The following is a 57671-nucleotide window of genomic DNA, read 5'->3' as shown; positions in this document are numbered from 1 at the left end:
CGGCTGTTATCCCGTTATCGATGCTTGCTACTATAGCTGGAATGGTACAAACCGGTGTTTCGGCTAATTTAATGAGCCTAGGCGCACTGGACTTTGGCCTCATTGTCGATGGCGCGGTGATTATTGTCGACAACTGTGTTCGACGTTTATCACTGGCTCAACAACAAAATGGCGCACTTTTAGTCCTTAAAGAGCGATTGAAATTAGTAGTCGATGCCACGCTTGAAGTCATTCGTCCAAGTTTGTTTGGCGTGGCTATCATCACTGTGGTGTACATCCCTATTTTCAGTCTGTCGGGTGTTGAGGGTAAAATGTTCCATCCAATGGCCATCACGGTCATAATGGCATTATTAGCTGCAATGGTAATTTCAATTACTATCGTACCTGCCGCGGTTGCGTTGTTTTTACGCGGTGAAATCAGTGAAAAAGAAAGTCCGCTGATTAACGGCGCCAAAGCGATTTATCGGCCATTATTGGAGTGGGTGCTTAATTGGCGCTGGCTTGTTGTGTCATGCACCACCGTGTTATTTGCCATTTCATTTTGGCTGCTCACTCAAATGGGATCGGAGTTTGTACCAGAGCTTGATGAAGGTGACATTACTTTGCATGCTATGCGCATTCCAGGCACAGGGCTTGAACAAGCGATAATCATGCAAGCGCAAATTGAACAACGCTTACAGCAATTTCCGGAAGTGGCTAAAACCTTTGCCAAAATTGGCACTCCAGATGTTGCAACCGATCCTATGCCGCCCAATATAGCCGACAGTTTTGTTATTTTAGCGCCGCGTGAACAATGGCCCGATCCCAGCAAGCCTAAAAACGACTTAATTGAAGAGTTAGAAGCGGCATTACGTGAATTACCAGGTAATAACTACGAGTTTGCCCAACCGATTCAAATGCGATTTAACGAATTAATTTCAGGCGTTAGAGCTGATTTAGGTATCAAAGTCTTTGGTGATGACCTTGACCAGTTATTGCAAACTGCCAATGACATTAATCAAGTGGTGTCGAGTGTTGATGGCGCTACCGACATCAGTATTGAACAGGTAACGGGTTTACCGATGTTATCGATTGTGCCAAAACGGATGGCATTATCGCGCTACGGCCTTAACATCAAGGAATTGCAAGATTTAGTCGCGACCAGTATTGGCGGTGAAACGGTAGGACAAATCTACCAGGGCGACCGACATTTTGAGCTGGTCGTTCGGTTACCCGAAGCCATTCGTGTGGATATCGACAACCTGCAATATCTGCCAGTACCATTACCCAATGGCGGTTATGTGCCGTTAAATGAAGTGGCAACAATAGTAACCAAACCCTCTCCGGCTCAAATTAGTCGAGAAAATGGTAAGCGAAGTATTGTGGTGACCGTGAATGTGCGAGATCGCGACCTTGGCAGTTTTGTCGCTGAAGTTAAACAACGTATAAGCTCTGATGTTAATGTACCGAGTGGATATTGGCTTGATTTTGGTGGCACCTTTGAACAACTAGAATCTGCCAGTAACACATTGACCATAGTGATCCCGGTGACCTTGTTGGTTATATTTGGCTTACTGATGATGGCGTTAAATTCGTTTAAAGATTCGCTCATCATCTTTACCGGCGTGCCACTGGCGCTTACTGGCGGTGTGTTGTCACTTTGGTTACGAGACATGCCACTGTCTTTATCCGCTGGGGTCGGTTTTATTGCGCTTTCTGGGGTTGCGGTGTTGAACGGCTTAGTGCTGGTAACGTTCATTCGTCAACTCTGGAGTGAAACCGGTGATTTACGCAGTGCTATTATCGATGGGGCTAATATTAGATTACGCCCAGTATTAATGACTGCATTAGTTGCCAGTTTAGGTTTTGTGCCTATGGCGCTGAATATCGGCACAGGTGCAGAGGTTCAACGACCTTTAGCAACAGTGGTAATTGGTGGGATAATTTCATCAACCCTACTCACCTTACTGGTGTTGCCGGTGTTGTATCAGTGGATCCATCGACGAGATCCTAAGCCGAGTCGCGATTAAACAAGTAGCTAACGACTTTCTATTAAATACTAATGATTGATGATTGATAGATTTAGTCTAATAAGCTGAAATATATAGTAAAATAAACAAAAACCGCAACGATAACGTTGCGGTTTTTTTATGTGAATTTAATGGTCTATTGAAACATCATTAACTTTATTCAGCTTAAAAAGCAAAGTCTTCACTGTCTAGTGCCATCATCGAATCAACACCGTTAGCTATACACGCTGCATGACCTTTTGCTCTAGGTAACATACGTTGGATATAAAATTGTGCAGTTTTGATTTTAGCTTCATAGAAAGCTGTCTCTGTGGTGCCCGCAGCCAGTTTATCTTGCGCAACTTTAGCCATTTTAGCCCAGAAGAATGCAAGCGTGACATAACCTGCAAACATCAAGTAATCAACAGAAGCACCGCCGATTTCGTCAGGGTTCTTCATTGCTTTGCCACCAATGAATACGGTCAGCTCATGCCACTCTTTTGCATACGCCATGATAGGTTTAATAAACTCAGCCATGGCTGGGTTATCCATGTTTTGCTGGCAAAATACAGTCACATCTTTAGAGAAAGGTTTTAACACTTCGCCTTGAGTACCAATAATTTTACGGGCTAACAAATCAAGTGCTTGAATACCGGTGGTGCCTTCGTATAGACAACTGATTTTTGTGTCACGCATCAGCTGTTCCATGCCCCACTCTTTAATAAAGCCATGACCACCAAAAATTTGCACACCGTGGCTGGTACATTCAAAACCAAGTTCTGATAAAAAGGCTTTGGCAATAGGCGTTAGCAAAGCAAGCTTGGTTTCAGCATCGGCTTTAACGGCCTCGTCTTTTTCAGCATGCCCAATATCCACCAATTGCGCTAGATAAGAAATTAACGCACGGCCACCTTCTGCAATCGACTTTTGGGTCAATAGCATTCTTCGCACATCTGGATGAACAATGATTGGATCGGCTGGGCCGTTAGGATTTTTAACACCACTAATTGAACGCATTTGTAGACGGTCTTTAGCATACGCTAACGCGCCCTGGAATGACGCTTCAGCGGCTGCAACCCCTTCACTTGCTACGCCAATACGTGCAGCATTCATAAAGGTGAACATGCATTTTAGGCCGCGATTAGGTTCGCCAATAAGGTGACCTGTTGCGCCATCAAAGTTGATCACACACGTAGCGTTACCATTAATACCCATTTTGTGTTCAATAGAGCCACAATTTACGCCATTGCGATCAGAAATAGTGCCGTCTTCATTAACGTTAAATTTCGGTACGATAAACAGCGAAATACCTTTATTACCTTCTGGCGCACCTGGAATACGTGCAATAACGATGTGGACAATGTTATCTGATAAATCATGCTCACCGGCGGAAATAAAGATTTTAGTGCCGCTTAATGAATAAGTGCCGTCGGCTTGTAATTCAGCCTTGGTGCGCAACATGCCTAAATCGGTACCACAATGTGGTTCTGTTAAACACATGGTGCCGGTCCACTTACCTTCAACAAGCTTAGGCATAAATTGTTGTTTTTGGGCATCTGTACCATGCGCTTCAATAGTCGCGAGCGCGCCATGACTTAAGCCTGGATACATCGCGAAACTGTGGTTAGCACTGGAAAACATCTCAGCGATACTGATGTTGAGAGAATGTGGTAAACCTTGGCCGCCAAACTCTTCAGATTGCGATAATGTTGGCCATCCACCTTCAACATATTGTGCATAGGCTTGTTTAAATCCATCTGGTGTGGTGACAACCCCATCCTTCCATGTACATCCTTGCTGATCGCCAATTTGATTTAATGGCGCTACAACTTCTTCAGTTAATTTAGCCGCTTCAGCAATAATGGCATCAACCATATCAAGGCTGGCATCTTGATACCCTAAATGTTGATAGTGCGCTTCGCACTCGAGCAATTCTTGCATAACAAATTTAACATCACGGATGGGGGCTTTGTATTTAGGCATTGTTGCTCTCCAAATGAGTCTTTAAACATTAATGGGTTAGAAATAAGTCGATACCTTTATAGCATCCACTCAAAATAGCGTATCTCTGATGCTAAATTAACTTTAAGTATTATCCAAATGCATAATAATTATATGTACACATTCGTCATAATTATAGTTAGCAGTGGGTTTCATCCATAAAAAGCCTAACCATCCACGCTTCGTATAACCTACTAATCAACACTCAACGACTAAATTTGAGTAAAAACACTAGTTTACTGCCCTATTATTCATTATATGAATAGTTGCTTATTAAAATAATTGATTTGTTTAATGTTGTAACACGCCCTAGCATGATTTGGCGGTTAATTGTTCACTATAAGTGGTAATTTCGTATTTTCAGGATAAGTTTTCGATCAGAAATTTGAGAAGAAAATGTTGTGCTGTTGATTCCCCTTGTTGTTATTGAATATAGCTGTTTTACAAAGATCGATAATTACACATTACAAACAAGAACGCTTAAGCGTCGTATATATCTTTGGTAATTCAACGTATTAGTTAAGCTTGTTTAATAGCAATTAGTCTTTATCTGGGGAAATAAATGAATAATAAATCACAGATTTTTAAGTACTCTGTTCTTTCGTTAGCGGTGTTGGGTGTACTCAGTTCAACCGCTTATGCCGATGATGAGAAGCCAATAAAAAAAGATGACGATATGGAACGTATTGTTGTCACCGCCTCAAAAAGAGCAAAAGGATTACAAGAATCACCTGTTGCAATCACTGTGGTCAGCAGTAAAGCCATTGAACAGGCCAAAGTCATGGACATTGATGACTTACAAACTTTAGTGCCCACCTTACGTGTTACCCCATTACAGCGTTCAACCAATACTAACTTTGCCATTCGTGGTTTTGGTAATGGTACCAATAACACCGGTATTGAGCCCTCTGTTGGGGTATTTATCGATGGTGTTTATCGCTCACGCGCAGCAGCTCAAATTGGTGACTTACCAAGACTGCAACAAATTGAAGTATTAAGCGGCCCGCAAAGTACCTTGTTTGGTAAAAATGCTTCAGCAGGTGTCATTAGTGTCAGCACACGCGAGCCGGCCTATTACCAGGAAGGTAAAATTGAAGCGGGTATTGGCAATTTTAACCAAAGAGTAATGAAAGGTTATTACACCAATGGCATAACCGATAATTTGGCCTTTAGTGTCTCGGGCGGTTTTAATACTCGTGATGGTTATACAGAATCGGTTTCGGGTTTAGGTGATATTAACGACAAAGATCGTTGGAATGTGCGTGGACAAGCTCTGTATGAACCGACTGAAGATGTAAAACTGCGCTTAATCGCAGATTACAGCAAAATAAACGAGGCATGTTGTACGGTTGAAAACTCAATCAATGGACCAACTACCGGTGCTGTACGGGCATTAGGTGGAGTGGATTTAGACGAAACCAGCTCTTTTGCATATAAATCAGCATTGAACTCAGACCCCATCAACAACGTTAAAGACGGCGGCGTATCACTGCAACTGGATGTTGATTTTGACGGTTACTCATTTACCTCAATCAGTGCGGTACGTAATAACGAATCTGATTTTATGAATGATGTTGATTACACCTCTTTGGATATTCTCAACGAAGGTGGCTATACCGACATTGATACCATGACTCAGGAATTTCGCCTCGCATCAACGGACGAACGTCAATTAGAGTGGATGTTTGGTGCATTCATATTCCATGAAGAAGTCACTACAGGCGACACGTTGTATTACGGCAATGACATGAGAAATTACTTTGATGTCCTCATGTCAGCAGGTGGCGCACCAGGTTTGCTCTCGGGTGTAGAAGGCGCTTATGGTCTTGATGCTGGCACATTTTTTTCAGGTAACACGGCAGTCAGTTCAGAGTTTAAACAAGACAACGATGCGTATTCTTTATTTGCCAGTTTTGATTACCACATTAATGACCAATTCACGGCAATTTTTGGTGTGAGTTATACCAATGACCAAAAAGAAATCACCATTTCTCAAAACCATAACGATGTGCTTTCTGCGCTTGATTTAGCCACCGTACCGACATTATATGGTGTGCCTATTGGTAACATTCCACAACTTGCTCCTGCAGTACCTGTATTAGAAAGTCTGCAATTTTTACCGCCGATGTTAGGTTTGCCTAATGCGGCAGAAAACAATGAGTCCGATGACAGTAAAGCCACTTGGTCTATGCGTTTGGCTTATGAAATCAATGACAATATTAACGTTTTTGCAACAGCAGCAACGGGCTTTAAAGCCACATCGTGGAATTTATCGCGTTATTCAAGTCCTTTTGCTTCAGATCAGGCTGCAATAGAAACCGCAGGTATCGCACTGCCGAATCAAGTTTATGGTGGCCGCTATGCTTCACCTGAAGAAGCCATGGTGTATGAGATTGGCATTAAAACCCAATTTGAAAATGGCTCGTTTAACGCAACAATATTTGACCAAACTATCGAAGGTTTCCAATCATCAATCTTTATTGGTACGGGATATGTGCTAGCGAATGCGGGCAAACAAAGCACCAAAGGTATCGAGTTTGATTCAAATTATAACTTAACCGACGATTGGTCATTTACATTGGCAGGTACTTTCCTTGATCCAATTTATGACTCGTTTGAAGGAGCATCTGGTTTAGACGGCCCAGTTGATTTGTCTGGTGAAAAACCTGCGGGTATTCATGAAGTGAGTATCACTGCCGGGATTGTCTATAACTTTGAAGTGTTTAATGGTGCAGATGGTTATGTTCGTACAGATTATCTCTACGAAAGCGATGTTAAAGTTGCCGAAAATACCCCTGAATCTCTTTCGCGTGAAGTCAATACGTTTAATGCCAGTACAGGCTTGGCCTTCGATAATGGCCTAAGTTTGCAACTGTGGGTGCGTAACTTAACCAATGATGAGTATTTATTATCGGCCTTCCCACCTCCAATTCAGGCGGGCAGCTTTAATGGGTACCCAAATCAACCACGTACTTTTGGCGCGAACATTTCGTACCAGTTTTAATTAACCCAACCGTCTGTAACGTCAGTAAGCATATTGCCGACGTTACAGATTTTTGACCGTAAGAAACTCATTTATGCCTGAAAAACAGGTATAGCCTTAATGATAAATAACAATAAGAGTTGTCACTATGTCTATAGAATCTATTTTAAAAAACCGTTATTCAGTTCGTGCATTTCAAGACAAGCCAGTGCCTGACAATGTCTTAAAACAAATCTTTTCTAGTGCGCAACTTTCACCCTCAAATTGTAATGTCCAACCTTGGCAACCGTGTGTGGTGTCTGGTGCGACAAAAGATAAGCTAAAAACCAAGTTTATTGAAACCTTGATGAGCGGCGCCTCACCTAACCCAGATTTCAACTGGTTACCGCAATATCAAGGAGTACATCGCGATCGTCAATTTGGTTCAGCGAATGCGCTGTATAGCTCAGTCGGTATCGCTCGCGAAGATAAAAAAGCCCGTCAAATGGCGATGGTACGCAACTGGCAATTTTTTGATGCCCCTCATGCGGTGTTTTTTACCATGGACAAGTATTTAGACATTATGGGTGCCGTCGATTTAGGCATTTACGCGCAAACGTTATCGTTAATTATGGCAGAACACGGCGTGTCTAATTGTATGCAAGGCGCGCTGGGGCAATTCCCTGATCCCGTTCGTGAAATCTTAGGCCTACCTGACGAACGCGGCATTCTATTTGGCATGTCATTTGGTTACGCCGATGACACGGCACTTGTCAATAATACCCGTACCGAACGTGAAGCACTTGGCACTGCGGTTACCTTTTTCGAATAACCCACTTTATTTGGCTCGACTTGACTCAGTTTATATTCAGTATGGAGATGGCATATGTCACTAGCGCATCATTATATCGACGTCGATGGTGTTAACATTCATTATGTTGAGTCAAGTCCTCAAGCATCTCAGCCGATTGAAACATTAGTTTTTTTACATGGATTTCCAGAATATTGGGGAACATGGCGTAAACAACTGGCATTTTTCGGCCAACAATATCGGGTAATCGCACCCGACTTACCCGGATATCACCTTAGCGACAAACCCACTGATGCCGCGTTTTATGCCGTGCCAAACCTGATTGGCTTTATGGGTAAATTTATTGGCGCGATAAGTCCAAATCATCCCGTAACCTTAATTGCCCATGATTGGGGCGGCGCAATTGCCTGGCCGTTAGCCGCGTTTAACGCCTCGTTGTTAACTCGTTTAGTGATATTAAATGCAGCGCATCCGAGTACCTTTACCCGTGAGATGATCAACAACTCAAATCAGCGCAGTAAAAGTGCTTATATTCATGAGCTTATTGGAGCAGAAGCGGAAAACCTACTAACACAAGATGATTACCGTTACTTAGTCGATAAGATTATGCAGAGCCAACAACCGGCTATTTTTACCCCTGACGTGTTAGATGCCTATCGGCAAGTCTGGCGACAACCGGGGGCGATAAATGGCATGTTGCAATATTATCGTGCCATGCCACAACTTGCGCGTAACGACACCCAGACTGATGTTAAGCATGACACCAACGTCTCTTCATGCGATCAGGTTAAACACACTTCAGAGCTAAAAATACCTAATATTCGCATTAATCTGCCCACTCTTGTGCTGTGGGGCGAGCAAGATTTGGCATTCGTGAATGAAAACCTCGATGGCTTAATTGAATATGTGCCGAACTGCACCATTAAACGCTTTTCTCAAACCAGTCACTGGATCCAACATGAAAGACCCAACGAAGTAAATAAGGCAATAAGTGATTTTTTAACTTCAATACAATAATAACAAAAAGGTAATTTATGACGGCTACTCAATTTACACCAAACCGTGCTGCGGTATTTGAAGTCAGCAAAAATGATCTCCAAACCACTCGGGTGATCGATGTCGATATCACTACGCCAATGGCGCACAACGAAGTGTTATTGCGGGTCGATAAATTTGCGCTAACAGCCAATAATATCAGCTACGGTATTGCCGGTGATGCCTTAGGATATTGGCGTTTTTTCCCGTCAAATGAACCTCAACATTGGGGACGCTTGCCCGTGATGGGCTATGCCGAAGTAATTAAATCAAAAAACGATCAGATATTAGTGGGCGAACGAGTGTGGGGATTTATGCCTATGGCGACCCACCTGATTATTCTGGCAGGACATGTTTCGCAGTATGGTTTTAGTGATGTTAATCCTTGCAGAGAAGGCTTATCTCCGGTTTACAATCATTTCGATCGCGTGGGTGCTAATCCCTTTTATCGCGAGCAAAACGAAGACTACGATATTTTATTGCGCGGATTATTGACCACATCCTGGTTGGTTGACGACTTTATGTTCGACAACCAGTATTTTGCTGCCAAACAATACCTGATTACCAGTGCATCAAGTAAAACCAGTATTGCCCTTGCTTACTGCATCAAACAGCGGGGTGAACGTCCCGCCATCGGCATCACCTCACAGGCGAATAAAGCCTTTGTGGAGTCACTTGGTTGTTACGATAAGGTCATCAGTTATCAACAAATAACCGAGCTAGACCCAACAGTAGCATCAATACTCGTCGACATGGCTGGCGGTAAAACCACTTTAGCGGCTATTCACCATCATTTTAGTTCACAGCTCACCTACTCTTGTCGCATTGGGGCTACACATCACAACGACATCGATATCAGCCAAGCAGGTGCAGAAACCAATCTTCCTGGCGCGACGCCGACATTCTTTTTTGCCCCGACACAGCTTAAAAAACGCAGTAAAGATTGGGGCACAACAGAAACGATGAAACAAATGAGCCTCGCATTGCTCGGTTATATCGACTTTTGTAAGGGCAATATCTCGACTCATCATATACACGACCTCAAGCAAGTTAACGATGTTTATCAAACGGTGTTAGCAGGTACTGCCGATGCTTCGGTGGGTATCGTCGTTAACCCAAATGGTGTGTGCAAATAGCCAGGTTATAGCGCTGGCAATGCGACCTGTTAATGAATAAACAAACAAATTTAAAACGGATGTTTTCCCTAACTATTGCCTAGCTTTTACCTTTATTAGCTAAGGTTTATCGTTTTTACTAGAGGTTATTATGGACAATATGGAACTGATAACGTTGGTCAACACACAAATTATTCCAGTGTGTATCTTCTTGATTATGATGGGAATGGGTTTGTCGCTGGTGGTCAATGATTTTAAACGCGTCATAAAATACCCCAAAGCGGTAGCCATTGGGTTAACGAATCAACTCTTACTGCTTCCAATCATAGGGTTTGCGCTGGCCAGTATCATGCCATTAGAGCCTGAATATGCGGTGGGTGTCATGCTATTAGTGTTATGTCCTGGTGGCACGACATCGAACATGTTTTCACATTTGGCCAAAGCGGATGTCGCCTTGTCTGTCACCATGACTGCGGTCGCCAGTTTAATCACAGTGTTTACTATTCCTGTTGTGCTCAATTTCTCGCTTATTCACTTTATGGGTGAAGGCAGCGAGTTTCAGTTACCCATTATGGCTACCATGATCAGTCTAATGAAACTCACCATTGTACCGATAGCGGTGGGCATGTTAATCAGGCGATATGCGCCAAAGCTAGCAGAAAGCACACAAGTGCACGTGTCACGTTTCGGTATTTTATTTTTAACCTTACTGATTATCTTTTTGACTTATATTCAACAGGATATTGTTATCCCAGCACTGATTGCAGCTGGTCCCGTGTCTATTATCCTCAATATTTCAACCATGCTGTTGGGTTATTACTCGAGTAAATGGTTTGGCCTTAACTTTGCTCAACGTACTTCAATTACCATTGAGGTGGGCTTGCAAAACAGTACGTTATCAATGTTTATGGCACTTACACTGCTCGCTAATTATAAAATGTCATTCACACCAGCCATTTACACGCTTACCATGCTATTTACGGCAAGCGTTTTAGTCGGTATGTTAAACACTAAATACATCAAAGCTAGACAGCTAAGGGCGTCTATCGCCCAAAGCTAGGGTTAAGATGCTTTGAAACAGAGTGAAAACAACTTAAAACACATAATAACAATCGCTTAAAAACAACAATAACGTGAAAAACATTAGGTGAAGTATGCAATTAGTTAACGTAACGATTGAAAATAACGTTCATATCATCAGCTTAAATAATGGCAAAGTGAATGCCATATCACCTGAAGTGATTGAACAACTTAATAGTGCTTTAGATGCTGCAGAGCAGCAAGCAGCCGTGGTAATTCTCACCGGTCAAGCAGGTATATTCTCTGGCGGCTTTGATTTAAAGACCATGAAGCAAAGCTCAGAGGCTGCTATAGCACTGGTCACCGCCGGTTCTAGCTTGTCACGCAGAATGTTAGCCTTTCCAACGCCTATTATTGGTGTATGCAGCGGTCATGCAATCGCTAAAGGTGCATTTCTAATGCTCAGTTGTGATTATCGAATAGGCTGTGCTGGTGAATTTAAAATTGGTTTAAACGAAGTCGCTATAGGCATGACAATGCACCAGGCCGGCATTGAAATCGCCCGTAATCGCATTCCAACACACTACCTTACTCGCGCGGTCATTAATGCAGAATTATTTAGCCCAGAAACAGCCGTTGAAGCGGGCTTCTTAGATAACGTAGTTGAACCAGATCAATTAATGAGTACTGCCATGATGGTCGCAAAACACATGCAAACCCTCAATATGACCGCTCATCACGGAACTAAGCTCAAAATGAGGCAAACAATATTGGCCGCGCTTGATGCTGCAATCATTGAAGACCGTAATATCACCCTGACTTTGTAACTAGCGCGCTGTAAATAAGCGCTAACAATTGTTAGCAATCTAGTTAAACCAACATTAGAACGATAAAAACAACTATAAGGACATAGACATGACCACACCAAAAACCTACAAAACCTTAAGCGTTGATATTAATAACAAAGTGGCGCACATCATCTTAACCAGACCCGATGCGTTAAATTCAATGAATGTCGATTTTTGGCATGAATTCCCGAGTGTAATCCACGACATCAATAATCAGTCGGCAGCAAGAGCTATTGTGATTTCATCTACCGGCAAGCACTTTTCTGCGGGGATGGATTTAGCGGTATTTAGTGCCAACACTGGCGCAGATAAAATGGAGTTAGGCCGTAAACACGAGCAATTACGCCGTTTAGTGCTTAAATTGCAAGACTGCTTCACGGTATTAGAATCTGTACGTATGCCAGTGTTAATGGCCATTCAAGGTGGTTGTATTGGCGGCGCGGTAGATATGGTCACCGCGGCCGATTGCCGATACTGCACCAGTGATGCCTTTTTCAGTATCGAAGAAACCAAACTCGGCATGACCGCCGATGTCGGGACATTACAACGTTTACCTAAGCTTATCTCTATCGGTTTAGTCAAAGAGCTTGCCTACACAGGTCGCAGAATGCCAGCGGCAGAAGCCAAACAAGCTGGTTTAGTCAATCAAGTATTTGACGATCACGCATCAATGCTCAGTGCAGTGCTTGCCATCGCAGAAGACATTGCCTCTCGTTCGCCCCTCGCGGTAGCCGGTTGTAAAGAGATGATTAACTATGCACGCGATCACAGCGTTGCAGACAGCCTTAATTATATGTCTGTCTGGCAAAGTGGCATGTTCCAACCGCAAAACGATATGATGGAAATTTTCAAAGCTAAAGCGCAAAATCGAACGCCAGAATTCGAAGAACTGGCTCAAATAAACCCAACAACAATATTCTAAATATTATGGATTAAACACACTGTTTGTTATCAAAAAATACAAACAAAACACTCTAGGGTGATTTTATTTGATAGCAAAAGTGCGTTATCCATTAGAGACATTATGACTAAACCACTGATCAACCTAGTGCATGCTAATGGCTTTCCAGCTGGGAGCTATAAAACTTTTCTGGCTGAATTTGAGGCAGATTATCGTACTGTCGCTCATAACCAATTTGGCCACAATGCGCTATATCCTATTCATAGCAACTGGCAACACCTTGTCACTGAACTTGTTGATTTTATAAAGAAGCAGCAGGAACCCGTGATTTGTGTGGGTCATTCATTTGGCGGCGTTATTTCATTTATTGCGGCCTGCCAACACCCCGAACTGTTTCGAGGGTTAGTGATGTTAGACCCGCCAGTGGTCACGGGGGCATTTTCTCACTTACTCAACGTGATTAAACGTACACCCTATATTGATAAATTATCTCCAGCGGGTAAAGCGAAAACAAGACAGAACCAGTGGCCAGAAAACACCAATTTAGTTGATTATTTTTCACAGAAAACATTGTTTAAAAACTTCGACCCACGTTGCTTACAAGACTATGCAACATCCAGTGTTGTGCTGCGCAATAAACGCCTTGAGCTGACTTTCTCTCCTGCAGTAGAAGCAGACATATTCAGGCATTTACCGACCAACCTGGTTAAATACAAAAACAAGTTAACCGTACCTGCAAAGCTGATTTATGGCGAAAAAACCAATATCTTCCCGATTAAACATTTTGTGCGTTTCGCCAAACTCAATGATATTGAATTAATCGCATTGCCTAATGGCGGCCATATGTTCCCATTAGAGCAACCTGAAAACACCGCGGCCATGGTCAAAGAGATGATTAAAGATTGGTAACACGCGAGAGACAGTGTTGATTAAATAGCAGTAAGGAATAAGGAGTAAGGAGTAAGGAATAGCTATGATAAAGCCTACGACATTGTTAACCGCCCTAACCTGTGGCTTGGGATTAAGTTTTTCTGTGTTCGCGTTACCGTTAGAGAAAATACAACTCCCACAGGGATTTAGTATTGATATTTACGCTGAAAATATCGAAAACGCACGCCAAATGTCGCTGGGCGACAAAGGCACGGTATTTGTGGGCAGCCGCAAGGCTGGCAATGTTTATGCACTTATTGACAGTGATAATGATGATAAAGCCGATAAACAAATCGTTATCGCTAAAGATTTGTTTATGCCATCAGGTTTAGCATTTCATAATGGCAGTTTGTATGTGGCTGAAGTCGATAAAATTTGGCGTTACCCTAATATTGAAAACAGCTTACCGAATATTCCAACGCCTGAGTTGGTTTACGATAAGCTGCCCAATAAAGCCCATCATGGTTGGAAGTTCATTGCCTTTGGGCCAGATGGACACTTGTATATTCCCGTGGGCGCACCCTGTAATGTGTGTGAAAGTGAGCTGCCTTTCGCGTCCATCTTAAAACTCAATATCGACACCAAACAAACTACTATTGTCGCTAAAGGTGTGCGTAATAGCGTTGGGTTTGATTTTCACCCCGTTACCGGCGATTTATGGTTTACCGATAACGGCCGTGACATGATGGGCGACGATTTACCCGATGATGAACTTAATCATGTCACTCAAACTGGGCAACACTTTGGTTTTCCCTATTTACACAACACTGACATTAGCGATCCTGATTTTTCCAACACCAAAACCGCCAAACTGAACACACCTCCGGCATTAACCTTAGGCGCTCATGTTGCGGCATTAGGCATGGAGTTTTATCAAGGGACACTATTCCCAACCACATATCACCATTCAATATTCATTGCCCAACACGGCTCGTGGAATCGCACGAACAAAGTCGGTTATAGCATCATGCAAGTGGTCCTTGAAGGAAATAAGGTGATCGACTATCAACCCTTCGCTACCGGCTGGCTTGACGGCGAACAAAGCTGGGGCCGCCCTGTTGATGTAATGACCTTAACAGACGGCTCTATTTTAGTATCAGATGACTTTGCCAATGCAGTGTATCGGATTAGTTATACTAAACAGTAACAGCACGTTAAGCCATATCTCGTAGATGATAGAAAATTACTAACCTCTTTCTCGTCGTCCCGGCAGTGCTGTTGAGCCGGGACCCAGGTGTTTTTTTGCTTTTAGTTTTGGCTAAGATATGCGTGAACTGCAGACTTTACAAAATCAAACCAATAATTCGCGTCCTAGACTTAATTGACATACCGAATATTACATTAGGAGAAAAGCGGGTTGGAAGGTTTTATTTTATAAAAGTTTACCCTGAACTGACTAAATTGAATTTTCAAACTTCGTTTGAAGTAAGATCGCAAGGTTCCACCCTGCACAGGCCAAAAGGGGATCAACAGCAATCCCCTCTTGGATCACCCCTGCCGTTCCGGCAACATTTTCGCTTTTTCACCAAACAACAGCAGCGAAAAAATTGCGACGGAAATCTATCAAGCTTTTAACTCTATTTGGAATCGGCCTCGGCCTTATTCGAAAATGCTAACGCTTCAGATGGGGCGTCCCTTTCCCTCTAAAGCTAGCCAGACATCCATGTCTGGGCTCACGTCATTTTCTTCAACGGCCTCAAGTTCAGAGTTGAATTTTGGCATTTGAAAGCTAAGAACAACTCGTTTTTGGACAAAAGTGTGTTAGAGCTTCGGATTTAGTGCAATGACATAAAGTTTACACTGACCCCACTAAATTTGTTGATGACTCAACTAAGGAATAAAGTACAGGATAAGCGCCTATTAGCGCTTATCGGTAAGTACCTACGAGCAGGGGTGATGGTCAATGACCAATTTGAAGCAAGCTTTGAAGGTGTGCCTCAAGGCGGCCCACTCTCGCCATTACTCTCTAACATTATGTTAGAGAGTCTGGATAAAGAGCTGGAAAGCCGAGGGCATAAATTCGCCCGCTACGCGGACGACTTCATGATTTTGGTAAAGTCTATTCGAGCAGGAGAGCGGGTACTCAAGAGCATTACTCAATATCTGGCCACTAAGCTAAAACTGGCCGTTAATGAACCGAAAAGCCAAGTGGTTAAGGTAGGTCAAAGCAAGTTTCTTGGGTTTACATTTAACCGAGGCAAGATCCAGTGGCATGCTAAAACATTACACATTTTCAAACAAAAGATGAGACGATTAACGAACCGAAACTGGGGCGTGAGTATGAGTTATCAGCTGTTTAAAGCGCGGCAATACATGCAAGGCTGGATCAACTACTTTGGCATAGCCAACGCTTATCAAGGGTGTATGGATTTAGACCATTGGATTCGTCGTCGTGTTCGTATGTGCTACTGGCGTCAGTGGCGAAAACCACGGACCAAGGTACAGAATTTACTTAAGCGTGGCGTCAGGATCCAAGCCGCTGTTGCTTGTGGGATCACAAGCAAAGGTCCATGGCGAAGTTCGAAAACACCAGGGATACAGCAAGCGCTGAGTAATGAATATCTGAAGAAAGCAGGATTATATTCACTAAGAGATGGATGGATCGCAGTTCATTATCCTAACCAGAAAGTCAGTTAGGAGTTCTAAATGAACCGCCCTGTGCGGAGCCGCATGCAGGGTAGTGTGGGGGCTGGAGGCTAGATCCCTCCGGCTACCCGATTATGTTGCGGTTAAGCTTTATCTCTCTGCTTAATATGCTCTTGAGTATCAGTTGGAATTAAGTCAGCGTATAGACTTTCCAATTCTTTCGGCTTTGTAATTAATTCTTCAGCTATAAAATTTAAGATCCCAAATAGTTTATGAGCTATATCAGCATTATCATCAAGATTAATTTGACCAGGGTGAACAGCATTATTTCCAACGACTCTTAACAAATCTAATGCTTGCTGTATTTTAGGACTAAGACCTTCAGCAACAAGTTCCTTAATATCCGCATTGATATTCTTTCCGCTTTTTCCAACCTGCTTTAATAACTTCTGAAGTGCCAATCTCAGTAAAGCTGTAGCGCCTTTAGGAGAATCATTAAGGATGCTAGAGGCTTCAAAATATAACACTTTTATATCTTCATCTAAATCGCAATTAGGTGGAGAAAGTGATATTACCTTTGGGTATTTCATTTCCTTATTTACCCACACACTGAACTTTTCGCACGATGAACACGTTGATACTGAAAATCCAGTAGGAACAAATGAAGAGAAATTCCTTCTGAAGTCATGTTCCACGTTTTCTAAGAACGATTTCAAATTTGTTTGGTAGAAATCTTTAATTCCAGTTCTATAGTCCATATAAATGTGATGGAGTATATCGTTTGCAATAGTACTTGCGTTATTCAAGCTAAACCAACGTTGAGTCGCAACTGTTTGACAGTGTGGACATTGGAATTTCTCTTGTCCGTGTTCAGGTATCATTAAATACTCCATTGTTGATAGCAACATAACACCGCGTTAAGCGGACTAAAATTGCGGGTTATAATGTGTAGCGAAGCGAAACGTAACCCACTGTTTTAGTTCCGTTTAAACGCCTTATTAGCAATATTTTTTTAAGTGCTCTGGTCCGAGTACGGCTAAATTTTTATTCCATAATTCTGCTATTAATTTCAAAGAAAAACTATGGAAGCAATCAACACCAAGTTGTTCTTTTTTTACTAAACCACTCAACCTTTCAAAATCTGAGTCCTTTAGATTAAAAATTGGCGTATGAACAGCATCATTTCTTAACTCTCTAAACCAGTCATATAATTCAAATTGAAACTCATCTATAACAGCTTCTTTTTTAAGTTTTTCTAAACGCTGATTATGGTTTTTTAACAATAAATCTGGAACATGATGCTCTAGCAATGTTTTTATCATCATTTCAATAAATGAATGTGAGACAATTATCAGTAAACGAGGGTTATCTTTGACAACTCCAATTTCATTTGCGACTTGCAACATGTAATCCGATTTCAAGTAATGCTCCATATATTGCTAACGCTTATTGAAGGGCTCGCCCTATAATGTCGGCCCTTTAACTTATTGATTAATATCATCCTACATTTAGTATCTTATTGATGTAAAGCCGTTTTATTTAACTCCACTGACAAATAAAAGCGGGCTTGCACGTTAAAAGTGGATTCAAGATTCGACAAAAAATAAAAACAATTTAATTTCAATAGATTACAAAATTCGTGATTTATTATTCATACTACTTTAGTTTACATATTAGCCGATTCAACTTAAAAACACGTCAAAAACCATTACAACTGTTTTTATTTACAGTACACACTACATAAAGGTGGAAAGCATGACTGACACTGGATATGTATCCGACATTTATAAGCCAGATACAGATAAAGTTTAATGCTGGGCGATCACCATCGAAAATGATACGTTTTCTAATATTTTTCGTCTGAGGCGCTGAGGGTTTGCAAAGGCTGATTTATGAACAAGAATGCGCTTTACCCCTTTGCTCTGGTGTGGGCGAAGCGCCACGACGTTAGTGGCCGCAGGCCATAACCTAAACATATGTTTAAACACATCTTGGGGCAACAACACCATCCACTATCTGCTCTACCACTAAGCTTGCCCATGCATTGTAAATCGGTGCGCCTGGGTGAAATCCATCGCTGGCCATGACCTGGCGCATAAAGTCGAGCATGCTTAACTCGGGTTGTGGGTTGTCTAACGGCAGTTTTATCATAGTAAATTGACTACTTTGATTGTTCTGTTGTTGATTTAGCGTGAGTAATAATTGCTGTAAACCATGGTTAAATTGATTAGCACGTTTGCCTAAACTCCACCGTAATGGATTTGGCAAAACGGGAAACAGCCCTAAAGGTGGCAATGCTGTGACTAAAATTTGTTTAGGTGTGAAGCGCTTTTTAAGCAATGTAAACAATGCCTGTTGCTGTAAAAGCCACTTATCACAACTCACCGATGAAGTGATATCGTTGACCCCTAATGAGGTGACGATGACATCATAATGCTCTTGAGCGAGTATGGGATGAGTGGGATCAATCGGCTCATTGAGCGCTTGCAACGTAGTTGATGTGGTTGCACCTGTTTTAGCAAACAAGGCGTAGTTAACATCTAATGTTGGGCTTAATTGCTCAAGCACCTGACCAAGTAACGCCTGACTTTGGTTTGTCACCCCAACCCCCGCTGCGGCAGAGTCACCTAAAATCAATAAGCTTAACTGAGGATTTGATCCGGTTTGACCGACACGTTCACCTTCTGGTTCGGCAAGTCTTGGCGTGGTGCGGCGCACTTTGAGGCCTTGTAAAACAAGTACAGGGGCCAACATAATCGATATTCCGTGATACAACATATTGGCTCCTTAAAGTGAATTACTGACATTATCTTATGTCATACTTGTCACTTGTCACTTGTCACTTGTCACTTGTCACTTGTCACTCAGGCATTATTGATTATCAGCAATAAATTGCACAACGACTTCGGCTAACACTTCGCCTTTATCTTCTTGTAAGAAATGTCCGCCGCTGACTATGGTGGTGTGCTTTTGTCCTTGAGTGCCGGGAATGAGCTTTTGCATTAAGGCGTCACCGCCTTTGGTAATAGGATCTGAGTCACTAAAAGCGGTTAAAAATGGTTTTTGCCATTGTGATAACACTTTCCAGGCTGCACGATTTTTATCTGCTGCGGGGTCATCTGGGGTGATTGGCACAAGTAAAGGAAACTGACGCGCGCCCTCTTTGTAACGTTCATCAGGAAATGGCGCATCATACGCGGCGATAATCTCGTCGGTCAGTGTCGATACGCAAGCTCGGTCAATTAAGCTGCCCGTTGGGAATATATCAACATCTTGTGAATATTGACGCCATTTGAGAAAAGCCTCTCCAGGTTGATGATCGCCCGTAGGCAACATGGTGTTTGCTGCAACTATTCGCGCAAAACGTTCACTGTGCTCTGCCGCTAATCGTAAACCAATTAAGCCGCCCCAGTCTTGACACACTAAAGTCATATCACTGAGGTTTAGCTGTAACATCAATGAAGTGATCCAGTCGACATGGCGCTGATAGGTATAATCTGAGCGTTTTGTCGGTTTGTCTGAACGGCCAAAGCCAATCAAATCAGGCACAATAACCCGATGACCCGCCTGCACTAAAATGGGGATCATTTTACGGTACAAAAAACTCCAGGTAGGTTCACCATGAAGTAATAGTATAGGTGCAGCTTCTTTAGGGCCTTCATCAACATAATGGACTCTTAGCTGGCCACCTTCAGCGTCGTCAACCGTTAAGTAATTGGCGTTAAAATGATAATCAGGCAAATTGGTAAAACAACTGTCGTCGGTGCGTAAAAAATCCATATGATTGACCTTCCTGTTTAAGTGTTTTTATCAATTATCACTAAGTTGAGCGTAAAGTGATGTTGTCGTGTAGTGTCGTTCGCTTCGTTCAATAGTCGAGCCGTTCGCCAAACTCATTAAGTGAACAACAATCTTTCTTTTAACTGAGATCTTTAATGGCGCGGCCTATGCCATCTACAGTTAACGGATACATTTTGTCGCTAACCAGTTTTTGAATAATCGAAATAGATTGATGAACATGCCAATAGTTTTCTGGCTGAGGATTAAGCCAGGCGACTTTATTAAAATGCCCGATTAAACGATTCAAATACTCTATACCGGGTTTTTCATTCCAATGTTCGACACTGCCGCCTTTCGCGATTATCTCGTAAGGTCCCATGGTGGCATCACCGACAAAAATCACTTTGTAGTCAGATGAGAATGTGCGTAACACTTCATCGAGTTCAATGGTTTTGTCAAACCGGCGGTTATTGTCTTGCCATACTTTTTCATATAAACAGTTATGGAAATAGAAAAAACGTAAATGCTTAAATTCACTGTGCGCGGCCGAAAATAACTCTTCGCAAGTATGAATGTAATCGTCCATCGAGCCGCCAATATCAAAAAACATCAGCACTTTGACTGCGTTATGACGTTCTGGCTCCATGTGCACATCGAGTAAGCCGCCATTTTGCGCGGTTGAGCGGATCGTAGTATTGATATCAAGCTTTTCACTGGCGCCTGTGCGAGCAAATTTGCGTAACTTTTTTAAGGCCAATTTGATATTGCGGGTACCGAGCTCACGGTCCTGGTCAAAGTTTTTAAACTCACGTTTGTCCCACACTTTCACCGCGCTGTTATTGCGGTTTTTATCCTGACCAACTCGAATACCTTCTGGGTTATAGCCATAAGCACCAAAAGGCGATGTGCCGCCTGTACCTACCCATTTATTACCGCCAGCGTGGCGTTTTTTTTGTTCTTCTAAACGCTCTTTAAGTGTCTTCATTAACGCTTCAAGGCCACCAAGCGCTTTGAGTTGATCTTTTTCTTCTTGGCTTAAGTTTTTTTCAAATTCTTTACGAAGCCAATCCTCTGGCAGAATATGATCAAAAATATCAATGCTTTCTATGCCTTTAAAGTATTCTGCAAAGGCATTGTCATACTTGTCGTAATGGATTTCGTCTTTAACCATGACGATTTTGGCTAGGTTATAAAACGCTTCAACATCAGCAAACACCACGCCTTTTTTAAGCAAGGCGATAAGGTCAAGTAGTTCGCGCAAACTGCACGGGACTTTGTGCTTTTTTAGGGTCAAGAAAAAATCAATAAACACGGCTTACTACCTGTTTCTACGGCTCATAAAAGCCAGCTTTTCAATCAATGACACATCTTGTTCGTTCTTTAGCAATGCACCAAACAAGGGGATAATGTCCGATTGCTTATCAAGTAAGGTCTGCTGCGAAATATCATCGGAGATTAATAGCTTTAACCAGTCAATGAGCTCTGATGTTGACGGTTTTTTCTTAATGCCATTGACGTCGCGTAAATCAAAAAATACGTCTAATGCCTGGCTTAACAGGGCTTGTTTAACGTCAGGATGATGCACGTCGATAATCTTTTCCATTTCCGCTTTGGTAGGGAACTTAATGTAATGGAAAAAACAACGACGTAAAAAAGCATCTGGCAGCTCTTTTTCATTATTTGAGGTAATGATAATAATCGGTCGTTGTTTAGCTTTAATCACTTGCTGAGTTTCATAAACATAAAACTCCATCTTATCAAGCTCTTGCAATAAGTCGTTTGGAAATTCGATGTCGGCTTTATCGATTTCATCAATTAACAAAATCGGTCTCTGTTCTTCTTCAAACGCCTGCCATAACTTGCCTTTAACGATATAGTTGCCAATGTCATGCACTTTGGCATCGCCCAATTGACTGTCGCGTAATCGCGATACCGCGTCATACTCGTAAAGGCCTTGCTGCGCTTTGGTGGTCGATTTAATGTGCCATTGATATAATTTACAATTGAGCGAACGCGCTAACTCTTCTGCTAACTGAGTTTTACCGGTACCTGGCTCACCTTTAATCAGTAACGGTTTTTCAAGTGCAATAGCTGCATTGACCGCTAACGTAAGTTCGTTTGATGCGATGTAGTTTTGTGTACTTTTAAACATGGTTAACCTTTTTATTTAATCGTTGTTCTTGGCAACTTATTTGTAAAAAATGCTTGTAGACGATGGTGGCTCAATAAACGTGTCTCAACTCATTCCTAGGTGCCCATTCCTAGTACTCATTAACATTGACTCAACGCTTTTTTGTTAGCGTTAAGCAACACTAATTGCCACTGGTGTGCCATTAAATGCCGCATTACCTGTGAGCATATCAACTCTGGCAGCATCCGTTAAATCATTAATGCTCACACCCGGTTGTGTCGCGGCAACAGACATATTAGTACCTTGCTGATTATGACCCCAACCTTGCGGCATGGTAACGACGCCTGGTTGAATATCATCGGTAATCACCACTTCGATGTTTATTGTACCAACAGCGGAAGTTACTGTAACCACTTGCCCTTGTGCAACGCCTAAGTGTTTTGCATCAAGAGGATGCACTTCTAAAGTACAAGGATTTTTACCTTTAATTAATCGCTCAGAATTTTGGGTCCAGGTATTGTGGCTTTTCACTAAACGACGGCTGATTAAATCAAATGGAAATTGATTATCACGAGCGGTTTGCGTCATGACAGCGTGTAATCTCGGTAAATCGTCTTGATAAACCGCGGGGAATAAATCGATGTTGCCGTTCGCGGTTTTAATCCGTTCAGATAAACACGGCATAAGCGGACCAAGATCAATGCCATGTGGATTATCAATTAACTTTTGTAAACTCATGCCTTGCTGACCATATGGGCCTTTTTTAAGCTCCATATCCAATATCATTTCAGGCGTAACCTGCTGTATTGGATCGTCTGCAGGCACATTAAGCATCCGCGCTGAAATCTCTTTGAGTATTTGCCAGTCGCTGCGTTGATCGCTGTGTTTTTCAAATAGCGGCGCTGAATATTTAACCGTGTTTCTCACTGAGAATGAATTAAAGAAAATATCAAAGTGTGAGTTCTCGACACCTGTCGTGCCGGGTAAAATAATGTCAGCGTATTTTGTGGTTTCATTAAGGTAGATATCAATCGATACCATGTAATCTAACTCACTAAATGCCGTAGCCAATTTATGGCCGCTGGGTGCGGATAACACTGGATTACCTGCAACAGTAATCACACTTTTAATTTGCCCTTCTCCAGGTGTTTGGATCTCTTCTGCTAAAGTCGCCACCGGAAACTCACCATTAAAAAACGGTAATTTGCGCACGCGAGAATGGTATTGACCAAACGAGGTTTTGTGCCCAGGTTGATGATTACGCAGTAAATCGAAGGCAGGCTGTGGAAACATTGCACCACCTTCGCGATCAAAATTACCGGTAATAATGTTGAGTACATTGGTGAGCCACAAACAAATGCCACCAAAAGTTTGAGTTGATGCGCCCATGCGGCTATAACAAACGGCCGAATCGGCAGCCAGCATATCTGCTGATAACGTACGGATAACTTCAGCATCGATGCCGACAAATGGACTGACAATTTCTGGTGAATAGGCGCTAACTAGATTTTCGATATCACCCAACCCATCAACCTTATCGCTTAAATGACGCAAATTGACTTTATTAGCAGCAAACACGCAATGAATGAGAGCAAGCAGCAGAAATGCATCTTTTTCAGGGCGAATAAATACATGTTGGTCGGCAATTTTTGCGGTACGGGTTTTGCGCGGGTCAACCACCACCACTTTACCGCCACGCTTTTGAATGGCTTTTAATCGTCCAATCACATTAGGCGCAGTCATCATACTGCCATTAGAGACAACAGGATTGCCGCCAATGATTAACATAAAATCGGTTCTATCGATATCAGACACCGGGATTAACATACCTGCACCCAACATAAAGTTAGCGGCAACATGATGTGGTAATTGATCTGCCGAGGCAGAACTAAAGCGGTTTATGGTGCCAAGAGATTTCATGAACGGCTTAAGGAATAATGCATTGCCTAAACTGTGGGCATTAGGATTACCTAAATACACCGCTAATGCATTTTTGCCGTGTTGCTGCTGAATATGTTTGAATTTGTCGACGATTTCAGTAAATGCATCATCCCAACTGATGGCTTGCCAGCCAGTCTCAGTGCGTTTAATCGGAGTTTTCAATCGGTCTTTATCAGTGTAAAAGTCTTCTAACGCGAGCGCTTTAGGGCAATTATAGCCCTGACTAAATGGGTCGAGTTGATCGCCTTTAATTGAAATAATCTGCTGGTCTTGATAGTTAATTTCCAAGCCACACATGGCTTCGCAAATATTGCAATTTCTATAATGGGTTTTGATGTCGCTCATATATATCGCCTGACTTGGAATAAAGTGATGTGGCAGCACCGAACATTGAATGACGTGCTCAGCGCTGCGTATTGATGATGACTAAAGCTTAACGATAAGCTTGCCTTTATTGTCGCCGGTAAAGAACAAGTTCAAGCCGCTAATGGCAGACTCAAGACCGTCTAACACATGGGCGCGATGCTTGATTTGCCCTTTCATCACATACGGTGTCAATTTTTGTAATAATGCCGGTACGTCACCAAAGTGATCAGGCATAGTGAAACCTTGAATAATCAAACGCTTTTTAATTACCTGGATCCAATTTGGGCCTAAATCAGGTACCGCTTTAGGGTAATCGGCTATCATGCCGCACACCACAATACGACCATGCGCATTCATTTTGGCAAAGACATGATGCTGAATAGGCCCCCCGGTATTTTCAAAATACACATCAACACCCTTTGGCGCTAATTCAGCTAATTTTGCTGCAATATCATCTGTTTTATAATTGATAGCACCGTCAAAACCTAATTCATTGACAATCCAATCTGCTTTTTCATCGCTACCGACCACACCGATAACCGTTAAGCCATCAGCTTTGGCCAGCTGACCCACAATAGAGCCCACCGAGCCTGCTGCACCAGAAACAACAATGGTCTCGCCTTTTTGCGGCTTACCAACGCCATATAAACCTTGAGTGGCCGTTAAACCAGGCAATGCAAACACCGATAACACGGCTTCATCCGGTAAAGGGGCGGTCACTTTATTTAAACCGGCACCGTTACTTAACACGTATTCTTGCCAGCCCATCATGCCCATCACTCGATCGCCAACGGCAAAATCAGGATGCTGACTTTCCACTATTTCACCAATACCAGAACTGCGCATCACCTCACCCAGTGCAACCGGAGGAATGTAACTCTCGGTGTCAGCACTCATCCAACCAAACATCGCAGGGTCTAATGACATGTGGTTTTGCTTCACTAAAAACTGGCCTTCACCCACGCTTGGCATTGGCTTTTGCACTATTTCAAATAATTCTGGGCCAATTGGGCCACCTTGAGGACGGGCGATGAGATTGATTGCGGTAAATGTGCTCATGTGTTTCTCTCTTTGTCGATGATTGTGTGGCCGTCTATGGCGCTATTGTTATCTTTATTTGTTGCTTCATGTCTAACTGATTAAGGATGTAAATATGGTTAAGCCTTTGAACTAAAATAGTCACTAAGCTGCTAACTAACCCAGTCTCTAAACCCAGTCATCTAAACCCAGTCATCTAAACACGTTATTATTCGTGCAGTTGATTAATCGGTTTAATGCTGTTGATTGTTTGATTACGATAAAAATGGTTAAAATGCAGTGCTAGCTTTTCACTTTCGACAAACACTTGTTGCCAATATTTAAGCCTCTGCGCTGGGTTCATTTCAACAAAGTCACTGCGATCTGGAATTTTTTGATACGGTAACGACGCCACAAACTCTGCCGATGGACACAATAAAACGGTTTTATCGTAGTGTTGCAGCCTCACCTTTCGTGACAGGTTTTTATCAAACCACCCCGCTTTTAAGGTTGAACTAAAATGCGGGTATAGGGTTAAGCCTTTATTTTGAATATCAAAATCAAAGTGATAATCAATAATCCCGCCATCACGATACATCCCCGAAGGACAATCAGGAATGTCTTTAATGCCTTGCATCACCATCGGAATAGATCCTGACGCTAACAAGGCGCGCTTGATATTTTGCTCCGATAAGCTCACCGCGGTGGTCGGAATATTATCAGGGTCATTTATCACTAAATCACTTTGACTATGCTGAAAAATAAACCGTTGATATTGGCTTTTGAGTAAAGGGCGACTCATGGCGTTACGCACAAAGCTGCTGGCTAAACCCACACCCTGTTTTAATTTACTTTCTGATGCCACAAGACCATTGCATTTCGCCACGATAAAATGTGCTTTAAAGATGGGATTATTGATAATTTCATCTGCGCCTGTTGCGCCAAATAACACTTCAAGTAATTCGAATGCTTTTGTAGTGATTTCTAATGGTTGCGGCTTTTTATCATCAGAATACACGGTTTCGCTGTAGTTTTTAGCCAAACGTTCTATGGCTGCAACGGGATCGTTTTGCGCAAAACACGCCGCTCGAAATGCCCCTGCACTTGAGCCAATAAGGTTTAATGGTTGTTGTCTGCCTTTAAAGAATTCGCCAAATAAATATTTGTCTAAGCCAAATAAGGTAAACCATTTTGGCCCACCGCTGGCACCTAAAAAAGAGCTAAATAGCTCAGGAGAAAAACCATCTTGTTGTATTGTTTTTAACGCCGTATCACCGGCATAAATTTCTAACATATTGAATTATTTCTGACTCTTATAAGATTGAGAATTGACACTTGAATACTCATTGCGTTAATTAATCTGCTCGTTCAAGAAAACGCATGTTGATTAGCGTAAAGGGCATTGAGCCAGCACATACTGGCTCAATATGGGTCTGTGATTGTATTGGCAATAACCGACACAAAAACAGACCCTATTTGATCAATTATGCCTTACTGCGTAAGTCTTTACGCAACACTTTACCGACATTACTTTTTGGTAGCTCGTCCATAAATTCAATGATTTTAGGACGTTTATAGTTGGTTAGCATTTCTGCGCAGTGATCAAAGATATCCTGTTCAGTCAGCATTGGGTCTTTACGCACAATAAACACTTTTACGCGTTCACCGGTGGCATCACAAGATATCCCCACCGCAGCGGCTTCAAGTACGCCTTCATGCGCAACAATAACTTCTTCAATTTCATTGGGGAATACGTTAAAGCCAGACACAATAATCATGTCTTTTTTACGATCAACAATTCTGAAGAAGCCATTTTCGTCCATGGTCGCGATATCGCCCGTGGCTAACCAACCGTCTTTTAACACTTCATCAGTGGCTTTTTGACGATTGTAATAGCCTTTCATCACCTGCGGCCCTTTTACCCACATTTCACCAGGCTCGCCTAAGGCAACATCTTCACCATCGGCGCCGACAAGGCGAATATCGGTTGATGAAGCAGGAAGTCCAATAGAACCATTGTATTTTTCCTGGTTGTACGGACTCATGGTCACTAACGGCGCACACTCAGTTAAGCCATAACCTTCTAGAAGACGACTTTTAGTGACTCGCTCCCAATGTTCAGCTACTGGGCGCTGTACTGACATACCGCCGCCAAAGCCCATTTTTAAGGCACTAAAGTCGAGCTGATCAAAACCTGGGGTGTGTAACAAACCATTAAATAAAGTATTTACCCCAGTAATGACGGTAAATTTGTATTTAGCTAACTCTTTAACAAAGCCCGGCATATCGCGTGGGTTGGTGATCAACAAGTTGGTGCCACCAAAGGGTAAAAATGCTAAGCAGTTAGAGGTTAACGCGTAGATATGGTAAAGCGGCAATGCAGTGATCATAAACTCTTTGCCGATTTCATACACGTTTTTGGTTACGGCATTAGATTGTTCAAGGTTAGCAACCATATTACGGTGCGTTAACATTGCGCCTTTTGATGGGCCTGTTGTACCACCGGTATATTGCAAAAAGGCTAAGTCTTCGCCAGTAACCGCAACCGGAGTAAACTTAAGTTTGCTGCCTTTAGACATGGCATCATTAAATTTAACCGCATTTGGTAAATCAAACGCGGGCACCTGTTTTTTAACATGTTTAATTGCACCATTAATCAGTGCACCTTTAATCATGCCGAGGCGATCGCCAACACTGGTCGTGACAACATACTTAACATCGGTCTTATTGATGACAGCCTGCAGCACGTGAGCGAAATTTTCTAAAATCAAAATGCCCTTTGTACCTGAGTCTTTTAGTTGATGTTCTAACTCACGGGGTGTGTATAACGGGTTAACATTGACTACGGTTAGCCCGGCAATCAATGCACCAAATAAGGCTATTGGGTATTGCAATAGATTTGGGATCATAATGGCAAATTTATCGCCTTTCACTAACCCTAAATCATGCTGTAAATAGGCCGCAAAGTCAGTCGCTTGTTGCTCAAGCTGTTGATAGGTAATACTTACATCCATATTAATGAACGCCGTATTACTCGCGTATAACTTGGTATACTTTAAAAATAATTCTGCTAAAGAGCTGTACTTATCAGGGTCAATTTCAAACTCAACTCCAGGTGGATAACTCTTCTCAAGCCAAACTTTTTCCATAATACGGTCCCCTATTATTATGATAATGCTAATAAAACCTAAAAAATCAGGTTATTTACGGCAATGATTTATTATTATGATGACACTCAACTTCCACACAATTTACAACACTTCAAATAACCCTGCAGCGCCTTGCCCGCCGCCAATACACATACTGATGACGACGTATTTAACACCACGGCGCTTACCTTCAATTAGCGCGTGCATGACCATGCGTGTGCCACTCATTCCATATGGATGACCAATTGAAATTGCGCCACCATTGACATTTAACTTATCCGCAGGAATACCCAATTTATCTGCGCAGTAAATCACTTGCACGGCAAAGGCTTCATTGATTTCCCACAAACCAATGTCGTCCATTGTTAACCCGTTGCGCTCGAGTAATTTAGGAATGGCATAAATCGGTCCAATGCCCATTTCGTCAGGCTCGCATCCCGCCACAACCATACCGCGATATGCGCCTAATGGTTTAAGACCTCGCTGCTCGGCAAGTTCTCGATCCATCACCACTACTGCCGCGGCACCATCTGATAATTGCGATGCATTACCACCGGTAATGGAGCCATTGTCTTTAACCGCTTTTAAGCCTGCTAATCCTTCAATATTGGTCGACGGACGATTACCTTCATCTTGAGTTAACGTAACCGTTTCTTTGGTAATGTCACCCGTGTTTTTATCCATCACCAATTTAGTACAAGTTACAGGCACAATCTCATCGTCAAACTTACCAGCAACTTGAGCGGCCGCGGTACGTTGTTGTGACGATAATGCATAAGCATCTTGACGCTCGCGTGAAATGTCGTAGCGATTAGCCACCACTTCAGCGGTATCAAGCATTGGCATGTAAATCGCGGGGCGATAAGCTTTTACGCTAGGGTCTACGGCGCGACTCATGTTCATTTTATCGTTTTGTACCAAGCTAATTGAATCACAACCGCCAGCGACAACCACTTTGGCACCGTCAACCACAATATGGTTTGCTGCTATCGCAATTGACATTAATCCAGATGAACATTGACGGTCAACCGTCATGCCCGCTACCGATACCGGTAATTGTGCAGCCATTGCCACTTGACGGCCAAAGTTCATTCCCTGGTTACCCTGAGTGAGCGCAGCACCAAAAATACAATCATCAATCTCATTTGGGTCAATACCCGCGCGCTCAACAGCAGCATTTACCGCTACAGCAGATAATGTCGGTGCAGATAAATCATTAAAGGCACCACGGTAGGCTTTACCAATTGGCGTACGTGCAGCGGATACAATGACAGCTTCTCTCATGACAATTCCTTTTATATATAGAGTGCATCTTGTTTAATGCACATTGTGAGTGGTGTTGTTGCAATCCAATGACACCACTCAACCGAAATCACCCCAGTGACCTCGGAATAATCTAATCAATTTATTATTGCTGTTGCGCTTTCATGAATGCCATGGCTTTCATAATAAATTTTTCACCTTGTTGCGCGCCAGAAACCAAAGCTTTTTGATTATCTTGTGCGGTTAATTTATCCCAATTGTCGCGTACCGCTTCTGGGCTTTGTTTTGCCGTAGGAATAAAACATCCATCGGTTTCAAAAATACTGGCACTAGAATAACCACCGGCGCCAGCACATAAAATAAAGCGATTAGGCGCGTCATCATCACACAAGGTCAGCATGCCCGCGGTGACCGCTTCGGGTGCGAAGGCTTTAACGATTTCTTCTGGCATTAAATCTTCGGTCATGCGGGTGCCTGCTGTTGGCGCTAATGCATTGATGTGAATATTATTTTTAGCACCTTCAAGCACTAAAGTATTCATTAAACCAATCAGGGCCATTTTTGCCGCGCCGTAATTTGACTGACCAAAGTTTCCATACATGCCACTTGAAGAGGTTGTCATCACAATACGGCCGTAATTTTGCTGTTTCATGATTTCCCATACCGCTTTGGTGCAGTTAACCGAGCCCATAACATGTACATCCATAACGACTTTAAAATCGTCTAAGGTCATTTTTGAAAACGATTTATCGCGTAAAATACCAGCGTTGTTGATTAACACATCGACTCGGCCCCATTTGTCCATGGTTTGTTGCACCATGTCTTGCACTTCATCAAAGTTAGCCACGTTCGCACCATGGCTAATGGCTTCACCGCCCATCGCTTCAATAAGGGCGACCACTTCTTGTGATGCCGCTGAAGATGCACCGCTACCATCACGTGCACCGCCTAAATCATTAACAACCACCTTAGCGCCGCGTCTAGCTAGCTCTAATGCATGTGAGCGGCCTAATCCGTTACCCGCACCTGTTACTATCGCGACTTTTCCTGCAAAACTGATTGTCATCTTGATGTCCCCAATATACTGATAATAATGTTGTTATAATGTCTTGATATGGCGATTTACTTAACCATTTGCACTGAAATCCACTCAGCCACTAACGCCGGGGTATCAACCCCTTCGATTTCAATGGTCACTTCTGTTGAAATGCGAAATTGTCCTGGTTTTTTCTCTTCAATCGACAGGGTTTTAGCATGTGCGCGGATACGGCTGTTTACGGTTACTGGCTGTAAGAATCGCACTTTGTCAAAACCGGCATTAAGGCCCATATAGAAGCCATCAATAATCACGCTAAATTCTTCTGCAAAATGCGACAACATAGATAAAGATAAAAAACCGTGCGCGATGGTTGAGCCAAAAGGTGTGGCTTTGGCTTTTTCTTCATCGACGTGAATAAATTGATGATCTAGGGTGCAGTCAGCAAAAAGATTAATTTGCTGTTGATTGATTTGATGCCAATCAGTTGGCGCGGCTTGATGACCGATGTAGTTAGCAATCTCGTTACGATTAATCACTGTTGGCATGTTCCCTTCCCCTTTTGCTTTCGCAATACGATCCATGAATGAAATTTATACGATAACTCATGCTAATTGGGGTTTATCAATTAAACAAATGAATAGTTTTGATACTTAGATATTCTCATAGCTAATAGTTTGTATGTGGGTGATAGGGATTGCAGGCATAAAAAAAGCATTACCTTAAATTGAGGTAATGCTTTCATTTTTAACATTAAAATATACCATTAATACGTTAACTAATGATGAGTTAACCTATCAACAATACTCACTTGTCATCACGGTACGATTAAAACCACTCACTCTGCATGTCAAAACTGGTGCTGTCGGTGTTAATCAAAATGTTTGACCATAAGTAAATTTCGGGTAATTCGAATCGATAGAAGTATTGAGCGGCTTGCAATTTACCTAGATAAAAATGCACATCCGTTTGATGCGGTTTTTCTGCGAGCGCTTTTGTTGCCACAATGCTTTGCTTTAACCACAACCAGGCGACGATAACATGACCAAATAACTCAAGGTATTTAACCGAGTTAGCTAATGCCAAATCGATATTCTTAGTCGCCATTGCACTTAATACCGCTTCTGTGGTGGTGGTCAAGGTTTCAACCGCTTGACTTAATTGAGTCGAATACTCAAGTAAACCAGGATGTTGCTTAGCTTCATCGATGGTTTTCATCATTTCGCTTATTGTCGCCTTAAACCCTTGCATCTTATTCATGGGTACTTTGCGGGTCATTAAATCCAATGATTGGATCCCGGTAGTACCTTCATGAATGGGATTAAGGCGATTATCGCGATAAAACATTTCAACGGGATGCTCGTTTATGTAACCGTGGCCGCCCATCACCTGTATGGCAAGTGAGTTTGCTTTAGGGCCGTATTCTGATGGCCAGGTTTTAATGATCGGAGTTAAAAAATCTAATAGTGTATAGGCGTATTGTCGCTGCGCTTCAGTATCTGCCGTGTGTGAATCGTCACTTAATTGCGTGCCGTATAACACCAATGCCATAGCACCTTCTGCATAGGCTTTTTGTGCCAATAGCATACGTTTAACATCAGCATGTTCAATGATATTGACCATCGGTGATAATGGATCTTTGCATGATGGTAATCTGCCTTGAGGTCGGTTTTTGGCGTAATCAACAGAGTATTGATATCCCGCAACGGCTATTACTGCCGCACCAGTACCCACCATAATGCGGGCTTCATTCATCATATGGAACATGTACTTGAGGCCGCAATGCTCTTCACCAACAAGGTAACCCACTGAGCCATTTTGTTCACCAAAACTCAGCGCGGTAGAGGTTTGCGCACGGCCACCCATTTTATGGAATAACCCCGCTAAGGCGACTTCATTGTCTTTGCCAATAGAACCATCGTCATTAAGTAAAAACTTTGGCACCACAAATAACGAAATCCCTTTCACTCCTTTTGGAGCGCCTTGAATACGCGCCAATACTAAATGAACAATGTTTTCACTTAAGTCGTGATCGCCGCCCGAGATATAAATTTTACTGCCACTAATACGATAAGTGCCATCTTCAGCTTTTACCGCTTTGGTGATCAAATCACCCAGTCCAGAGCCACTACCAGGTTCGGTCATGGCCATCGTGCCCATAAAGCGGCCTTCTCGCATCGGTTTTACCCAGGTATTGATAAGCTCATCGCTGCCATGTGCTTGCAGCAAATTGGCATTGGCAGTGGTGAGCATGTTGTAACCCATGCCCACGCCGCCAGCGACACTTAAAAACGCCCCTGCAGCACTGGCAATAATAGGCGGTAGTTGCATGCCGCCTAAGTCGTAATCTGCAGTGGCCGAACCAATGCCCGATTCAATCACCGCAGTGATGGCAGTTTTAAGCTCAGGCAGAATATGAACTTTTTTGCCGTCAAAAGTCGGTTGGTCAGTATCAAGCTTTTGTCGAATAGGAAGAAAATGTTTTTCAGCAATGGTTTTCGCTGTGTTAATCACTTCATTAAACGTTTGACGATCATGATCCTGGTAACGCTCACGGCTTGTTAACCCTTCACTGTCAAACAGTTCGTACAGCATAAACTCGAGATCGCGTTCATTCATTAATGTAGCTGGCATATTATTCTCTTCTTATCTTATAAAAACTCAATCCAATGACCACAGTCAATCTGACTAATAACTACTGACAATAGCAAAGCAACGGGGATTTAAAATGCAGACACACCACCGTCAACCGCGATGCATTGGCCCGTCATGTAGGTGTTGCCAGGCGACAACATCATTAACATGACTGCGACGATTTCTTTAGGTTCACCTAAACGATTCATAGGCGTGCCGCGCGCCATTTTCTTTTGTTTTTCTTCATCAGCAAAATTGGTGACCATAGGCGTTAACGTAAAGAAGGGGCAAATGGCATTGATACGAATGTTGTCGCGGCCGTATTCAACTGCACCGGTTTTGGTTAAACCAATCACTGCATGCTTAGCCATTGAATAAGCACTGCCTCTGGCTGCCCCGCCTAAGCCGGCCATCGAACTTACGTTGAGAATAGCACCCTCACCTTGTTTCAGCATTTGTGCAATTTGATGGCGCATACCGAATTGAACACCCTTGACGTTAATGGCAAATTGGCTGTCCATAATCGATTCATCAATCATGTGCAGTGGCATAAACTCATGGGCAATACCGGCATTATTGACACCGATATCCACACGGCCAAAATATTCAAGCGCGGTATCGACCATCGCTTTACAAGACTCATCTTTAGAAACATCGCACTTCATCGCGACCACTTCGGCGCCAGTGGCCGCAATATCGTCAGCCACCTTATGTACGCCAGCTTCATTAATGTCACTAATCACGAGTTTGGCACCACGTTTGGCCAGTTCCTGAGAAAGTAATTTGCCAAAACCTTGCGCTGCGCCAGTAATAACGGCAACTTTGCCAGTAAAGTCTAATAATGGATCCATGCGAGTAACTCCTGTAATTGATGGTCTTGTTGTATTTTTTATGATTATTTTGCGCTATGTATTACCTGTAATGCCATTTGTGCTAGCGGTTCCACAAATGATCCCACTTTGTTTGCATGTTCGTTTGATGCATTTCCCTGTGCTGCGCGTTTAGCGACACCTTGAGCAATAGCTGCTAAGCGGAAAAAGCTAAACGCAAGATAAAATGCCCAGTTATCGATGCGATCTATACCCATTCGTTGACAATATTGTGCAACATATTCTTCTTCTGTAGGGATCCCTAAGCTGCCTCGATCAATATCTTTTAAACCATCGATAGTGCCCATGCCTGCAGGCATACGCAGTTGCATACATTGGTACGCTAAATCAGCAAATGGATGACCCAATGTAGAGAGTTCCCAGTCAAGCAGCGCGATAACCTGCGGGCTGTCTTTAGCAAACATCATGTTGTCTAAACGAAAATCACCATGCACTAAACAGACTCTGCCATCATCATTGGGTATATGAGATTCAAGCCACTCAATCAGTTTGTGCATAGCTGGAATAGGCTGAAGTTCGGTGACGTGATATTGCGATACCCAACGGCCCAATTGACGTTCAAAATAGCTACCGGCTTTGCCATAATCGCTTAAACCAACGGCATCGACATCAACACTGTGTAATGCTGCAAGTACCCTATTCATTTCGCTGTACATGGCACCGCGGCGCTCATTTGAATGAATTTCGGCTAGTGATGCACTCCAATACACGGCGCCATCACAAAACTCCATCACATAAAACATGGAGCCGATAATATTGATGTCTTCACAAAGGTGATACACCTTAGCTACCGGTACGTCGCTGCCTTTAAGCGCAGCAAGGACTCGGTATTCACGATCTACAGCGTGGGCAGATTTTAATAACTTACCTGGCGGTTGACGGCGCAGTACATACACGCCCGATTGTGCCGTGACTTTATAAGTAGGATTAGATTGACCACCAGAGAATTTTTCAAGTGTGATTGGCCCAATGAAGCCGTCAACATGTTGCTGTAAATAAGCACTAAGCTGCTCATTATCAATAGAAAATGTATGTGGCATTTAGCAATACTCTTATTGTTAGATTAATGTCGCTGATGCGCTAATGACGCTATATAAACAACATTTTGTTTGCTCAATTAAATAGGCCGACACGCCCCAGCGTATGTCGGCCTAATGATGGTTTATTGACTGATTTTTTTTACTAAATCACGCCCAAGTTGCATCATGTGTACTTGATCTGGACCATCCGCTAAACGAAGCGTACGCTGACCGGCCCATGCATGCGCTAAAAAGGTATCCTGGCTGACACCCACCGCGCCATGGCATTGAATGGCACGGTCAATCACATCAAGTGACATGCTCGGAGCAACAATTTTAATCATCGCAATTAAGTCTTTAGCCGCTTTATTACCATCGGTATCCATCTTTTGCGCTGCTTTTAAGGTCATTAAACGCGCTTGTTCAATCTGGCAAGCCGACTTGGCAATGTCTTCACGCACAGATTGTTGTTTGATCATCGGTTGACCAAATACAATTCGTTCGCTCACACGCTGACACATTAAATCTAATGCACGCTGTGCAATACCCACTGAACGCATACAGTGATGGATACGCCCAGGGCCTAAACGACCTTGCGCAATTTCAAAACCTTTGCCCTCGGCAACAATAATGTTGTCAACTGGCACACGTACATCGGTAAAGGTCACTTCAGCATGGCCTTCTGGCGAATCGTTATAGCCAAATACTTGCATCGGCCTAACCATTTTCACCCCCGGAGTATTCATTGGCACGAGCACTTGGGATTGCTGAATATAACGATTGGTATTGTCAGGGTCAGTTTTGCCCATCACGATCATGATTTCGCATTGCTTACGACACGCTCCACTAATGTAAAACTTACGGCCGTTAATGACATACTCGTCACCATCACGCACGATGCTTAATTCGATATTAGTTGCATCACTTGAGGCCACTTCAGGTTCTGTCATGGCAAAGGCTGAGCGAATTTTGCCCTCAAGCAGCGGCTCTAACCACTGCTTTTTTTGTGCTTCGCTACCATATTTTGCTAATACTTCCATGTTGCCGGTATCCGGCGCGGCGCAGTTAAACACTTCTGGCGCCCACATCACTTTGCCCATAATTTCGGCTAAAGGTGCATATTCTAAATTGGTTAACCCGCCACTGTATTTGCCATAAGCCACCGGTAGAAATAGATTCCATAAGCCTTGCGCTTTCGCTTTAGCTTTAAGCTCATCCATTAACGGCGGTGTTGACCATGGGTCTTGTGCAACTTGTTGATGCATTTCGTCTTCATGCGGATAAACATGCTCATCCATAAACTGGCTAACTTGATTAATTAAGCCTTGAACTTTTTCACTGTATTCAAAATTCATATTGTGACCTTTTGATAAATGGAGTGCGTTTTAATCGGGAGAAAAGTCGTGTTAACTCAACGACATTAATGATTTTTTATTGAATGGCTTAATCTCATCAATCGCATTGGTTTTAATTTTATTAACCCACTGCGGATCAACCAATAACGCTCGGCCGATACCGACTAAATCAAATTCGTCATTATTTAAACGCACTAATAATTCATCAATACCGGTTGGGTTTGAAGTACCAGACAAATCGGCATTACCTTCGCCAATAAAGTCATTGTCCAGGCCAACATTACCGACAGTGATCACAGGTTTGTTAGTCAGTTTTTTGGTCCAACCAGCAAGGTTTAAATCAGAACCGTCAAATTCAGGTATCCAAAAACGACGTGTACTGGCATGGAAGATATCAACACCGGCATCACTTAATAAACCTAAAAATATGGCTAACTCTTCAGGGTTTTGGCACAGTTTTGCGCTGTAATCTTGTTGTTTCCACTGAGAGAAACGGAAGATAATGGTAAAATCCTCACCTACGGCTGCACGGATTGCTTTAACGATTTCAACACCAAAACGGGTGCGATTTTCTAGCGAGCCACCATATTGGTCGTCGCGTTGGTTAGTGCCTTCCCAGAAGAACTGATCCACTAAGTAACCATGTGCGCCATGCACTTCGATGGCATCAAAGCCAATGTTCTTTGCATCGAGCGCAGCTTGTGCAAATGAGGCGACCACTTCATCAATGTCATCCTGTGTCATGGCAACGCCATTTGATGCACCAGGTTTGTACAAACCCGATGGGCTGTATGCCGGCATTTCTTTATCAGGACCCACTCCAGGTTTTCTTACCGCGCCAACGTGCCAAAGTTGTGGTGCAATTTTGCCACCTGCAGCGTGTACTTCATCGACGACATGCTTCCAACCTGCTAAGGCTTGCTCACCAAAAATGGCCGGCACATTTTCATAACCGTTGGCGGCTTTATGCGAAATAAAAGTGCCTTCAGTAATAATTAACCCTACGTCGCCTTCAGCACGGCGGCGGTAATATGCGGCAACCTCAGCATTGGGGATATAGTTTGGTGAAAAGGCACGGGTCATCGGTGCCATTACGGTTTTGTTTTTAAGCGATAAAGATTTATTTGAAAACGATTCAAATAGCTTGTTGATGCTGGTGTTTTGAGTGCTAGACATTATAAATTCCTATCGAGATATTCGTTTTATTTTTTGTATTTTTAAAGCATTAACCAATCAAATAGCCACCATCAACATTGATGGCAGTACCTGTGGTGTAACTTGATGCGTTTGAGGCAAGATACAACACGGTACCTGCCATTTCGTCAGGCTGCGCGACGCGCTTCATCGGCACGTGATGCATCATTTGTTTTAAAATAGCTGGGTTATCAACGAGTGCTGAAGCAAATTTGGTGTCGGTACCGCCAGGGAGTAAGGCATTAACACGAATATTAAATTGGGCACATTCTTTGGCGAAAGCTTGAGTCATTGAAATAACCGCTGCTTTGGTGACGGAATAAATGCCTTGATAATCACCCGGGATCACGCCATTAACCGAAGCGACGTTAACGATTGAACCGCCGCCACTGGCCTTCATTAATCTGGCACCGTTGGTCGACATAAAGAAGTAACCGCGAATGTTTACATCAACAGTTTTTTGAAATGCGGCCAAATCAGTATCAATAATATGACCAAAATAAGGGTTGGCTGCAGCATTGTTAACCAAAATATCTAGCTTGCCATGTTGCTTTGTAATCGCTGCAAAAATGGCGTCAATTTGCGCTAACTCACCAATATGACATGCAATAGCTTGTGCGCTTCCACCGGCTTTGATTATCTCATCAACCACGGCCTGACATGCGTCAATTTTTCGGCTCGATACAATGACATGCGCCCCATATTGGGCTAACGTTTTAGCGACACTCTCACCAATACCACGGCTAGCACCTGTGACTAACGCGACTTTCCCTGTTAAATCAAATAAATTAGCAGTATTCATTTTTTATCCTTGTTGTATTGAGGTTCTAATTCAACAGCAGCATTAACGAGGCGTTGAAAGTGTGAGTTTATGCTTATCTAAAGGTAATCCATTCATCGCCCATTACTTCTAAATGACTGTAGTTGTTGAAGTAATCTACACTTAACATATTTTCCGAAAACAACAGTTTCGTCACACTGGTATTTCTGGTTTGTTGATTAATCGCCAATGTTTGCTGGTCGCTTAATTGCAATATGTGCTGCATTATTGTCGAAATGGTGCCGCCAGAGGTAAACACCAAAATATCTTTAGGTTGCTTTGCATCATTGGTGGTGTGTGTGAGTACGCGTTTTTTTGCCAGTTCTTGTTCAATAATATTCTGCAATGCACGAATACAACGGCTTTTAAACTGCGGCCAACTTTCTTTGTATTCCAAATCATGCTGGCCACTCATCCAACGATTTAATGCCTGATAAAATTCTTTGTGAAGCACTTTATTGGGTTCGTCAAACTGCTGAAGTGTTTCATTTTTTTCAGCAAAATGAAGCCATTCACCATTAAATTTTTGCAAAATATCAACGTGGTCAAATTCATTAAACCCCGAATGGATAACCATCGGAGTGGTGTTAATGTCTAACCCTTTAGCAAAATGACTTAACGTTTGGCCATGGCGTAATAAGTCACCACAATAAAATTTGCTTGGCTTAACTCTTGTGCGCCAATATTGACCCAGCAAGGAAGCTTGCTCACAACCTTTGTCTGATAATTGGTCATAATCGGTACTGCCAAAAGAAGCTTGTCCGTGTCTAATCAAATATATCGCAGCCATTGAGTGTCTCTAACGTTATAAAAATCATGACTTGAACAACATCGTGTTAGGTAATGCCAATAACTAAAACCAGTTACACGTGAGTTGCCGTTTAGATCCTGCACATTCACTACTGCGATTGCTTACAACAAGGTTAAGCTGAATAATTAACCGGATCCGAATCTACTTGACTATGCTAATCCCAAGTTCTAAATTGAACAAATGAATAGTTCTAATATCCTACTATTAACCATTTAAATAGTACGGGATGAATAAAAAGCATATTGGATAGGTGCGGTATTACGACTTAATTCAATGGAGTGAATATGAAAATTGATTTGAATTTGTTTGTAGTTTTTGATGCCATATATTGCGAAGGAAATATCACCAAAGCGGCATCGGTACTAAATTTGTCACAACCGGCTGTGAGTCACTCATTAGGTAAATTACGCAATCATTTCGATGACCCTTTGTTTATCCGTCAGGGTAACGAGATGCGCCCGACTCCCGTTGCAAAAAATGTCATTGATGATGTCCGAGAAGCACTGCACCAATTACAAGTGTGCCTGGTACAATCAAGACAATTTGAACCTCTTACCTCTCGCAAAAGCTTTTCTTTGTCTTTACACGGATCATTAGAGCCTTACTATTTACCCATTTTGCAAGAAAGCTTATCGGTAGAATCTCCTGCAATTCATCTCAACAGTAATAAGCGGGTTAACCGTAGTGAGTTAGAAAACAAATTAGCCAGCGGTGATATCGATTTAGCCATCGATGCTTTGATCCCTGTGAGTAATAATATTCGTCACACGCAACTGCAACTAGATGAACTCGTGGTTGTTGCACGTAAAGGACATCCCGCGTTGACACATAATTTAGATTTAGAGACCTACTTAGCATTAGATCATGTTTTGGTTTCTTCGCGTTCGACTGGGCCTGGTATGGAAGATTTTGAGTTATCGAGAATGGGTTACCATCGCCGCATATCACTACGATGTCAGCAAGCCTTATCAGCATGTAAGGTAATATTAAACAATGACATGCTATTAACTCTACCAAAGACTGCTGCAATGATGTACAGCGAAATGTTAGATATTGCGGTATACCCTATGCCGGTAGAATTACCCGATATAGGCGTACATTTATATTGGCATGTAAATGTTGATAAAGAACCTGCCAATAAATGGCTGAGAAATAAAATGATTATTGCAGCGTCTAATGCTCAAAGGCAGTCATAGTACTGATAGCGCTGAACTTGTGTTTAAATCAATTGCGATGAGTTGCAATTTGCAGCGTTGAATCATTTAAATACTAAACAAGATTATAAGTTTTCGCCGATCCAATCGACGATTTTTGTGTCCACAACCAGGTTTTTGAGGCTCTCTTTTTCAGTGTGTTCCAATTTACATAAGAGCTTCAATTTGACTAAATACAAAATTAATCCCAGTTTATCTTCGTTATCTTCTTGAGCATGAAAATCTGGGTTATCTTGCATTAAAATCACTTTGCAAAGATCAACTGAAAATCCCCATAACGTCAAGATATAAACGGTAAGAATACTGGCATCTCTTAGCACAAAAAACTGCTTATCATTGTCTGATGAATTGATATATTCATCAGATTCAGCAATAAGTGCTAGTTGACCAATACCGGTTAATAATGCCGCCATTGAAACAATATCGAGCATGGCAGAATTAAAGCCAAGTGATTTACTCAATTGCCTAGATTGATTAGAAAAATTAAATGCCCACTCATTGATTAATCTATGTAAATTGGAAGGTACTTTGGCAACAAGACAATCACCGACCGCCATTGATATCACAATGGTTTCAGTCATCTTTAATCCCAATCGTTTAATTGCTTCTTCCAAAGACACAGTTTGCCGGCTGTATCCTAAAAATGCGGAATTGGCGATTTGGATAATTTTAGCGGCAATAAATGATTCTTGAATGATAAGTGCTGCAGCTTGTTCAATATCTACATCGTCAGAGGTAAACAATTGATGCAACTCAGTAACAATTGTAGGTAAGGCAAAATAGTAACCTATTCGACCAAATTTATTGCGAGTTTCTAGGTTAAAATTGAGTGCATCTAAACGTTCTATACATGAAAAAACATGGTTTAAATCGTCAGCAGAAAAAGGTTTTTTTAACACAAAATGGGTAATGGCACTGACTTTGGTGACCACATCTTCACCCGTATCACCTGTTAGTAATACTCTAACCGCAGAAGGAATGATATTGGCAATCTCTAGCAGTACTTCATCACCATTTTTTTTTGGCATTAAGTAGTCACAAAAAACCACGTCTGGAATCACCCCCTCTGGCAGTGCTGATTGCCAATCGTTGCAATGTTCGCAAAGGTAAAAATCCCAATCGGGTTTGGCTCTGCGTGCTGTGCGTTGTAATGCTTTAAGCATAAACACATCGTCGTCGATAAACAGTGCCGTCAATTTTTTCATATTTTCCCCATTACAGAAGCAATAGACACATCTGCATTAGAAATCAACGCAGTAAAATGATCTTCTGCCTGAGGTCTGGCAATGATAAACCCTTGAATAACATCGCACTTAAGTTTTTCTAACACCTTGATTTGTTCAATCTGTTCGACACCCTCTACCACAACTTGCATACCTAATTCATGGGCCATACGAGTGATACTCCCCACCATGCTTTGTGTATTTAAATTGTGCACAATATCCATAATAAGAGACCTATCTATTTTAAGCACGTCAATGGGCAGCTTAGACAAGTAAGATAAAGATGAATAACCTGTACCAAAGTCATCCATTGCAATACTGATCCCTGCATTTTTAAGGCGTCTTAGTTTCTCTGCACTTTCTTCTATATTATCCACGAGCCAGGATTCTGTCAGTTCAAATTCAAGTCGTGACATATCAATATCAAACCTCGCTAATAATGCTTCAACTCGCGGAATAAAATCAATTTGTGACAATTGCTTGCCAGACACATTAATCGCAACTTTATCAAGATTGATACCTTTTTTAGTCCAATTTGAAATCGCTATGCATGCACTTTCTATCACCCAATAACCTAACTCAATAATTTGACCTTCTTGTTCAGCTATCGGAATAAATACCCCTGGAGATACGTTACCCAGTTCAGGATGGTTCCAGCGCAATAGCACCTCACAGCTACAAATCTTTCCTTTATTTAAATCAAATTTAGGCTGAAAATGTAAAAATAATTCATCATTTTCTACAGCATGAAATAAGGCTTTACTGATAAGTAACTGATTACGTTTTTGCTCAATCATTGAGGCATCATAACGCATAAAAAAATTAGATTGTGAAGATCGATATAACCGGTTAGACATTAATACATTATTAAGTAACTGTTGTGCACTTTCACCATCTTCGTGGGCTATACAGTAGGTAATCACAAATTCAACATGCACAGATTTATCGGAAAACCGACTCGTATTAAACGGTTCAATAAAATCTGTAAGTTGTTTATGTAAATCTAGTTCTGATTTGTAATTATCTAATAGTAATACAAAATGCTCGTCGCTTAAAAATGACAACGAAGCTTGAAATTGTTTAGATTGGCTTAACATTGTTGATGTAATTTCAGCAAATAGGGCTTCGCTCGCTTGCAAGCCCATCATATCAGTCCAATAGTTATAGTTTTTTAGATGAATAGCAATCATGGCAAAATGGGTATTGGATTTAATCAGCCCATCAGCAGTTGTTATTAATTCATTTTGGTCTAAAAATGCTGCTAACTGTTTTCGATTAGACACCGCCCCGTCATTTTTATTTACAAAATGTAGCTCGAAAAAACGCGAGTTATCCGTGGCAATCTTTAGTAATAATTCAACATCTTTACCTTGACGATTTTGCAGAGTGACTGTTTGTAAGTCATCTTCAAACAATTTGTTAACACAATTATCAGTGCAATAAGGAAAGGCATCTGACAATAAAATAGTGTGTTGAGAAAAATCAAATAATTGTTTCGCAACGCCATTAACTTGCCCAAATTGGCCATTGGGGTGTAACTCGACGAGTGCCTCTGCAGTATTGGACATGAGCAAGTTTACTTGATGTTGATGTGAACGATTGTGATAAGTACTAAATGCTTCTTTAACTTCAGTAAATAGCGCCTGCTCGTCCCAGGGTTTTTGTAAAAAACGAAATGCAGTCCCGGAGTTAATTAAAGCGACTACAGAATTAAAATCTGTATAGCCACTGAGGATCATACTAATAGTGTCTGGATACAGATCCTTAATTGCCCCTAATAATTCCGCCCCATTCATTATCGGCATTCTAAAATCTGAAATAACCACGTGACACGCATATTGCTGCATGATGCTAAGGGCTTCTTCGCCACTATTTGCTTTAAAAACTTGATATCCTGCGCGCGTCAGCACTCGACTCAATGCACGTAAAATAGCAACTTCATCATCTACAATTAGCAGCTTGTTAATCATGTTATTCCCACTTACTTTAATAAGTTATTAATAGTCGATATTAATTGTGTGTTTTCAAATGGCTTTGGCAGTACTGCATTAGCACCTAACACCAACGCTTTTTGTAACTCGGTATCAGATAATCCTGAAATAACCACAATCTTAATATCTGCAATCTCTGGTTGCGCACGAATAAACGTCAGTACGTCGAACCCATCAAGTCCTGGCATTGATAAATCTAAGGTGATCAAGTTTGGTTTGTCACGTAAGACTTTTACCCCTGCCTGAAAACCATCAGTCGCAGTATCGATAACATAGCCACCTTTTGCTAGCACTCTGCGTATCGCATTGCGGATCTCAGTTTCATCATCAATAATCAAAATTCGCTTATTCGATGTTGTATCAACGGCTTCTTCATCTTGATTGGTGTTGCTTAGTAACTCTGTTGGCATTGGCATGTTTTGCGTTTGCAAAAATAAAATAAAATCACTTAACAACACACGATAATTACCACGCCCAGGGAGTTTATGTCCCTTAAGTTGCCCTTGAGCTATCCAACGACTCACTGTCCTTTGGTGTACATCACAATATAAGGCTATTTCGCTCGGTTTTAACGTTTTCATGTTTGGTCTTAATTTGCAACGCTTGATTATTAATCATTTATAGCATAGATTAATCAAGGAGACAAATAGGACATATAAGACTTTTGAGACGTAATGACTGTGGTATAAAACCTATGACAAAATTTTTGATAGTCGATTTTGTTTCACTACATCGTAAACGGATAAAACAGTTACAACAATGCTGTATGACATTTATTATATTGAGTTAATTTGACATGACATCGACAGAAAAAGCTAAGTTACTGATTGCAAAACCCATTACGATGAGACGTTTTCGGTTTTTTTTCAGCATGTCTTTAATTGGCGTATTAATTAATACCATTGCTGTAGACCTGCCTTTTGTTGTGCCATTTTTAATTGGCAATGTGGCATTTTTTATTATTTTATTTCGATTAGGATTAGTGTGGGCATTGCTCAGTATGATCCTAGTAACGCTGCCGCTTAACAGCGAGATTGTCTGGTTAGGTAACAGTTTACAGCTACTATTGCTCCTGCCTTTGACATTAAAATTAACTCAACCGCTGTGGAAAATAACGCTCGCCTACGCCCTCTCAATTAGTGTGATATATCGTTTATTTGGCTACGGTATATTTTATGAGTCACTGGATCTTTTTGCCTGGACTGTCATTGTTGATACTTGCATTTTTTTGCTCTGTACACGAACAGCCTTAGTATTAGAAGACATCACGAGCTCACCGGAGATACACAAAAAGCAGAGCTTAAAACTTCAACTTACCCATCGCATAGCCCTATACAGTGCAGTACCCGGAACCATTTTAATTGCCATGATTTTACAGGGGATCATTGGTCTTCATTTATCATCACAACTCAATTATTACGACAAAGCTCAAAATGCATTTGTGGACAATATTCACAGGCACATTGACAGTTACATCAATGAAATTGAAATGTTGGCCCGCTTAGGTCAAAACCACATTAACAAAGATACCTTGAAGGTCATGACTGAACTGCATCCTGAAAGTATTTCAGCATTAATGACAGATAAGCATGGGGATATTACTCACTTTTATAAAGCTGGATTTAACGATGACGATCTTAACCAGGCATCGGTAAGTGACCGCAGCTATTTTTTTAAACCCAGAGAGTTAAATACCACTTACATCAGTAAGATATTTCAAGGTCGTACGCTCGGGCAAGACTTGTTGTTTGCGGTAAGTACACCGCTGTATAAAAACGGTCAATTTGATGGCGTATTAGAACAATCAATCAATATTGTGTCGTTAACAGAAAACTTAATACATAACGACAACGCATTGATCGCTGATGATGTGGCTATAAACCGCATTTTACTCGACAACGAATCGAAGAAAATATGGGGAAGTGAGCAATTAGGTGAACTAGGGAAAGAATGGACAGAACGTACATTGCTAGCCCCCTATATTCCTCCTTTTTATCGACAAATTTTCTTAAACCAACCAGAAAGCATTATTTTTACAGCCGATGCGCAATATATTGTCATTCAAAAGCAATTAGCCGATTTACGCTGGACAGCGCAATATTATTTAGATGTAAAACCTTATGCGGTTAGGTACTTTATTTATCTCAGTATCGCTATGATGTTAGTGATGTTATTAATGGAATACATCACCATTTTATCAACCCGCTTTATCCGAAACTACACCAATACCCTTGAACGAATAGCCCAACAGGCACACCAATGGGACCTAGACACACCAGCCTATAAGTCGTTGCAATTTGAACATAGCTCTATTGAATTTGAAATGCTTTCAGACAGTATTAATGAGATGCAAAATAAAGTGTTGCTGTCACGTAAAGCACTGATGAGCTCGATGAAAGAAATCATTGTGATGAATGATGAACTAGAAGAAAAAGTGGCAGATAGAACCAAAGAGTTAGAACATGAGCGCGATAAGGCAAATCAACTCGCTGCCATTAAAACTCGGTTTTTAGCCAATATGAGCCATGAAATTCGTACCCCAATAACCATTATTAAAGGGTTTACAGAAGAGTTATTAGCCACAACAACCGACGATACTCACACGACCCTAACACGTATAAACAACAATACACTTCATTTACAGAATGTCATTAATGACATATTGGATACTGCAAAAATTGATGAAGGTAAAATGGAAATTGCATTTGAACATGTAATGATAAAGCCTTTTTTAACCGATATCGTCAATAATACCGCTATTTTAGCCAAGCAAAAAAACCTCAAGCTTGATTACACCATTACAGTACCAGACACAGCCAGTGTCCATGTTGACACATTTCGGCTTCAACAAATTTTACTCAATTTACTCAGTAATGCGATTAAGTTTACCAACCAGGGCACGGTTAGCATTGAGGCATCATTACTGCACAATAAGCAGCTACAAATACGTATTTGTGATGAAGGTATTGGCATGAGCCAGATGCAGCAAACACAATTGTTTAGTCCATTTAGTCAGGGCGATTCTAGTATCAGCAGGGATTTTGGTGGTACCGGACTTGGTTTGCATATTACCAAAAAACTAGCAGACGCCATGGCAATTGACTTGTCATTCACAAGTGTTCTGGGTCAAGGTAGCGTATTTACATTACTCCTTGACGCAAATGAAACAGCACCACAATCAGTAGATGTCAGTTCAACATGTGAGCAGCCATCTCAAGCAGCAATCAATTCGTTATCAGGAACATTGTTAATCGTCGATGATGTACCAGACATTCGATCTTTGCTTGCCTCATACCTTAAAACAACCCAATTACAGTTATTGTTTGCCGAAAATGGACAACAAGGATTAGAAATGGCCATGGCGAATAATCCTGATCTAATATTAATGGATCAACAAATGCCTGTAATGGATGGCTTAACAACTGCAACCCAGCTTAGACATCTAGGCATTTCTTCACCCATAATATCTCTCAGCGCCGACGTGTTCGAAAACAATGATGAAAAACAAACATGCCCATTTAATGCCAAATTAACCAAACCAATCGACAAAATGACGTTGTTATCATTGTTGTCGTCATTGCTGTCATCGCAAACATTGACTCAATCAGCAGTTGTCACTGCTGAACCGACGAATGAATCAGATATTGATGACATTGAAGAAAAACAAATGCGTTACGATTATTTATCCAGTTTGCTTAGCATACCGGACGAGTTACAGCAGATTGTTAGCAGATCTGAAAAAGAATCACTTTTATCACTGTTACATAAAATTAAAGGCACGAGTGCATGCTTAGGTCTTACTTTACTCAGCAGTGCCGCAATACAAGCTGAAGAGTCAATAAATACAGGGCAATCACTTGCGCATGTATCAGCAACATTTGTTGTCACACTTAAAGAAATCCAAAAAATACACAATATTATTTAAATGATATGCAACATGCTGGATATTTTTTTAAATCATGACAAAGCAATAATTTATCGCTATTGTTGTAACGAAAACATTGAGAGGTTTTATGAAAGGAATTATTTTTAACGTACTTGAAGACATGATAGTTCAACAATGTGGTATGGGTGTCTGGAATGACTTATTAGAAAAACATGCCCCTGCAGACAGAGTCTATATATCTGCTAAAAATTACCCAGAAAATGAATTATTTGCCATTGTTACTGAAGTGGCAGAGATGTTAAACCTCCCAATACAAGATGTCATAAAGGCGTTTGGTCAATTCTTATTTTCAGGTTTAGCGGCAAACCACACAAAAGTCGTTGAGCGTTTTACTGACTTTACCTCGTTAGTCATGGGCATCCATAATATCATCCACGTTGAAGTGAATAAGCTTTATCATGAGCCTGCACTACCAACCATTATTTCAACAATGATTGATAACAATAACATAGAGCTTAAATACCACTCGCCTCGTAAGCTGTGTTTTTGCGCTGAAGGCTTAATTTTTGGTGCTGCAGATTATTATCATCAGAGAATTAGTATTAAACACGATACCTGTATGCACCATGGCGCTGAGCAATGCATTTTAAACATAGAGTTAAACAATGACTGATAAATCTAACCCATATTACATCGCATACATTCGTGAAAAAAAAGCGCGAGCTGAAATCGAGCAAATGCTTGAAGATTACACACGACAAGTCTATGAGAAAAATGTGTTGTTAGAGCAACAAATAGAACAAATTAAAAATCAACAACAGTCATTGATACAACAAGAAAAACTGGCATTGCTCGGTTCCCTCGCTGCGGGCGTAGCGCATGAAATTAATAATCCGCTGGCATTTGTGATAAGTAATGTCACTACACTAAACAGTTATGTGGCAGATTTACTCGAGATAGTGCCTAACGCGCCTGTAAATGATGCACAAAAACATAATATCGATTTTATCACTGAAGACTTGCCCGAGCTCATCACCGATACTGACCAAGGTTTTTACCGTATTAAAGATATTGTTAAAAATTTATTATTTTTTGCCAGAACAGACACTGAACAAATTACTGATATTAATTTATACGATGCCATTGAAATGGCAGTTAAATTATTAGGACCAAAACTGAAAGATGTGCTTGTTAAACAAGAACTCATTAGAGTCGCTAACATTCGATTTAATTCTGGTGAACTCAATCAAGTACTCGTGAATATTTTAGTCAATGCGATACAAGCCTGTGAACAATCAAACAATAACGCTGGAATCGTCTCCATAAAGCTGACGCAATGTGACGACATTATTAAACTCAATATTATTGATAATGGCTGCGGTATGACACCTGAGGTAAAACAAAGGATGTTTGATGCCTTTTACACAACAAAACCTATAGGCACTGGAACCGGCATTGGTATGTCTATCGTATTGCAAATACTGCAACAACAAAATGCCAGTGTCGATGTTCAGTCTGAAGTAGGCAAAGGCACTGATGTACAAATCACATTCCAAGCAGCATAAAATAATGCTAACAAATGCTAATTCCACTAATTCCAGTGTTTTTTACCTTTAACCTATCCTAGTTTAATATTTTGCGAACTTGGGATGGGCAATTTTACATTCAAGGCTACACTCATTCTAATCAGCATTTTTACTGGACTAATGGGTTTAGTCAGGTAATCAATACCACCCGATTCAAATGCTTGAATTTCAAAAATAAGCTCTTTGTAGCCTGAGATAAAAATCACAGGAATATGAGTAAATCGTAGTTCAGACTTGATTCGTTTACACAAATCAAACCCTGACATATCAGGTAGGTCTACATCCAATAAAATGATGTCGAAATCGTGTAATTGGAGTAAGTTATAACCATCATCAGCTGTTTCAGCAACAAAAACAGCCATGGTTGATTCAAGCATGGTTTTCATCACTTCAATTGATGAACTCTCATCATCAATAATTAATACTTTAGTAAGCTTTTCTGTACTCATTCATTAATCTCTATTGAACTGTTGTTTTTATGGGCGAAAAAATGGCTGTTTTACTGTGTTTTTTTATATAGTCATGCATTTTAGCTTTAGATATAGCTTGCGAGTAATAATAACCTTGTGCAAAACCACAGTGTTGATCCTTCAAAAATGCCACTTGCGATGCGGTTTCAACACCTTCGCAAATAATCTTTAACTTAAGGTTTTTGACTAAAGCGATAATCGTATTGAGTAAGGTTTGATCTTCAACATTACTAGAATTGATGTCATCAATAAACGTTTTATCAATTTTGACGGTTTCAAACTTAAACTTTTTTAATGAATAAATGGATGAATAACCCGTACCAAAATCATCAAGCATTAGCCTAAAACCACATTCGACTAGGCGAGCAATGTTGACCACAACAAACTGATTGTTTTCGAAAATTAATGTTTCAGTAATCTCAATTTTCAATAACGGAATAAATTGCGGAAATCGCAGCGCAACCATTTCGAGTTGTTTAATAATGACTTCAGAAAGTAATTGATACGAAGATAAATTAATTGAAATCGGGATCATTATGCCATGTGATTCGAGCATTCTAAGTTGAGTAACTACCTGATTAATGATGGTTACACCCAAACCTATCAGTAACACATCTTGTTCGATAGAAGGCATAAAATAGCTAGGCGGTAAAATTTCATTTTGGTCATTACAATAACGCGCTAAAGCTTCAAACGACACTAATTCACCAGTATCGACATCGTGAATTGGCTGAAAAAAAGGAATAATCTTTTTATCTGCTAATGCTTTTTCAACAACTTTAATGATTTTTTGATGTTTATCTTCAGTTTTTTTGTGGTTTAAATCAAAGAAAGCAAAATTATTGCGGCCATTTTGTTTAGCAATATACATGGCACTGTCGGCCGCTTTTAAAAGATATTCTTGGTCAAGAGCATCATCGGGATAAACCGACACACCAATACTACAAGTACAAGTATAATGTAATTCATTGAGTGTATAAGGCTTAGATAATTCGCTTATAGCCCGTAATGCAATGCGCTCAAAGCAATCAATATCTTCATCAGACTGAATAACCGCAACAAACTCATCACCACCCACTCTTGCCACTAAGTCTTGTTTTTTAAAACAACCCACTAAACGTTCGCTTACATGTTTAAGTAATAAATCACCGTAATCATGGCCATACTCGTCATTTAAATATTTAAAGCGGTCTAAATCGATATAAAACACACATAATTTTTCACCGAGTCGTTGAGCTGAATCGTGCATATTTTTGAATTTTTCATTAAAGCTCATGCGGTTAGACAAACCAGTTAGACTGTCGGTATAGGCCGCTTTAGATAAAGAGTTCTCAATTAAAACCTGCTGCGTCACATCATCTAATATATGTAAATATTGCTTTTCTTGAGTTTCTTCATCAAAAATGACATTGATATGTACTTTACAGCAGATGATTTCAGGCTCACCATTTTTGTACATCCTGATGCATTCTAAGCGCTCACTGGTATCGTCTCGCTCAGTGTCTAATGTTGATAGTAATTGTTTTAATTTCGCGTATGAGTCCATGGTATATATCATACCGTCATTCTTACCCATAACCTCTTTAAAAGAACGACTCAACAAATTAATAAAACTCGGATTAACCGACACAATATTGTGTTGATGATCGGTAATGTAAATCGCCTGAGTCGAATGCATATAAACACTGCGATAAAGGTTAAAATCTTTATTTAATGAGTGATAACTGTCCAGCGGGAAGAAACAAAAGTTGTACAATTGGGTCTCGTTTCCCAGCGAATCGATGTCGTTAACATTTTTTAAATTCGCCACCAAGTGCTTAACCGCACCATGACAAACCACCTTTAACTCAATGTAATCCTGATCTTTATTAGTGACCCAGGCAAGAAAGTTAGACACATTAGAATTGACTAAAGCCGTTAAGACAATTTTTTTGTCACCCATAGGCGACATCGTCAAAGCACGGCCAAACATGTTTTTGGCAACATCATTAAAGCCGACGATTTCAAGCTTATGTGTTGTCGAAATACATGGGATACCAATTCCGTTATATCGCTCCAAAACTTCTCCTTAATCTTCACACTTGTCATCAAATACTTAAATGAAATGACATTTAATCTGTTTTCTAAATAACCGCAAACGTTAATACTTGCACGTTTTATGCTGCATTAATCTGCGGCAAAGAGTGTCACTAACATTTTCTGTGGCAAACCAGTGGTATCGTTAAGTTCATACACCGTATGGTTTGCATACACATTAATAAAATCATTACTGTCTTTTGGTTTAATGGCATATTTTCCAGGAACGCATTCACCGACTGTAGAGCGCGAGACTTTATCGACAATGCCTTTAAACATAATCGCATCTTTAGTGTTAAATAACGTAAATAGTTTTTCATCTGCTAAAGCATTGATAACCACTTCTGAATAACCCAGTAGTTTTTGGAAAGCAGCATTAATGTATTCAATTTGTAACTTATCGATATCTAATACAAACGATGCCGTTAAGGTATTGTTTAAGAGATAAGTGATGGTGTCTTTATATACAACTTGTTCTTTTTCTTTCATAACCGAGTTAGTAATGTCTCGGATAGTGCCCATGACTCGGGTGGCTTGCTTTAAATCATTAAATGACACAACCGCCTCTAACGACATAATACTAATATTTCGATCAACATCCAAAGCTTCAAAAATAAAAGGTTGAGTCGCTTTGTTATGCAATAAATTGGTTAATTGCTCTTCTAAACGACTACGGTATTCACCTGACGCTAAGCCGATAAATGCTTCATACGAAGGATGGAACACTTCTTTATCCAGACCAAAGAGTTCATAACAACCATTACTCCACTCAAGTTTGCGAGTAGTCAGATCCCAAAACCACGATCCCATCTGTGCTGATCTTTCCGCTTCATGTTGTAAGGTATTAGAATGCTCTAAATCAACTTTGAGTCTGTCTAATTCAATCCGTTGATGTTCGCGTTCTTCATAGGCCATGCGCAATTCAGCGTAGGCCGTTTGTAATTCTTCGTTGGTAGACTGTAACTCTTCGTTAGTCGTTTCTAATTCTTCATTGGAGCTTTGTAATTCTTCATTTGAGCTTTGCAGTTCTTCGTTCATGGACTGCATTTCCTCATTTGAGGTTTCTAGCTCTTCAATCACATTTTGTAATTGCTCTTTGGTTTTTGCTAACAAACGTTGCTGCTCAAGGGCAATAGCTTGATTGGAGGTTTCTTGCTTATCCGTGGTAAGCAACGGAATATTTTCGGGCAGTTCAATTTGCGAAAAAATAAGAGTTAAACGACCGAGTGGCCCTTCTCTCTCAATTGTCATCAAAATCAACTTAACCCAAACATTCTCGTCATTTAACTTAAATGATTGGTAACCCGTATCTGCAACTTTTTGACCGTTTTGGATATTATGAAACGCACTGCGCAAGTCGATTGATAGTTGCGGATGAAGATTTTTAAAAATATTATTTGACGGTAAACCTGTTGGACGAACCAACAACGCATTATCACCTTGGGTGAAGATGATATCTTGGTTCTCATTTAATAAAATAGCGTTAGGTAACACGAATTCACGCAACGTATCAGCAATAATGTTTGTCAGTTCTGCATCAACTTTATTGCGATTATGTTGCGAGCTTAGTACCGGCTTTAGCTCTTTCATATTATTGGTTGTTAAACTAATACCTCGAGACGTTTTACGCTCTGGCGGTAGTTGCTTACCAACAAACAGAGTTTCATAAATCTTACCAGTTTTAGATAGCGGTCGATATTGTTCTTGAAACACACCAATAGATTCAGACTGCCCAAGCATCAATAACCCTTTCGGGTTGAGTGCATAATGGAACATTGGCAATATTTGACGTTGGAGCTCAACGGTAAAGTAAATCATCAAGTTTCGACAAGTAATCAAATCAAGACGCAAAAATGGTGGATCGTTGTTAACGTCATGAACCGAAAATATGACTTTCGATTTAATAGGCTTAATCAATTCATATTGTTCGCTATTGAGCAGAAAATATTTGTTTTTAATTGTGCGAGGTATGAAATTTAACGCAGTTTCAGGATAAACCCCTAAGCGAGCAAAATTAATCGAATTTTGATCAATATCAGTGGCAAAAATTTGAATCTTATAATCATCAATCTTGTCACCGAGGATCTCACTTAAAATAATGGCCAGCGTATAAGGTTCTTCACCCGTTGAGCAAGCAACACACCAAAACCGTAACGACTTATTGGATTTGTTTTGAATGTAATTAGCTAATTCACGTTGTAAATTATCAAACGCACGTGGGTCTCTGAAAAAAGACGTGACGCCAATTAACATGTCGTTAAACAAGTAATTGATTTCTTCTTTATTATCTTGCAGGTGCGCCAAATAGTCAGCTGAATGATGAATTTTTAATGACGTCATACGACGTTCAATTCTACGTAAAATAGTATTTTCTTTATAAAGCGAAAAATCGACATTACGCCGAGCTTTTAATTGCTTAATAATGCCCTGATAGGTTTCTCGCGGCATGGTGCCGTCATTATCAATGCCTGTATTTCTCGGGAAATGAATAATATTTTTCAGTTCATGACCAATTTCAGTCGCTTGCAAAATAAGGTCTACATGACCAGAATTAATCGCAGAGTTGGGCATACCATCATACTTAGCATCATGAGGGTCTTGCACAATACCAAAGCCATTTTCACCTTTAATGGCGCGTATACCTCGACTGCCGTCGGTTCCGGTTCCCGATAACACAACACCAATGGCAAAATCTTTTTTATGCTCGGCAATCGACTCAAATAACATATCAACAGATGGGCGTGGCGTATGCCTCACATCGGGATAACTTAATAACTTAATTCGGTCGTTTGCAGTAATTTCAATGTTTGAATTAGGTGGGCAAATGTACACTTTATTGGATTCTATTGGTGCATTATCGATTGCCGTTACCACTGAAATCGTCGATTCTTTTTCGAGCAGCTCTGTCATCATACTCTTATAAGAGGGAGACAAATGTTGCGCTACAACCAAGGCCATTCCACTATCGGTTGGCATATTTGACAGAAGCGATTGTAAAGCCTCAAGTCCACCGGCACTCGCGCCGACGCCCACCACAATTAATTTTGGTGGTTGGTTGTTGGTGCTTGTTTTCAAATCCGGTAACTGCTCTTCTGGCATTCAATAAACTCCATTTATAATAACGTGCATTTTTGTTATATATGACAATTTTTTAGTATAATACAATGAAATAAAATCGATGTACCATGAAAAGAATGTTTATTTTTTGTTAATCGAATCTAATGGCATAAGCATGTCAATGACTCGCCTTAATTCGTTGTTAACCTGATGAATACTAGCATCGCTATTTTGCTGAAATTGCTCAATAGCGTTCATTAAATCGATAGCACCTATGTTTGCAGCGGCACTGTTAAGTTTATGAAAAAACCGATGTAGTTCAACTTGTGACAACCCTTGATAGCCTGCTAAGTCGAGTGAAGAAACATAAGGCTTGTATACTCGTAAAAATGCACTTAACACGCGTAAGTACGCTGCATCGCCCACCCATTCATACACACCGCCACTCAGGTCAAATGACGGATGTAGTGCAAGTTGTGCGATTGAATTGACAAGGTGTTTATTATCACTTGCTAGTGCGGTTTGCTGATGATGTATTGATGAAGCGTCTTGTTGCGGTACCCAAAACGAGATAATGGTGTCGATAAGCAGATGACTATCTACCGGTTTTTGTAAAAACGCATTAAACAACGCCGTTTTATCAGATGAGAGAGCATTAAGCTCTGTATCGCCCGTTAGGGCAATAATGGGTAACACGTCAAATGAGCTGAATTGTCTAATTTGTTGGGTTGCAGAAATGCCATCAAGTATAGGCATTTGAATGTCCATTAAGACAATGTCATAGTGTTTGTGTTTAATTTGGGAAAGTGCTTTTTTACCGTCATCAACGCAATCTACACCGAGCCCAACGTTTTGTAATACCGCTTTAATCACAAATTGCTGAGTTAAACTATCATCTGCTAGTAAAATCGAAGGGACACCATAACGAGCGATGACTTGACTTAACTCTATTTCAATTCGATTTTGCTCAGACATTATGTATCAAGCTAATGGTAAAAAAGGTCAATGTGTCACTTCCTTTGTTTTCTTATTATGCTTTACCTTTAACCATACTATATGATTATAGTCGTTAGCATAAGTGTCCATTAGATAAATATAAAGTCATCGTAACCCCTGTGTCAGGATATATTTAACTTAATAAACTCACGTTAAAGAGCAAAATTGCCCTTTAATTCGCGAATCTTATTGGATATGTTTTTCAAAGAAAGCTAATGTTCTTTTCCACGCAAGCTCAGCATTCGCTTCATCAAAGCGTGCTGTTGAGTCATTATGAAAACCATGATTGGCTTTGTCGTACATGTGCATGGTGTAAGGCACTTTAGCTGCCACTAAGTCTTGCTCGTATTCTGCCCAGGTGGCATTTACACGCTCATCAAGTTCTGCTAACTGAATCAATAACGGTGCTTTGATTTCGGCTCTTAATGCTTTGGCTGCGGGTGTACCGTAAAAAGGCACGCCGGCTTGCAATAAATCAGGTTTAACTGCAGCAAGATAATTAACGATATACCCACCAAAACAAAAACCAACCGCGCCTAATTTGCCATTACTGCGAGGATTGGCTTTTAAAAACTCTGCTGCCGCAACAAAATCTTGTTCAATTTTAGTTCTGTCGAGTGTGCTCTGCATTTGCCGGCCCTCATCGTCATTACCAGGATAGCCACCTAATGGGAATAAAGCATCGGGGGCCAACGCGATATACCCAGCTTTGGCTAAGCGCCTGGCGACGTCTTCAATGTAGGGGTTTAAACCACGATTTTCATGCACCACCAAGACAACAGGCAACAAGCCTTCTTTGTTGGTAAGTTGAACATTGGTAGGCTCGACCAGGTAACCTCGCCCTTTGCCGTGACCTAACGGTGAATCAAATTGCACATAAGTCGCTTTTATATCGTCATCATTAAACGATACCTGTTCTGCTAACGCATAATTGGGCAGTAAAGCGGACGTTAATACACTCATTGAATAACCAAGCGCCACTAACGAACCAAGCTTAGCGATAAACGTACGTCTACCCATGCCGCAATGCGCATAGGAGTCATACCAATCAAACGCTTCTTGGGGTATTGATTTAGACGTGTCTTTCAAAATGAGATCCCTCTAATAGTTAGTTTCACCAATGCAATATTAGCTTACACCGTAATATCACTATTTCAAATTTATCATACGCTAAAAAGATAGTTTAGGTTCAACACGAAAAACCCATCCGTTTTAAGAGGATAAGAGCAATAAAAGGTTGTTTCGGTGGGTTAATTAACCAAGAAACGAACACTCAATATGATAGATGAAAACGTTGAAGTAAATGATAGCATTCCGCGACTCAGCAAGAGTGTAAAAGGGCCTAAACAAGGCGAATGACTGAATGAATAGTGGTTATCTTTCGAAGTCATGCATCGCAGTGTAAGCAGATGGGGATTACATATATCTAAAAACAAAAAAGCCCTGATAATTCAGGGCTTTTTTGTAACTGAGGCTATAACTGAAACGTTATCTTCTCGAGGCTTGACGATTACTTACCCCAAGGATTACTGGGATCGGACGATACTGCTCGGCTTGGTTTAGATGAAC

General features: G+C 41.1%; 45 protein-coding genes (2 of these 45 running past the window's edge). 15 read left to right on the top strand and 30 right to left on the bottom strand.

The features are described from left to right. Positions 1 to 2009: the 3' portion of an efflux RND transporter permease subunit gene (locus ACROAE_RS07190; RefSeq protein WP_432400310.1), read on the top strand. The gene continues 1114 nt to the left of window position 1, outside the view; 2009 of the gene's 3123 nt are visible here — the last part of the coding sequence; its start codon lies off the left edge, out of view; the stop codon is at positions 2007 to 2009. A 165-nt stretch (positions 2010 to 2174) separates the two neighbouring features. Here the strand turns inward: ACROAE_RS07190 and ACROAE_RS07185 are convergent, their stop codons facing one another. Further along, on the bottom strand, positions 2175 to 3971 hold the full coding sequence (locus ACROAE_RS07185; protein ID WP_432400309.1) for an acyl-CoA dehydrogenase C-terminal domain-containing protein: 1797 nt from the start codon (positions 3969 to 3971) through the stop codon (positions 2175 to 2177). A gap of 580 nt (positions 3972 to 4551) precedes the next feature. Here ACROAE_RS07185 and ACROAE_RS07180 point away from each other — a divergent pair. From ACROAE_RS07180 to ACROAE_RS07135, 10 genes are all read left to right on the top strand, one after another. Next, positions 4552 to 6993 carry a TonB-dependent receptor gene (locus tag ACROAE_RS07180; protein ID WP_432400308.1) on the top strand — a complete coding sequence of 814 codons (2442 nt, stop codon included), beginning with the start codon at positions 4552 to 4554 and terminating at the stop codon, positions 6991 to 6993. Positions 6994 to 7120: 127 nt separating this feature from the next. Continuing rightward, positions 7121 to 7783: a nitroreductase gene (locus ACROAE_RS07175; protein ID WP_432400307.1), complete on the top strand. Its 663-nt coding sequence runs from the start codon at positions 7121 to 7123 to the stop codon at positions 7781 to 7783. Positions 7784 to 7837: 54 nt separating this feature from the next. Continuing rightward, on the top strand, positions 7838 to 8779 hold the full coding sequence (locus ACROAE_RS07170; protein WP_432400306.1) for an alpha/beta fold hydrolase: 942 nt from the start codon (positions 7838 to 7840) through the stop codon (positions 8777 to 8779). A gap of 17 nt (positions 8780 to 8796) precedes the next feature. Then, positions 8797 to 9933 (top strand): DUF2855 family protein, encoded by a 1137-nt coding sequence (locus ACROAE_RS07165; protein WP_432400305.1) that lies wholly within the window; start codon positions 8797 to 8799, stop codon positions 9931 to 9933. A 139-nt stretch (positions 9934 to 10072) separates the two neighbouring features. Then, on the top strand, positions 10073 to 10972 hold the full coding sequence (locus ACROAE_RS07160; protein ID WP_432400304.1) for a bile acid:sodium symporter family protein: 900 nt from the start codon (positions 10073 to 10075) through the stop codon (positions 10970 to 10972). 94 nt (positions 10973 to 11066) lie between these two features. Continuing rightward, positions 11067 to 11759, top strand: a complete 693-nt coding sequence (locus ACROAE_RS07155; RefSeq protein ID WP_432400303.1) for a crotonase/enoyl-CoA hydratase family protein — start codon at positions 11067 to 11069, stop codon at positions 11757 to 11759. Positions 11760 to 11847: 88 nt separating this feature from the next. After that, the gene (locus ACROAE_RS07150; RefSeq protein WP_432400302.1) at positions 11848 to 12702 is read left to right on the top strand and encodes a crotonase/enoyl-CoA hydratase family protein; all 855 of its coding nucleotides are present in this window, start codon (positions 11848 to 11850) and stop codon (positions 12700 to 12702) included. A gap of 102 nt (positions 12703 to 12804) precedes the next feature. Further along, the gene (locus ACROAE_RS07145; RefSeq protein WP_432400301.1) at positions 12805 to 13590 is read left to right on the top strand and encodes an alpha/beta fold hydrolase; all 786 of its coding nucleotides are present in this window, start codon (positions 12805 to 12807) and stop codon (positions 13588 to 13590) included. Between the two features lie 64 nt (positions 13591 to 13654). Beyond that, positions 13655 to 14758 carry a PQQ-dependent sugar dehydrogenase gene (locus ACROAE_RS07140; protein ID WP_432400300.1) on the top strand — a complete coding sequence of 368 codons (1104 nt, stop codon included), beginning with the start codon at positions 13655 to 13657 and terminating at the stop codon, positions 14756 to 14758. 674 nt (positions 14759 to 15432) lie between these two features. Next, on the top strand, positions 15433 to 16248 hold the full coding sequence (locus ACROAE_RS07135; RefSeq protein WP_432400299.1) for a reverse transcriptase domain-containing protein: 816 nt from the start codon (positions 15433 to 15435) through the stop codon (positions 16246 to 16248). A 92-nt stretch (positions 16249 to 16340) separates the two neighbouring features. On the opposite strand, the gene ACROAE_RS07130 is transcribed toward ACROAE_RS07135, so the two are convergent. From ACROAE_RS07130 to ACROAE_RS07035, 20 genes are all read right to left on the bottom strand, one after another. Then, positions 16341 to 17078: a DUF4145 domain-containing protein gene (locus ACROAE_RS07130; RefSeq protein ID WP_432400298.1), complete on the bottom strand. Its 738-nt coding sequence runs from the start codon at positions 17076 to 17078 to the stop codon at positions 16341 to 16343. 117 nt (positions 17079 to 17195) lie between these two features. After that, on the bottom strand, positions 17196 to 17618 hold the full coding sequence (locus tag ACROAE_RS07125; protein ID WP_432400297.1) for a DUF4145 domain-containing protein: 423 nt from the start codon (positions 17616 to 17618) through the stop codon (positions 17196 to 17198). A gap of 559 nt (positions 17619 to 18177) precedes the next feature. After that, a complete protein-coding gene (locus tag ACROAE_RS07120; RefSeq protein ID WP_432400296.1) occupies positions 18178 to 18975 on the bottom strand; it encodes an SGNH/GDSL hydrolase family protein in 798 nt (265 codons plus the stop codon). A gap of 93 nt (positions 18976 to 19068) precedes the next feature. Next, on the bottom strand, positions 19069 to 19977 hold the full coding sequence (locus tag ACROAE_RS07115) for a haloalkane dehalogenase (protein WP_432400295.1): 909 nt from the start codon (positions 19975 to 19977) through the stop codon (positions 19069 to 19071). Between the two features lie 139 nt (positions 19978 to 20116). After that, on the bottom strand, positions 20117 to 21289 hold the full coding sequence (locus ACROAE_RS07110; RefSeq protein ID WP_432400294.1) for a vWA domain-containing protein: 1173 nt from the start codon (positions 21287 to 21289) through the stop codon (positions 20117 to 20119). 6 nt (positions 21290 to 21295) lie between these two features. After that, a complete protein-coding gene (locus tag ACROAE_RS07105; protein WP_432400293.1) occupies positions 21296 to 22129 on the bottom strand; it encodes an AAA family ATPase in 834 nt (277 codons plus the stop codon). A 150-nt stretch (positions 22130 to 22279) separates the two neighbouring features. After that, entirely contained in the window at positions 22280 to 24394 is a 2115-nt protein-coding gene (locus tag ACROAE_RS07100) for a molybdopterin-dependent oxidoreductase (RefSeq protein ID WP_432400292.1), read from the bottom strand. Between the two features lie 81 nt (positions 24395 to 24475). Further along, a complete protein-coding gene (locus ACROAE_RS07095) occupies positions 24476 to 25474 on the bottom strand; it encodes an NADP-dependent oxidoreductase (protein WP_432400291.1) in 999 nt (332 codons plus the stop codon). A gap of 187 nt (positions 25475 to 25661) precedes the next feature. Continuing rightward, entirely contained in the window at positions 25662 to 26726 is a 1065-nt protein-coding gene (locus ACROAE_RS07090; protein ID WP_432400290.1) for a patatin-like phospholipase family protein, read from the bottom strand. A 190-nt stretch (positions 26727 to 26916) separates the two neighbouring features. Beyond that, positions 26917 to 28581, bottom strand: a complete 1665-nt coding sequence (locus tag ACROAE_RS07085; RefSeq protein WP_432400289.1) for an AMP-binding protein — start codon at positions 28579 to 28581, stop codon at positions 26917 to 26919. A 102-nt stretch (positions 28582 to 28683) separates the two neighbouring features. Beyond that, positions 28684 to 29865 (bottom strand): acetyl-CoA C-acyltransferase, encoded by a 1182-nt coding sequence (locus tag ACROAE_RS07080; protein WP_432400288.1) that lies wholly within the window; start codon positions 29863 to 29865, stop codon positions 28684 to 28686. 124 nt (positions 29866 to 29989) lie between these two features. Continuing rightward, positions 29990 to 30910 carry an SDR family NAD(P)-dependent oxidoreductase gene (locus ACROAE_RS07075; RefSeq protein WP_160056575.1) on the bottom strand — a complete coding sequence of 307 codons (921 nt, stop codon included), beginning with the start codon at positions 30908 to 30910 and terminating at the stop codon, positions 29990 to 29992. A 56-nt stretch (positions 30911 to 30966) separates the two neighbouring features. After that, a complete protein-coding gene (locus tag ACROAE_RS07070; protein WP_432400287.1) occupies positions 30967 to 31428 on the bottom strand; it encodes a MaoC family dehydratase in 462 nt (153 codons plus the stop codon). 280 nt (positions 31429 to 31708) lie between these two features. Next, positions 31709 to 33514 (bottom strand): acyl-CoA dehydrogenase, encoded by a 1806-nt coding sequence (locus tag ACROAE_RS07065; RefSeq protein WP_432400286.1) that lies wholly within the window; start codon positions 33512 to 33514, stop codon positions 31709 to 31711. A gap of 89 nt (positions 33515 to 33603) precedes the next feature. After that, positions 33604 to 34365 (bottom strand): SDR family NAD(P)-dependent oxidoreductase, encoded by a 762-nt coding sequence (locus ACROAE_RS07060; RefSeq protein WP_432400285.1) that lies wholly within the window; start codon positions 34363 to 34365, stop codon positions 33604 to 33606. Between the two features lie 44 nt (positions 34366 to 34409). Beyond that, complete coding sequence (locus ACROAE_RS07055) at positions 34410 to 35444, bottom strand: phosphotransferase family protein (RefSeq protein ID WP_432400284.1); 1035 nt, start codon at positions 35442 to 35444, stop codon at positions 34410 to 34412. 122 nt (positions 35445 to 35566) lie between these two features. After that, positions 35567 to 36778 (bottom strand): acyl-CoA dehydrogenase family protein, encoded by a 1212-nt coding sequence (locus ACROAE_RS07050; protein WP_432400283.1) that lies wholly within the window; start codon positions 36776 to 36778, stop codon positions 35567 to 35569. Between the two features lie 51 nt (positions 36779 to 36829). After that, positions 36830 to 37954, bottom strand: coding sequence for an NADH:flavin oxidoreductase (locus ACROAE_RS07045; RefSeq protein WP_432400282.1), 1125 nt, complete (start codon positions 37952 to 37954; stop codon positions 36830 to 36832). 49 nt (positions 37955 to 38003) lie between these two features. Further along, positions 38004 to 38774 (bottom strand): SDR family oxidoreductase, encoded by a 771-nt coding sequence (locus ACROAE_RS07040; RefSeq protein ID WP_432400281.1) that lies wholly within the window; start codon positions 38772 to 38774, stop codon positions 38004 to 38006. A gap of 73 nt (positions 38775 to 38847) precedes the next feature. Then, entirely contained in the window at positions 38848 to 39582 is a 735-nt protein-coding gene (locus tag ACROAE_RS07035; protein WP_432400280.1) for a histidine phosphatase family protein, read from the bottom strand. Between the two features lie 305 nt (positions 39583 to 39887). Between ACROAE_RS07035 and ACROAE_RS07030 the strand changes: the two genes are divergently transcribed. Then, on the top strand, positions 39888 to 40799 hold the full coding sequence (locus ACROAE_RS07030) for a LysR family transcriptional regulator (RefSeq protein ID WP_432400279.1): 912 nt from the start codon (positions 39888 to 39890) through the stop codon (positions 40797 to 40799). Between the two features lie 83 nt (positions 40800 to 40882). Here ACROAE_RS07030 and ACROAE_RS07025 read toward each other — a convergent pair whose 3' ends face one another. From ACROAE_RS07025 to ACROAE_RS07015, 3 genes are read right to left on the bottom strand one after another with little or no spacing between them, the layout of a single operon-like run. Continuing rightward, on the bottom strand, positions 40883 to 42022 hold the full coding sequence (locus ACROAE_RS07025; RefSeq protein ID WP_432400278.1) for an HDOD domain-containing protein: 1140 nt from the start codon (positions 42020 to 42022) through the stop codon (positions 40883 to 40885). After that, positions 42019 to 44010, bottom strand: a complete 1992-nt coding sequence (locus ACROAE_RS07020) for an EAL domain-containing response regulator (protein ID WP_432400277.1) — start codon at positions 44008 to 44010, stop codon at positions 42019 to 42021. The genes ACROAE_RS07025 and ACROAE_RS07020 overlap by 4 nt, the downstream gene beginning before the upstream one ends. Before the next feature lie 11 nt (positions 44011 to 44021). Next, entirely contained in the window at positions 44022 to 44612 is a 591-nt protein-coding gene (locus tag ACROAE_RS07015) for a response regulator (RefSeq protein WP_432400276.1), read from the bottom strand. A gap of 215 nt (positions 44613 to 44827) precedes the next feature. On the opposite strand from ACROAE_RS07015, the gene ACROAE_RS07010 reads away from it, so the two are divergent. The 3 genes from ACROAE_RS07010 to ACROAE_RS07000 all read left to right on the top strand — a co-directional run bounded on the left by ACROAE_RS07010 (position 44828) and on the right by ACROAE_RS07000 (position 49482). Beyond that, positions 44828 to 47956 carry an ATP-binding protein gene (locus ACROAE_RS07010; protein WP_432400275.1) on the top strand — a complete coding sequence of 1043 codons (3129 nt, stop codon included), beginning with the start codon at positions 44828 to 44830 and terminating at the stop codon, positions 47954 to 47956. 88 nt (positions 47957 to 48044) lie between these two features. After that, positions 48045 to 48590: a heme NO-binding domain-containing protein gene (locus tag ACROAE_RS07005; protein ID WP_432400274.1), complete on the top strand. Its 546-nt coding sequence runs from the start codon at positions 48045 to 48047 to the stop codon at positions 48588 to 48590. Next, positions 48583 to 49482, top strand: coding sequence for a sensor histidine kinase (locus tag ACROAE_RS07000; protein WP_432400273.1), 900 nt, complete (start codon positions 48583 to 48585; stop codon positions 49480 to 49482). Before ACROAE_RS07005 ends, ACROAE_RS07000 begins: the two co-directional genes overlap by 8 nt. Before the next feature lie 53 nt (positions 49483 to 49535). Here ACROAE_RS07000 and ACROAE_RS06995 read toward each other — a convergent pair whose 3' ends face one another. The 6 genes from ACROAE_RS06995 to ACROAE_RS06970 form a co-directional block, all read right to left on the bottom strand. Next, on the bottom strand, positions 49536 to 49952 hold the full coding sequence (locus tag ACROAE_RS06995; RefSeq protein ID WP_432400272.1) for a response regulator: 417 nt from the start codon (positions 49950 to 49952) through the stop codon (positions 49536 to 49538). Positions 49953 to 49962: 10 nt separating this feature from the next. Then, positions 49963 to 52032 (bottom strand): EAL domain-containing protein, encoded by a 2070-nt coding sequence (locus ACROAE_RS06990; RefSeq protein WP_432400271.1) that lies wholly within the window; start codon positions 52030 to 52032, stop codon positions 49963 to 49965. Between the two features lie 107 nt (positions 52033 to 52139). Further along, a complete protein-coding gene (locus ACROAE_RS06985; RefSeq protein WP_432400270.1) occupies positions 52140 to 55148 on the bottom strand; it encodes a chemotaxis protein CheB in 3009 nt (1002 codons plus the stop codon). Between the two features lie 99 nt (positions 55149 to 55247). Beyond that, positions 55248 to 56081 (bottom strand): response regulator, encoded by an 834-nt coding sequence (locus tag ACROAE_RS06980; RefSeq protein ID WP_432400269.1) that lies wholly within the window; start codon positions 56079 to 56081, stop codon positions 55248 to 55250. Positions 56082 to 56288: 207 nt separating this feature from the next. Beyond that, positions 56289 to 57191: a dienelactone hydrolase family protein gene (locus ACROAE_RS06975; protein WP_432400268.1), complete on the bottom strand. Its 903-nt coding sequence runs from the start codon at positions 57189 to 57191 to the stop codon at positions 56289 to 56291. A gap of 421 nt (positions 57192 to 57612) precedes the next feature. Beyond that, positions 57613 to 57671: the end of a VF530 family DNA-binding protein gene (locus ACROAE_RS06970; protein WP_432400267.1), read on the bottom strand. It continues 484 nt past the right edge of the window; 59 of the gene's 543 nt are visible here — the last part of the coding sequence; its start codon lies off the right edge, out of view; the stop codon is at positions 57613 to 57615.

The organism is Shewanella sp. MF05960, from assembly GCF_050849305.1.
GTDB lineage: Bacteria > Pseudomonadota > Gammaproteobacteria > Enterobacterales > Shewanellaceae > Shewanella.
Note: the sequence above shows the minus strand (reverse complement) of the source record. Positions and strands in the feature narration are given on the sequence as shown.

What these genes read in the sequence shown, in the direction of transcription:
- ACROAE_RS07185 (WP_432400309.1), bottom strand. Translation starts at nt 3,971, where the DNA reads ATGCCTAAATACAAAGCCCCCATCCGTGATGTTAAATTTGTTATGCAA.
- ACROAE_RS07180 (WP_432400308.1), top strand. Translation starts at nt 4,552, where the DNA reads ATGAATAATAAATCACAGATTTTTAAGTACTCTGTTCTTTCGTTAGCG.
- ACROAE_RS07175 (WP_432400307.1), top strand. Translation starts at nt 7,121, where the DNA reads ATGTCTATAGAATCTATTTTAAAAAACCGTTATTCAGTTCGTGCATTT.
- ACROAE_RS07170 (WP_432400306.1), top strand. Translation starts at nt 7,838, where the DNA reads ATGTCACTAGCGCATCATTATATCGACGTCGATGGTGTTAACATTCAT.
- ACROAE_RS07165 (WP_432400305.1), top strand. Translation starts at nt 8,797, where the DNA reads ATGACGGCTACTCAATTTACACCAAACCGTGCTGCGGTATTTGAAGTC.
- ACROAE_RS07160 (WP_432400304.1), top strand. Translation starts at nt 10,073, where the DNA reads ATGGAACTGATAACGTTGGTCAACACACAAATTATTCCAGTGTGTATC.
- ACROAE_RS07155 (WP_432400303.1), top strand. Translation starts at nt 11,067, where the DNA reads ATGCAATTAGTTAACGTAACGATTGAAAATAACGTTCATATCATCAGC.
- ACROAE_RS07150 (WP_432400302.1), top strand. Translation starts at nt 11,848, where the DNA reads ATGACCACACCAAAAACCTACAAAACCTTAAGCGTTGATATTAATAAC.
- ACROAE_RS07145 (WP_432400301.1), top strand. Translation starts at nt 12,805, where the DNA reads ATGACTAAACCACTGATCAACCTAGTGCATGCTAATGGCTTTCCAGCT.
- ACROAE_RS07140 (WP_432400300.1), top strand. Translation starts at nt 13,655, where the DNA reads ATGATAAAGCCTACGACATTGTTAACCGCCCTAACCTGTGGCTTGGGA.
- ACROAE_RS07135 (WP_432400299.1), top strand. Translation starts at nt 15,433, where the DNA reads ATGACTCAACTAAGGAATAAAGTACAGGATAAGCGCCTATTAGCGCTT.
- ACROAE_RS07130 (WP_432400298.1), bottom strand. Translation starts at nt 17,078, where the DNA reads ATGATACCTGAACACGGACAAGAGAAATTCCAATGTCCACACTGTCAA.
- ACROAE_RS07120 (WP_432400296.1), bottom strand. Translation starts at nt 18,975, where the DNA reads ATGTTGTATCACGGAATATCGATTATGTTGGCCCCTGTACTTGTTTTA.
- ACROAE_RS07115 (WP_432400295.1), bottom strand. Translation starts at nt 19,977, where the DNA reads ATGGATTTTTTACGCACCGACGACAGTTGTTTTACCAATTTGCCTGAT.
- ACROAE_RS07105 (WP_432400293.1), bottom strand. Translation starts at nt 22,129, where the DNA reads ATGTTTAAAAGTACACAAAACTACATCGCATCAAACGAACTTACGTTA.
- ACROAE_RS07100 (WP_432400292.1), bottom strand. Translation starts at nt 24,394, where the DNA reads ATGAGCGACATCAAAACCCATTATAGAAATTGCAATATTTGCGAAGCC.
- ACROAE_RS07095 (WP_432400291.1), bottom strand. Translation starts at nt 25,474, where the DNA reads ATGAGCACATTTACCGCAATCAATCTCATCGCCCGTCCTCAAGGTGGC.
- ACROAE_RS07090 (WP_432400290.1), bottom strand. Translation starts at nt 26,726, where the DNA reads ATGTTAGAAATTTATGCCGGTGATACGGCGTTAAAAACAATACAACAA.
- ACROAE_RS07085 (WP_432400289.1), bottom strand. Translation starts at nt 28,581, where the DNA reads ATGGAAAAAGTTTGGCTTGAGAAGAGTTATCCACCTGGAGTTGAGTTT.
- ACROAE_RS07080 (WP_432400288.1), bottom strand. Translation starts at nt 29,865, where the DNA reads ATGAGAGAAGCTGTCATTGTATCCGCTGCACGTACGCCAATTGGTAAA.
- ACROAE_RS07075 (WP_160056575.1), bottom strand. Translation starts at nt 30,910, where the DNA reads ATGACAATCAGTTTTGCAGGAAAAGTCGCGATAGTAACAGGTGCGGGT.
- ACROAE_RS07070 (WP_432400287.1), bottom strand. Translation starts at nt 31,428, where the DNA reads ATGCCAACAGTGATTAATCGTAACGAGATTGCTAACTACATCGGTCAT.
- ACROAE_RS07065 (WP_432400286.1), bottom strand. Translation starts at nt 33,514, where the DNA reads ATGCCAGCTACATTAATGAATGAACGCGATCTCGAGTTTATGCTGTAC.
- ACROAE_RS07060 (WP_432400285.1), bottom strand. Translation starts at nt 34,365, where the DNA reads ATGGATCCATTATTAGACTTTACTGGCAAAGTTGCCGTTATTACTGGC.
- ACROAE_RS07055 (WP_432400284.1), bottom strand. Translation starts at nt 35,444, where the DNA reads ATGCCACATACATTTTCTATTGATAATGAGCAGCTTAGTGCTTATTTA.
- ACROAE_RS07050 (WP_432400283.1), bottom strand. Translation starts at nt 36,778, where the DNA reads ATGAATTTTGAATACAGTGAAAAAGTTCAAGGCTTAATTAATCAAGTT.
- ACROAE_RS07045 (WP_432400282.1), bottom strand. Translation starts at nt 37,954, where the DNA reads ATGTCTAGCACTCAAAACACCAGCATCAACAAGCTATTTGAATCGTTT.
- ACROAE_RS07040 (WP_432400281.1), bottom strand. Translation starts at nt 38,774, where the DNA reads ATGAATACTGCTAATTTATTTGATTTAACAGGGAAAGTCGCGTTAGTC.
- ACROAE_RS07035 (WP_432400280.1), bottom strand. Translation starts at nt 39,582, where the DNA reads ATGGCTGCGATATATTTGATTAGACACGGACAAGCTTCTTTTGGCAGT.
- ACROAE_RS07030 (WP_432400279.1), top strand. Translation starts at nt 39,888, where the DNA reads ATGAAAATTGATTTGAATTTGTTTGTAGTTTTTGATGCCATATATTGC.
- ACROAE_RS07025 (WP_432400278.1), bottom strand. Translation starts at nt 42,022, where the DNA reads ATGAAAAAATTGACGGCACTGTTTATCGACGACGATGTGTTTATGCTT.
- ACROAE_RS07020 (WP_432400277.1), bottom strand. Translation starts at nt 44,010, where the DNA reads ATGATTAACAAGCTGCTAATTGTAGATGATGAAGTTGCTATTTTACGT.
- ACROAE_RS07015 (WP_432400276.1), bottom strand. Translation starts at nt 44,612, where the DNA reads ATGAAAACGTTAAAACCGAGCGAAATAGCCTTATATTGTGATGTACAC.
- ACROAE_RS07010 (WP_432400275.1), top strand. Translation starts at nt 44,828, where the DNA reads ATGACATCGACAGAAAAAGCTAAGTTACTGATTGCAAAACCCATTACG.
- ACROAE_RS07005 (WP_432400274.1), top strand. Translation starts at nt 48,045, where the DNA reads ATGAAAGGAATTATTTTTAACGTACTTGAAGACATGATAGTTCAACAA.
- ACROAE_RS07000 (WP_432400273.1), top strand. Translation starts at nt 48,583, where the DNA reads ATGACTGATAAATCTAACCCATATTACATCGCATACATTCGTGAAAAA.
- ACROAE_RS06995 (WP_432400272.1), bottom strand. Translation starts at nt 49,952, where the DNA reads ATGAGTACAGAAAAGCTTACTAAAGTATTAATTATTGATGATGAGAGT.
- ACROAE_RS06985 (WP_432400270.1), bottom strand. Translation starts at nt 55,148, where the DNA reads ATGCCAGAAGAGCAGTTACCGGATTTGAAAACAAGCACCAACAACCAA.
- ACROAE_RS06980 (WP_432400269.1), bottom strand. Translation starts at nt 56,081, where the DNA reads ATGTCTGAGCAAAATCGAATTGAAATAGAGTTAAGTCAAGTCATCGCT.